This is a genomic window from Micromonospora sp. WMMC250 (genome assembly GCF_027460215.1).
GTDB classification, from domain to species: domain Bacteria; phylum Actinomycetota; class Actinomycetes; order Mycobacteriales; family Micromonosporaceae; genus Micromonospora; species Micromonospora taraxaci.
The window spans coordinates 6,746,169-6,803,395 of sequence record NZ_JAPZBJ010000002.1 but is presented as its reverse complement, the minus strand read 5'-3'; the positions used below and the strand labels follow the sequence as shown (position 1 = coordinate 6,803,395).

General features: G+C 72.9%; 52 protein-coding genes and 2 pseudogenes (2 of these 54 cut by a window edge). 22 read left to right on the top strand and 32 right to left on the bottom strand.

Going from position 1 to position 57,227, the window contains the following annotated elements:
- The 9 genes and pseudogenes from O3438_RS31015 to O3438_RS30980 all read right to left on the bottom strand — a co-directional run.
- A protein-coding gene (locus tag O3438_RS31015; protein WP_269683064.1) for a DNA polymerase IV crosses the window boundary here: on the bottom strand, positions 1–984 show its 5' portion. 276 nt of this gene lie to the left of the window's left edge; only the first 984 of its 1,260 coding nucleotides appear in the window; the start codon lies at positions 982–984; the stop codon falls past the left edge of the window.
- Positions 985–1,046: 62 nt separating this feature from the next.
- Positions 1,047–2,213: an alkaline phosphatase family protein gene (locus O3438_RS31010; protein WP_269683063.1), complete on the bottom strand. Its 1,167-nt coding sequence runs from the start codon at positions 2,211–2,213 to the stop codon at positions 1,047–1,049.
- A complete protein-coding gene (locus O3438_RS31005; protein WP_269683062.1) occupies positions 2,210–2,986 on the bottom strand; it encodes a methyltransferase domain-containing protein in 777 nt (258 codons plus the stop codon). Before O3438_RS31005 ends, O3438_RS31010 begins: the two co-directional genes overlap by 4 nt.
- Before the next feature lie 65 nt (positions 2,987–3,051).
- Positions 3,052–3,234, bottom strand: a complete 183-nt coding sequence (locus O3438_RS31000) for a hypothetical protein (RefSeq protein ID WP_145779714.1) — start codon at positions 3,232–3,234, stop codon at positions 3,052–3,054.
- 88 nt (positions 3,235–3,322) lie between these two features.
- A complete protein-coding gene (locus O3438_RS30995; protein ID WP_269683061.1) occupies positions 3,323–6,691 on the bottom strand; it encodes an error-prone DNA polymerase in 3,369 nt (1,122 codons plus the stop codon).
- Positions 6,692–6,904: 213 nt separating this feature from the next.
- Positions 6,905–7,237, bottom strand: a pseudogene (locus O3438_RS34390) (DNA polymerase Y family protein); the annotation flags it as partial.
- Positions 7,238–7,387: 150 nt separating this feature from the next.
- A pseudogene (locus O3438_RS30990) lies at positions 7,388–8,641 on the bottom strand (DNA polymerase Y family protein); the annotation flags it as partial.
- Positions 8,638–9,363: a hypothetical protein gene (locus O3438_RS30985; RefSeq protein WP_269683059.1), complete on the bottom strand. Its 726-nt coding sequence runs from the start codon at positions 9,361–9,363 to the stop codon at positions 8,638–8,640. The pseudogene O3438_RS30990 and the gene O3438_RS30985, both read right to left, overlap by 4 nt.
- Positions 9,364–9,465: 102 nt before the next feature.
- Positions 9,466–9,915, bottom strand: a complete 450-nt coding sequence (locus tag O3438_RS30980) for an SAV_6107 family HEPN domain-containing protein (RefSeq protein ID WP_269683058.1) — start codon at positions 9,913–9,915, stop codon at positions 9,466–9,468.
- Positions 9,916–10,433: 518 nt separating this feature from the next.
- Between O3438_RS30980 and O3438_RS30975 the strand changes: the two genes are divergently transcribed.
- Genes O3438_RS30975 through O3438_RS30955 form a run of 5 tightly spaced genes read left to right on the top strand, consistent with a single transcriptional unit; the run spans position 10,434 to position 15,196 of the window.
- Positions 10,434–11,171, top strand: a complete 738-nt coding sequence (locus tag O3438_RS30975) for a monooxygenase (protein ID WP_269683057.1) — start codon at positions 10,434–10,436, stop codon at positions 11,169–11,171.
- Complete coding sequence (locus O3438_RS30970) at positions 11,168–11,719, top strand: GNAT family N-acetyltransferase (protein WP_145779709.1); 552 nt, start codon at positions 11,168–11,170, stop codon at positions 11,717–11,719. Before O3438_RS30975 ends, O3438_RS30970 begins: the two co-directional genes overlap by 4 nt.
- On the top strand, positions 11,716–12,573 hold the full coding sequence (locus O3438_RS30965; RefSeq protein ID WP_269683056.1) for a carotenoid biosynthesis protein: 858 nt from the start codon (positions 11,716–11,718) through the stop codon (positions 12,571–12,573). The genes O3438_RS30970 and O3438_RS30965 overlap by 4 nt, the downstream gene beginning before the upstream one ends.
- Positions 12,570–13,697, top strand: coding sequence for a glycosyltransferase (locus O3438_RS30960; RefSeq protein WP_269683055.1), 1,128 nt, complete (start codon positions 12,570–12,572; stop codon positions 13,695–13,697). Before O3438_RS30965 ends, O3438_RS30960 begins: the two co-directional genes overlap by 4 nt.
- Before the next feature lie 11 nt (positions 13,698–13,708).
- Positions 13,709–15,196, top strand: a complete 1,488-nt coding sequence (locus tag O3438_RS30955) for a phytoene desaturase family protein (protein WP_269683054.1) — start codon at positions 13,709–13,711, stop codon at positions 15,194–15,196.
- 6 nt (positions 15,197–15,202) lie between these two features.
- Here O3438_RS30955 and O3438_RS30950 read toward each other — a convergent pair whose 3' ends face one another.
- Together O3438_RS30950 and metF are read right to left on the bottom strand one after the other, a co-directional pair.
- Positions 15,203–15,916 (bottom strand): CDP-alcohol phosphatidyltransferase family protein, encoded by a 714-nt coding sequence (locus tag O3438_RS30950; protein WP_269683817.1) that lies wholly within the window; start codon positions 15,914–15,916, stop codon positions 15,203–15,205.
- Positions 15,917–15,937: 21 nt separating this feature from the next.
- Positions 15,938–16,855 carry a methylenetetrahydrofolate reductase [NAD(P)H] gene (metF, locus tag O3438_RS30945; RefSeq protein ID WP_269683053.1) on the bottom strand — a complete coding sequence of 306 codons (918 nt, stop codon included), beginning with the start codon at positions 16,853–16,855 and terminating at the stop codon, positions 15,938–15,940.
- Positions 16,856–17,106: 251 nt separating this feature from the next.
- Here metF and O3438_RS30940 point away from each other — a divergent pair, with 251 nt between their 5' ends.
- Both O3438_RS30940 and O3438_RS30935 read left to right on the top strand, forming a co-directional pair.
- Positions 17,107–17,517: a helix-turn-helix domain-containing protein gene (locus O3438_RS30940; protein ID WP_269683052.1), complete on the top strand. Its 411-nt coding sequence runs from the start codon at positions 17,107–17,109 to the stop codon at positions 17,515–17,517.
- A 9-nt stretch (positions 17,518–17,526) separates the two neighbouring features.
- Positions 17,527–18,609 carry a polyprenyl synthetase family protein gene (locus tag O3438_RS30935; RefSeq protein WP_269683051.1) on the top strand — a complete coding sequence of 361 codons (1,083 nt, stop codon included), beginning with the start codon at positions 17,527–17,529 and terminating at the stop codon, positions 18,607–18,609.
- Positions 18,610–18,617: 8 nt separating this feature from the next.
- Here O3438_RS30935 and O3438_RS30930 read toward each other — a convergent pair whose 3' ends face one another.
- Positions 18,618–19,007, bottom strand: a complete 390-nt coding sequence (locus O3438_RS30930) for an Rv2175c family DNA-binding protein (protein WP_442929680.1) — start codon at positions 19,005–19,007, stop codon at positions 18,618–18,620.
- Between the two features lie 20 nt (positions 19,008–19,027).
- A complete protein-coding gene (locus O3438_RS30925) occupies positions 19,028–19,153 on the bottom strand; it encodes a hypothetical protein (RefSeq protein ID WP_269683050.1) in 126 nt (41 codons plus the stop codon).
- A gap of 42 nt (positions 19,154–19,195) precedes the next feature.
- Between O3438_RS30925 and pknB the strand changes: the two genes are divergently transcribed.
- Both pknB and O3438_RS30915 read left to right on the top strand, forming a co-directional pair.
- Complete coding sequence (gene pknB, locus O3438_RS30920) at positions 19,196–21,181, top strand: Stk1 family PASTA domain-containing Ser/Thr kinase (protein ID WP_269683049.1); 1,986 nt, start codon at positions 19,196–19,198, stop codon at positions 21,179–21,181.
- Positions 21,181–22,047, top strand: coding sequence for a deoxyribonuclease IV (locus O3438_RS30915; RefSeq protein ID WP_269683048.1), 867 nt, complete (start codon positions 21,181–21,183; stop codon positions 22,045–22,047). Before pknB ends, O3438_RS30915 begins: the two co-directional genes overlap by 1 nt.
- Positions 22,048–22,147: 100 nt before the next feature.
- On the opposite strand, the gene O3438_RS30910 is transcribed toward O3438_RS30915, so the two are convergent.
- From O3438_RS30910 to O3438_RS30895, 4 genes are all read right to left on the bottom strand, one after another.
- Entirely contained in the window at positions 22,148–23,182 is a 1,035-nt protein-coding gene (locus O3438_RS30910) for a threonine aldolase family protein (RefSeq protein ID WP_269683047.1), read from the bottom strand.
- Between the two features lie 259 nt (positions 23,183–23,441).
- A complete protein-coding gene (locus tag O3438_RS30905; RefSeq protein ID WP_088988377.1) occupies positions 23,442–24,848 on the bottom strand; it encodes a class II 3-deoxy-7-phosphoheptulonate synthase in 1,407 nt (468 codons plus the stop codon).
- 87 nt (positions 24,849–24,935) lie between these two features.
- Positions 24,936–25,448, bottom strand: a complete 513-nt coding sequence (locus O3438_RS30900) for a hypothetical protein (protein WP_269683046.1) — start codon at positions 25,446–25,448, stop codon at positions 24,936–24,938.
- 181 nt (positions 25,449–25,629) lie between these two features.
- Positions 25,630–27,255, bottom strand: a complete 1,626-nt coding sequence (locus O3438_RS30895) for a glycosyl hydrolase family 18 protein (protein WP_269683045.1) — start codon at positions 27,253–27,255, stop codon at positions 25,630–25,632.
- A 155-nt stretch (positions 27,256–27,410) separates the two neighbouring features.
- Here O3438_RS30895 and O3438_RS30890 point away from each other — a divergent pair, with 155 nt between their 5' ends.
- Positions 27,411–27,899 carry a glutathione peroxidase gene (locus tag O3438_RS30890; protein WP_269683044.1) on the top strand — a complete coding sequence of 163 codons (489 nt, stop codon included), beginning with the start codon at positions 27,411–27,413 and terminating at the stop codon, positions 27,897–27,899.
- A 258-nt stretch (positions 27,900–28,157) separates the two neighbouring features.
- Positions 28,158–28,832 carry an NADPH-dependent F420 reductase gene (locus tag O3438_RS30885; RefSeq protein WP_269683043.1) on the top strand — a complete coding sequence of 225 codons (675 nt, stop codon included), beginning with the start codon at positions 28,158–28,160 and terminating at the stop codon, positions 28,830–28,832.
- Positions 28,833–28,860: 28 nt separating this feature from the next.
- Here O3438_RS30885 and O3438_RS30880 read toward each other — a convergent pair whose 3' ends face one another.
- On the bottom strand, positions 28,861–30,462 hold the full coding sequence (locus O3438_RS30880) for a glycosyltransferase 87 family protein (RefSeq protein ID WP_269683042.1): 1,602 nt from the start codon (positions 30,460–30,462) through the stop codon (positions 28,861–28,863).
- Positions 30,463–30,746: 284 nt separating this feature from the next.
- Here O3438_RS30880 and O3438_RS30875 point away from each other — a divergent pair, with 284 nt between their 5' ends.
- A complete protein-coding gene (locus O3438_RS30875) occupies positions 30,747–31,616 on the top strand; it encodes a DUF4397 domain-containing protein (RefSeq protein WP_269683041.1) in 870 nt (289 codons plus the stop codon).
- Positions 31,613–32,290: a class F sortase gene (locus O3438_RS30870; RefSeq protein WP_269683040.1), complete on the top strand. Its 678-nt coding sequence runs from the start codon at positions 31,613–31,615 to the stop codon at positions 32,288–32,290. The genes O3438_RS30875 and O3438_RS30870 overlap by 4 nt, the downstream gene beginning before the upstream one ends.
- Before the next feature lie 307 nt (positions 32,291–32,597).
- Here O3438_RS30870 and O3438_RS30865 read toward each other — a convergent pair whose 3' ends face one another.
- The 5 genes from O3438_RS30865 to O3438_RS30845 form a co-directional block, all read right to left on the bottom strand.
- Positions 32,598–32,948, bottom strand: a complete 351-nt coding sequence (locus O3438_RS30865; RefSeq protein ID WP_269683039.1) for a DUF2203 domain-containing protein — start codon at positions 32,946–32,948, stop codon at positions 32,598–32,600.
- A 192-nt stretch (positions 32,949–33,140) separates the two neighbouring features.
- Entirely contained in the window at positions 33,141–33,959 is an 819-nt protein-coding gene (gene proC, locus O3438_RS30860) for a pyrroline-5-carboxylate reductase (RefSeq protein WP_269683038.1), read from the bottom strand.
- 71 nt (positions 33,960–34,030) lie between these two features.
- Complete coding sequence (locus tag O3438_RS30855; protein WP_203151341.1) at positions 34,031–35,059, bottom strand: 6-phosphofructokinase; 1,029 nt, start codon at positions 35,057–35,059, stop codon at positions 34,031–34,033.
- A gap of 159 nt (positions 35,060–35,218) precedes the next feature.
- Positions 35,219–35,722, bottom strand: coding sequence for a pyridoxamine 5'-phosphate oxidase family protein (locus O3438_RS30850; protein WP_088988368.1), 504 nt, complete (start codon positions 35,720–35,722; stop codon positions 35,219–35,221).
- A gap of 78 nt (positions 35,723–35,800) precedes the next feature.
- Positions 35,801–36,298 (bottom strand): polyadenylate-specific 3'-exoribonuclease AS, encoded by a 498-nt coding sequence (locus O3438_RS30845; RefSeq protein ID WP_269683815.1) that lies wholly within the window; start codon positions 36,296–36,298, stop codon positions 35,801–35,803.
- 219 nt (positions 36,299–36,517) lie between these two features.
- Between O3438_RS30845 and O3438_RS30840 the strand changes: the two genes are divergently transcribed.
- A complete protein-coding gene (locus O3438_RS30840) occupies positions 36,518–37,210 on the top strand; it encodes a Crp/Fnr family transcriptional regulator (protein WP_088988366.1) in 693 nt (230 codons plus the stop codon).
- 74 nt (positions 37,211–37,284) lie between these two features.
- Here the strand turns inward: O3438_RS30840 and O3438_RS30835 are convergent, their stop codons facing one another.
- The gene (locus tag O3438_RS30835) at positions 37,285–37,482 is read right to left on the bottom strand and encodes a hypothetical protein (protein WP_088949427.1); all 198 of its coding nucleotides are present in this window, start codon (positions 37,480–37,482) and stop codon (positions 37,285–37,287) included.
- Positions 37,483–37,635: 153 nt separating this feature from the next.
- Here O3438_RS30835 and O3438_RS30830 point away from each other — a divergent pair, with 153 nt between their 5' ends.
- The gene (locus O3438_RS30830) at positions 37,636–41,172 is read left to right on the top strand and encodes an adenylate/guanylate cyclase domain-containing protein (RefSeq protein WP_269683814.1); all 3,537 of its coding nucleotides are present in this window, start codon (positions 37,636–37,638) and stop codon (positions 41,170–41,172) included.
- A gap of 58 nt (positions 41,173–41,230) precedes the next feature.
- Here the strand turns inward: O3438_RS30830 and O3438_RS30825 are convergent, their stop codons facing one another.
- Positions 41,231–41,911, bottom strand: a complete 681-nt coding sequence (locus O3438_RS30825) for a lysophospholipid acyltransferase family protein (protein ID WP_269683037.1) — start codon at positions 41,909–41,911, stop codon at positions 41,231–41,233.
- Positions 41,912–42,168: 257 nt separating this feature from the next.
- On the bottom strand, positions 42,169–42,477 hold the full coding sequence (locus tag O3438_RS30820; protein ID WP_269683036.1) for a hypothetical protein: 309 nt from the start codon (positions 42,475–42,477) through the stop codon (positions 42,169–42,171).
- Positions 42,478–42,754: 277 nt separating this feature from the next.
- On the opposite strand from O3438_RS30820, the gene O3438_RS30815 reads away from it, so the two are divergent.
- The gene (locus O3438_RS30815; protein WP_269683035.1) at positions 42,755–43,600 is read left to right on the top strand and encodes a DUF308 domain-containing protein; all 846 of its coding nucleotides are present in this window, start codon (positions 42,755–42,757) and stop codon (positions 43,598–43,600) included.
- Between the two features lie 158 nt (positions 43,601–43,758).
- Positions 43,759–45,252: an alpha,alpha-trehalose-phosphate synthase (UDP-forming) gene (locus O3438_RS30810; protein ID WP_269683813.1), complete on the top strand. Its 1,494-nt coding sequence runs from the start codon at positions 43,759–43,761 to the stop codon at positions 45,250–45,252.
- A gap of 9 nt (positions 45,253–45,261) precedes the next feature.
- Here O3438_RS30810 and O3438_RS30805 read toward each other — a convergent pair whose 3' ends face one another.
- From O3438_RS30805 to O3438_RS30780, 6 genes are all read right to left on the bottom strand, one after another.
- Positions 45,262–46,056, bottom strand: coding sequence for an alpha/beta hydrolase (locus O3438_RS30805; protein WP_269683812.1), 795 nt, complete (start codon positions 46,054–46,056; stop codon positions 45,262–45,264).
- 70 nt (positions 46,057–46,126) lie between these two features.
- Positions 46,127–47,533 (bottom strand): flavin-containing monooxygenase, encoded by a 1,407-nt coding sequence (locus O3438_RS30800; RefSeq protein ID WP_269683034.1) that lies wholly within the window; start codon positions 47,531–47,533, stop codon positions 46,127–46,129.
- A 115-nt stretch (positions 47,534–47,648) separates the two neighbouring features.
- Positions 47,649–48,341 carry an endonuclease/exonuclease/phosphatase family protein gene (locus tag O3438_RS30795; protein ID WP_269683033.1) on the bottom strand — a complete coding sequence of 231 codons (693 nt, stop codon included), beginning with the start codon at positions 48,339–48,341 and terminating at the stop codon, positions 47,649–47,651.
- Positions 48,342–48,353: 12 nt separating this feature from the next.
- Positions 48,354–49,301 carry an ROK family glucokinase gene (locus tag O3438_RS30790; RefSeq protein WP_269683032.1) on the bottom strand — a complete coding sequence of 316 codons (948 nt, stop codon included), beginning with the start codon at positions 49,299–49,301 and terminating at the stop codon, positions 48,354–48,356.
- 74 nt (positions 49,302–49,375) lie between these two features.
- Positions 49,376–50,080, bottom strand: coding sequence for a hypothetical protein (locus O3438_RS30785; protein WP_269683031.1), 705 nt, complete (start codon positions 50,078–50,080; stop codon positions 49,376–49,378).
- A 31-nt stretch (positions 50,081–50,111) separates the two neighbouring features.
- The gene (locus O3438_RS30780) at positions 50,112–50,567 is read right to left on the bottom strand and encodes an SRPBCC family protein (protein ID WP_088988357.1); all 456 of its coding nucleotides are present in this window, start codon (positions 50,565–50,567) and stop codon (positions 50,112–50,114) included.
- A 172-nt stretch (positions 50,568–50,739) separates the two neighbouring features.
- Here O3438_RS30780 and O3438_RS30775 point away from each other — a divergent pair, with 172 nt between their 5' ends.
- The 5 genes from O3438_RS30775 to O3438_RS30755 form a co-directional block, all read left to right on the top strand.
- Complete coding sequence (locus O3438_RS30775; protein WP_269683030.1) at positions 50,740–52,554, top strand: AMP-dependent synthetase/ligase; 1,815 nt, start codon at positions 50,740–50,742, stop codon at positions 52,552–52,554.
- Positions 52,555–52,568: 14 nt separating this feature from the next.
- Entirely contained in the window at positions 52,569–54,260 is a 1,692-nt protein-coding gene (locus O3438_RS30770) for a sensor histidine kinase (protein WP_269683029.1), read from the top strand.
- A gap of 7 nt (positions 54,261–54,267) precedes the next feature.
- The gene (locus O3438_RS30765) at positions 54,268–54,936 is read left to right on the top strand and encodes a response regulator transcription factor (RefSeq protein ID WP_007072219.1); all 669 of its coding nucleotides are present in this window, start codon (positions 54,268–54,270) and stop codon (positions 54,934–54,936) included.
- Between the two features lie 189 nt (positions 54,937–55,125).
- Complete coding sequence (locus O3438_RS30760) at positions 55,126–55,935, top strand: SAM-dependent methyltransferase (protein ID WP_145779675.1); 810 nt, start codon at positions 55,126–55,128, stop codon at positions 55,933–55,935.
- Between the two features lie 79 nt (positions 55,936–56,014).
- A protein-coding gene (locus tag O3438_RS30755) for a putative bifunctional diguanylate cyclase/phosphodiesterase (protein ID WP_269683811.1) crosses the window boundary here: on the top strand, positions 56,015–57,227 show its 5' portion. 446 nt of this gene lie beyond the right edge of the window; only the first 1,213 of its 1,659 coding nucleotides appear in the window; it begins with the start codon at positions 56,015–56,017; its stop codon lies beyond the right edge, outside the window.

Genomic DNA, 57,227 nt, shown 5'->3' with positions numbered 1-57,227 from the left:
GGTGGGCACGTCGAGGGTGCGGGAGCGGCCGACGGTGCGGAAGTCCGCCAGCCGGACCTTGAGCGCCACGGTGCGCCCGACCTGCCCGGAACCGCGTAACCGGACGCCGACCTTCGCGCTCAGCGCGAGCAGCGCGCGGCGGATCTCCAACGGGTCGGCCACGTCGACGTCGAAGGTCACCTCAGCGCCGATCGACTTCTCGACGTGCTCCGGGCTGACCCCGCGTGGGTCGCGCCCCCAGGCCAGCTCGTGCAGGTGCGCCGCCGAGGCCGCACCGACCGCCCGGCGCAGCATGCCCACCGGCGCCTCGGCGAGGTCGCCGACGGTGGACAGGCCGAGTCGGCGCAGCGCCTCGGCGGTGCGCTCCCCCACCCCCCACAGCGCGTCCACCGGCAGCGGGTGCAGGAAGTCGAGGACCTGCCCTGGCGGCACGACCAGCAGACCGTCCGGTTTTGCGCGGGTGGAGCCCAACTTGGCCACGAACTTGGTCTGCGCCACCCCGACCGAGCAGGTCAGGGCCTGCTCGTCGGCGACCCGGCGGCGGATCAGCCGGGCGATGGTGGCCGGGGAGCCGAAGAGCCGGCGGGCACCGGTGACGTCGAGGAACGCCTCGTCGAGGGAGAGCGGCTCGACCAGCGGGGTGACGTCCCGGAAAATCTGCATGACCGCCCGGGAGGCGGCGCTGTAGGCGGTGAAATCCGGTGGCAGGTAGACCGCGTGCGGGCAGCGGGCCCGGGCCTGGCTGGTCGGCATCGCGCTGCGCACCCCGTAGCGGCGGGCCTCGTAGCTGGCCGAGCTGACCACCCCTCGGGGCCCGACGCCGCCGACGACCACCGGCCGGCCGCGCAGCTCGGGTCGGCGGCGCACCTCGACGGCGGCGAAGAACGCGTCCATGTCGACGTGCAGGATCGGGCTGCCGGAGTCGTCGGCGTCCGGCCCGAAGCGCGGATCGTCGCCCCGGGGCAACGACTGGCTGCGGCCCATCCCGGCAGGTTAACCCGGGGGTACGACACCACCAGCCACCAGTGGGCCGGACCTCACCCCGGTCAGCCCCGGACGACCAGCAGCGGCACGGTCAGCTCCGCGGCGGTGTCCGACCCGTGGTACGCGACCAGCTTCGACGCCATCGGCCGCTCGGTGCGGCTGGCCATGACCGCGTACGTGTCGTTGCAGGTCACCACCACGTCGCCGATCCGGCCCAGGTGCTCCTCGGGCACCGACCCGAACCAGCCGGTGGCCACCGCCTCGTCGCGGGTACGGACCCGGGCCGCGTCACCCAGCACCTCCGACCAGGCGGCCAGCACGTCGTCGACCGCGCCCGGCTCGACGTGCAGGTAGCGGACCCGGGCCTCACCGGCCACCAGCCGCAACCCGGCGCGCAGCCGGGGGTCGGTGTCCAGGTCGAAGCGGTGTTCGGCGGGTACGTCGAGCTGGCCGTGGTCGGCGGTCACCAGCAGTGCCGCGTCCGACGGCAGCCCGTCGACCAGCTGGGCGAGCAGGGTGTCCACCTCGGTGGCGGCGACCCGCCAAGGCTCCGAGTCGACGCCGTAGACGTGCCCGTACCGGTCCAGGTCGGCGTGGTAGCCGGAGACCAGGGTCGGCCCGCCGCCGCTGGCCAGCGCGGCCAGCATGGCGGCGGCCACCGCCTCCCCGCCGGCGGCGCCCCGGAAGTCGCCTCCCCGGTTGGCGGCCACCGTCAGACCGCTGCCGCCGAACTCCGGCCGACTCACCACAGTCACCGCCACACCGGCGGCGCGGGCACGCTCCAGCTGGGTGGTGACCGGTTGCCAGGTCAACGGCGACGGGTCGGCAGCCCAGTCGGTGTGGGTGAGCACCCGGTCGGTGCCGGGCACCCGCACGGTGAAGCCGAGCACCCCGTGCGCGCCGGGCGCGACGCCGGTGCCCAGCGACACCAGACTCGTCGGGGTGGTGGACGGGAAGCCGGCGATGAGCGGCCGGGCCACCGTCGCGGCCAGGCCGGCGAGGGTCGGCGCGTACGGCGCGGCGGTCGGCAGCTGGTACCACCCGAGCCCGTCGACCAGCAGGACGGCGACCCGGCGTACCCCCGCCAGAGCGGGGACGAGCCCGAGCGGGTCGGCCGAGCCGGGGACGCCCAGCACGGCTAGCGCGCTGGGCAACACGTCGGCGAGACGGCCGCCGCCGTGGTCCGGTCCGAGGACCGCCAGCGGCGCCACGCCCGGCGACCCGCTCATGCCGGCCGGCGGGCGAACAGGTGCAGTTGGGCGGCCAGGTCCCGGTACGGCGGCTGGGCGGCCAACGCGCGTTCCAACTCGACGAGGGCGGCGGACTGCCCGTCGGCGACGGCGGCCGGCAGCAGGTCGGCCAGCACGCGTACCCCGTGGATCTCCTCGACCACGAGCCCGGCGGCGCCGAGCAGCGCGGCGGCTCCGGCGGCGTCGTAGCGTCGTCGCAGGGTGTCCCTCGGCCCGGCGGCACCGGCCGGGTCGGTGGCCAGCGCGGCCGCGACGTCGAGGTGACCGTTCATCGCCCGGCCCAGCACGGCGGCGGCCCGGCCGGCCACCAGCACACTGGCCGCGCCGCCGGGACGCAGCGCGGTGGCCAGCGCCGCCACCACCGGCGCGGGGTCGTCGACCACCTCCAGCACGGCGTGGCAGAGCACCAGGTCCACGCCGGCCGGCTCGACCAGCCCGGCGAGGGCGTCGCCGTCGCCCTGCACGGCGGCGATCCGGTCGGCCACGCCGGCCTCGGCGGCGCGGCGGGTGAGCGCGGCGAGCGCGTCGGGGCTGGCGTCGACCACTGTGACCCGGTGCCCGGCGCGGGCCAGGGGCACGGCGAAACCGCCGGTGCCGCCGCCCACGTCCAGCACGGTGAGCTCGGCGTCGCCGCGCCGGTCCAGTTCGGCGCGGAGCACCGACCAGATCACGGCGGTACGGGGGGTCAGCGGCGGCCCGGCGAACCGGCCTCGGGTCTGCTCCACCCGGTCGAGCCTAGTCACCCGGTCCATCCCCGGTGCGGGCGTGTGGCGGGCGCACCCGCCACCCGCCCGGTCGTTCCGCGGTGCCGGGTGGGTCAGGACTCGGTGCCCTCGACCTCGTCCTCCGCCCGGGACCGGCGCTCGTTGGCCACCGGCCCGTTGGTCACCTCGTACTCGCGAGGGTCGGCGAGGTGCGACGGCACCCAGGTCGCACCCAGCCGGGTCCGCCGGGCGTTCGCGATTCCACCGGTGTACGCGTGGTTCCCCATCACTGTCATTCCCCCTCACGGATCACGGGCCACTCTGCCCGCTCGGGGACGAGTCTCCCGCCCACCGCCGCCGGAAACCGTAATGTGGATCACTCGATCAGCGGAAGTCACGGGATGCGGGACTGACCGGTGGCTCGATGGCGTCCAACCGGTCGGCCACCAGGTTGGTCACCCCCTCGTGCCGCTGCAACTGCCCTCTGACCACCAGCGCGGCGCTGGTCCGGGCCACCCGCCGGTAGCGCTGCCACAGACCCGGCGAACAGGTGACGTTGAGCATCCCCGTCTCGTCCTCCAGGTTGAGGAAGGTGACGCCGCCCGCGGTCGCCGGCCGTTGCCGGTGGGTGACGATGCCGCCGACCCGGATGCGCTGCCCCGGCTCCACCCGACCGAGTCGGGCGATCGGCACCGCGCCGAGCACGTCGAGCTGCCCCCGGATGAACCGGGCGGGGTGGCTCTCCGGCGACAACCCGGTGGCCCACACGTCGGCGACCAGCCGGTCCACCGCCTCCATGCCGGGCAGCGTGGGCGCCGCCGCGCCGGTCACCGTGCCGGGCAACCGGCCCGGCCGGTCCTGCGCCGCCGCCCCGGCGGCCCACAACGCCTCCCGCCGGGTCAACCCGAAACAGGCGAAGGCGTCCGCGGTGGCCAGGGCCTCCAACTGCGCGGCGGTGAGACCGACCCGCCGGGCCAGATCAGGCATGTCCCGGTACGGCCCACCGGCGACCCGTTCGGCCTCGATCCGTTCGGCCACGTCGGCGCCGAGGGTCCGTACGCTGGACAGGCCGAGCCGGACGGCGGGGCCGCCCAACCCCCAGGCGTGCGGCGGCTCCCCCGGCCCGCTGCCCCACCGGGTGTCCGGGGTGGACTCCAGCACCGCCGACGCCGCGCTGGCGTTGATGTCCGGACGACGGACCTCCACGCCGTGCCGACGGGCGTCGTCGGCCAGGGTCTGCGGGGAGTAGAACCCCATCGGCTGGGCGTTGAGCAGCGCCGCCAGGAACGCCGCCGGGTGGTAACGCTTGAGCCAGGAGCTGGCGTAGACCAGGTAGGCGAAACTCATCGCGTGGCTCTCCGGAAAGCCGTAGCTGGCGAACGCGGTGAGCTTGCGGTAGACGTCGTCGGCCAACTCACCGGTGATGCCCCGCTCGGCCATCCCGGCGTAGAGCCGGTCGGCGATCCGGTTCATCCGCTCCACCGACCGCTTGGCGCCCATCGCCCGACGCAACTGGTCGGCCTCGGCCGCGTCGAAGCCGGCCAGGTCGATGGCGAGCTGCATCAACTGCTCCTGGAACAGCGGCACACCCAGGGTCTTCTCCAGCGCGTTACGCATCAGCGGATGCGCGAAGGTCACCGCCTCCTGGCCGTTCTTGCGCCGGATGAACGGGTGCACCGAACCGCCCTGGATCGGACCCGGTCGGATCAGTGCCACCTCCACCACCAGGTCGTAGAACTCGCGGGGCTTGAGCCGGGGCAGGGTGGCCATCTGGGCACGGCTCTCCACCTGGAACACCCCGACGGAGTCGGCCCGGCAGAGCATGTCGTAGACCTCCGGGTCGTCCAGCGTCATGTCACCGAGGTCGAGCCGGGACCCGATCATGTCGTAGCCGTAGTGCAGCGCGGAGAGCATGCCCAGGCCGAGCAGGTCGAACTTGACCAGCCCGACCGCCGCGCAGTCGTCCTTGTCCCACTGGAGCACGCTGCGCCCGGGCATCCGCCCCCACTCCACCGGGCAGACCTCGATCACCGGACGGTCGCAGATCACCATGCCGCCCGAGTGGATGCCCAGGTGCCGGGGGAACGTCTGCAATTCGTTGGCGTACTCCACCACCTGCTCGGGGATGTTCTCGACGTCGACAGTGGCGACCGAACCCCACCTGTCGATCTGCTTGCTCCAGGCGTCCTGCTGCCCCGGCGAGTAGCCGAACGCCTTGGCCACGTCCCGCACCGCCGACCGGGGGCGGTAGGAGATGACGTTGGCGACCTGGACGGCGTGCTCCCGGCCGTAACGGGTGTAGACGTGCTGGATCACCTCCTCCCGGCGGTCGGACTCGATGTCCACGTCGATGTCGGGTGGGCCGTCCCGTTCCGGGGCGAGGAACCGCTCGAAGAGCAGCCGGTGCCGGACCGCGTCCACATTGGTGATCCGCAGCGCGTAGCAGACCGCCGAGTTGGCCGCCGACCCCCGACCCTGGCAGTAGATGTCCTGCTCGCGGCAGAACGTGACGATGTCGTAGACCACCAGGAAGTAGCCCGGGAAACCCAGCTCCTCGATCATGTTCAGTTCGTGGTCGAGTTGCGCGTACGCCGTCGGGTGCGCCTGCGGAGGGCCGTAACGCTCGCGTGCCCCGTCGGCGGTCAGCTTCCGCAACCAGCTCATCTCCGTGTGCCCCGGTGGCACCGGGTACGCCGGCAGCTGCGGCGCGACCAGTTGCAGGTCGAAGGCCAACTCGGCGCCGAACTCGGCGGCTCGCGCCACAGCACCCGGGTACGCGGCGAAGCGGGCCGCCATCTCCGCGCCGCTGCGCAGGTGGGCGGTGGCCGCCGCGGGCAGCCAGCCGTCGATCTCGTCCAGGCTGCGCCGGGCCCGGACGGCGGCGACGGTGGTGGCCAACCGCCGCCGGCCGGGGCTGGCGTAGTGCACGTTGTTGCTGGCCACCGTCGGCAGCCCGGCCGCGGCGGCCAGGTCGGCGAGCGCGTCGTTGCGGTCGGCGTCGACCGGGTGGCCGTGGTCGGTCAGCTCCACCGCCACCGTCTCCGCGCCGAAGAGCGCGGTCAGCCGGTCCAATTCACGGGCCGCCGCGTCCACCCCCTCGGTGAGCAGCGCACCCGGCACGTGCCCCTTGCGGCAGCCGGTCAACACCAGCACGTGGTCTTTCAGCTCGGCGGCGACCTCCTCCAGGTCCCCGTAGACCGGGCGGCCCTTCTCCCCGCCGCGCAACTGGGCGCGGGCGATGGTGGCGGCCAGTCGGGCGTACCCCTCGTGGCCGTGCGCGAGCACCAGCAGGTGCGAGCCGTGCGGATCGGGCTCGCCGTTCTGCGGACCGGGAAGCCCGAGGGACAGCTCCGCGCCGAAGATGGTCGGCAGGCCCAGCGTGCGGGCCGCCTCGGCGAAGCGGACCACGCCGTAGAAACCGTCGTGGTCGGTGACGGCGAGCGCGGTGAGCCCCAGTCGGGCCGCCTCCTCGGCCAGCTCCTCGGGATGGCTGGCACCGTCGAGGAAGCTGAAGTTGGTGTGTGCGTGCAGCTCCGCGTAGGGCACCACGCCGTCGGGGCGGATCAGCTCCGGCGGCTGGTACTGCTCGCGGCGGCGGCTCCAGGCCGGGGAATCGCCGCCGTCGGCGTCCACGGCGAGCGGGTCCACCACGTGCAGGTGCCGCTCGCCCCGGCTCCCCCGCTTGTCGTCGGCCCGGCCGGAGAGCACCCGTTCCAGCTCGGACCAGGGCATCTTCGGGTTGTGGAAGCTCATCCGGCCATGCCAGCCACTCGGACCGCGCCACCCGCGTCACCCGCTCGGGCCGGCCCGGCGGCGGTGGCACGGCCGACCAGCCACCGGGCAGCACGCGACCCCACCGGCGGCGAAGGGTGCGGTGAGACATCCGCCCCCCGGCCAATGCCGAACCGACCAACGCCGAGCCGGCCCATGACGAGCCGGCCCGTGCCGGTCATGGGCCAACCTGACTCAGTCATAGATCGCCTCCACCAGCCACTGCCCGGACTCCACGGCGAGCAGCAGAGCGGTGCCGTCGGCGAGGCTGATCTGGAACCGGGCCCGGCGGCGGGCCTCGGCCGGCGCCCACCAGCGTTCGTCCACCGGCCACGGCCCAGTCCAGCCCACGATCTCCGCCGGCCGGCCGGTGCCGACCACCAGCCGGGCGGGCGGGGCGCTCACCGCCAGCCGCGCGCTGATCACCACCGGCTCGCCGGCGGTGTCGTGCACGGTCGCCGCGAGTGGGCTCGGCAGCACCACGGCGGGCGCAGGCGGCGGCAGCCTGCCCGGCCACGGCGGAACTCCCCCACCGCGGTCAGCGGGCCGACCGGCACCGCCGCCCTGGCTACCGCCAGCACGATCACCGCCGGCACGGTCACCGCCAGCACGGTCACCGCCGGCACGGATACCGCCGGCACGGATACCGTCAGCCCGATCACCGTCGGTGGCCGGATCGGCGCCGGCAACGACCGGTGGGCCGGGGCGGACGGGGACGCGTTCGTCGCCCCACGGCACCAGTCGCACCTGGTCGGCCGGGGAGCGCCCACCGCCGAGCACCGCGGTGACCACCGCCTCCGGGCCGAGGATGCCCTGCACACGGCTCAACGCCCGGTGCGCTCGTTCCCGCTCCTCGCCGGTCTCCCCCCACAGGCCGGCCTGCAGGCCGGCCTGTGCGATCACCCCGTCCGGGATCAGTCGCAGCCGGATGATGCCCGCCGTCGGTCGGGCCGGCCGGGCGCCGCTGCGACCACTGCTGCCGGAGAGCCAACCGTCGAGCTGCCAGCGCACCCGGTCGGCGATGGCCGCGGCGGTGAGCAGGCCGTCGTGCCGCCACACCCGGTGCAACTCCTGCCCGTGCTCGGTGACCGCCTCGATGCCGAGCCGGGTGCAGGCCAGCCCGTGCCCGGCCAGCCGCTCATGCAACTGCTCGGCCAGCGCTCGGGCCACGAACGCCGCCACGTCGACCCGGTCGATCGGCTCGTCGTGCTCGGCGGTCACCGTCAGGTCGGCCGGCGGCTGCCGGACCGCGAGTGGGCGGTGGTCCCGCCCGGCGGCCAGCCGATGGGCCAGCGCGCCGTCGAACCCGAACCGGGCCAGCACGTCACCGGCCGGCAGCGCGGCGAAGTCACCGAGGGTACGCACACCGAGCCGACGCAGCAGGTCGGCCAGCGCCGAGCGGCCGAGCGCCTCGACCGGCAACCCGGCCAGGAACTCCGGTGTGCCACCCGGTGCGACCACCCGGCCGGCGCGAGCGGCCAACCCGGCCGCGAACACCCCGTCGGCGATGCCGACCTGACTCTCCACCAGGCACGACTGGGCGACGTGCTCGATGATCCGCTCGGCGGCCGCCTCCTCGCCACCGAGGTAACGGCTCGGCCCCCGGGCCACCACCGCGCAGGCCCCCGGACGGACCACCTCGACGCCGGCGACCAACTCCTCCACCGCGGCGACCACCGGCTCGAACGCCCGGGTGTCCCGCCCCGGGTCGTAGTCCACGACGGTGAGCTGGGGGCAACGACCCTGCGCCTCCCGTTTGCGCAGGCCTCGACGCACCCCCTCGGCACGGGCCCGCTCGGAACAGGCGACCACCCGGTTGGCGTGCAGCAAGGCGACCGGGCCGGTCGCCGGCACCCCGTCGACGATCTCGGCGGCGAGCACCGGCCAGTCCGGGCACCACAGCAGCAGGGTCCGTGCCGGCGAGCCGGTCACTCCCGACCGACCAGGGCGAGCGACGCGGTCGGACGGGCCACGGCCGACGGCTTCGGACGGGGAATGACCCGGGTCAGCCCGTCACCCGGTAGCCAGACCTTGATCTCCTTCGGTCGCGCGGCTGCCCCGCGCCCGCGCGCCGAGACGGTGACCTCCCGGCGGCGCAGCCGCCCCCGACCGGCCCCGAGCCCTTCCCACACACCACGGACCACCTGCAACGTCACGTCCGCGCCGTCCCACCGGCCGTACGGGACAAGCACGCTGCCGCGCTGCCGCGCCCGGGCGGCCAACCGGGTGGCGACCGAGGCGGAGACGGTGGCCGGCACGGCGGTGACCACGACGTCCACCCCGTCGATCAGCGCGGCGACCACGGTGGCCCACTCGGGGCCGGGGTTCGGCACCAGGGCCAGCCGGTCCAGGGCGATGCCCAGCTCGGCGGCCGCACCCGCACCGAACGTCGGCACACCGACCACCGCGCACCACGAGCCGGACCGGGAGGCCTCGGCGAGAAGCGCCAGCATCAGCGATGTGCCACCGCTGCGCTGGGGCTGGCCGGCGGCGACCGCGATGGTGCTGCCCCGGCGCAGGCCCCGGTTGGGCAGCAGACCGGTCAGCTCGGGCACCACCGGCAACACCCGGTGGCCGCCGACCTGGTCAGGTGCGCTCGCCGGACGCACCAGATCGGCCAGTGCGGCGGAACCGACCACCGTGCGGCCCGCCATTGGACCAACTCCCCCGTCGTTGCTGTGGATCAGATCAGGATCGGCACGCCGTGCCACCGGCCGCCCGGCTCCCCCCGCTGGGCGGTCGGTGGCACGGCGGGATCAGGCGGCGAGGCCGTCCAGGGCCGGCTGGTGGGCCACGCCGAGCGCGGTCTCCACCACCGTCACGAACTGTTCGGCGGCGCGGAGCAGATCGTCTGCCTCCCGGGCGCTGACCACCCGGGGGATGCCAGCCTCGGCGGCGGCGCGCTTGCTGGCGCCGGCGGCGAAGAACCGGGACCACTCGTCGAGCTCCGGGGCGACGGCGCAGAGAAGGACCCAGACGCTGGTGATCCGGTTGCGTCGACTCGGCGCGGGCCGGGCACGGGCGGCGAGCAGGGCGGCCGCCGCACGCAGCGCCGCCAGATGGGCGGCCGCGTAGCGCAGACCGTCGGGTCGGGTCTGGCCGGCCTCGACCAGCCCACGCCGGGCCAACGTGAGGAGCTGGGCGGGGGTGCGGTGCGGCAGCACGTGCGCCGGCACCGTCGGTGCCTGAGCCGGATTGGACGGCATGGTGTCTCCTCCACATGGCCGGGGCGTCACCCCCGGCGCTGGTGCCGCCGGCGAGACGCCGAGGTCGGGTGGTGCGGAGGAAGACGCACCGGGTGTGGCCGGCCGGGTGTGGATGCTTCCCCACACCACACCCGGCCGGCGTACCGGCGGGTTCGTCGCCCGCCGCCCGGGGGTCGTGGGCGGCGGGCGACGATCCTGCCTGTCGGGACCAGGCTCGCGACTGCCTGGAAACCCAGGTGCGGCCCGCGGAGCCGCACCGCCGGGGCTGGCGCCGCGAAACGCCGCGCTCCGGCCGGTTGGAACGAACGTTCGAGGCAATCGAACACTCGTTCTAACTGCTGCTGACAGTACACCTCCCCTCCGACGAAAATGCAACGTGTGACGCGCCGGGTGTGCCAGCCGAGCGAACCAGGGTGAGCCGACACCGGCCGAACCGGGAAGAATGGCGACATGCGGTCACACCCGAACGTACGAGCGGCGCAGGACACGCCCACCGCCGGCAGCCCCGCCGAGGTGGCGTGAGCACCGCACCGGAGCTGGTCACGTTGCACGTGTGGCGGACCTCCCGCGGCGCGCTGCCCCGGGCGCTGACCCGGATGGCGGTCGACCCCCGCCGGCTGCGTGCCCTCCCGGGCGCCCGTTTCGGCAAGCTGCTGGGCACCGGGACCGGCACCGGGTTCGGGCCGGGCGACGCCGACCTGACCCGGTGGGCGGCGCTGACCGTCTGGGACTCCCCCGCCGCCGCGGCCGACTTCGACGACTCGACGGTCGGGCGCGCCTGGGCCCGCATCGCCCGTGCCTCCGCCCGGGTCGACCTGCGCCCGCTGACCAGCCGGGGTGAGTGGTCCGGTCAGCGGCCGTTCGGCGACCCGCCGGGTGGCCGGGTCACCGGCCCGGTGCTGGCGCTGACCCGGGCCCGGTTGCGGGCCCGCCGGGCGGCCACCTTCTGGCGGGCGATCCCCCCGGTGGCCGCCGCCCTGCGCGACGCGCCCGGCCTGCTGGCCAGGTTCGGGGTCGGGGAGGCGCCGCTGGGTTGGCAGGGCACGGTGAGCGTGTGGCGCGACCCGACGGACCTGGTGGCGTTCGCGTACCGTCACCCGGAGCACCGGGCGGCGATCATGCGAACCCCCACCGAGGGTTGGTACGCGGAGGAACTGTTCGCCCGGTTCGAGGTGCTCGACGTGATCGGCGACCGGTCGGTGCTCGGATGGGTCGCCGACGGCGGCCCGGCAACGGTGAAGGGTGGACGGGCATGAGGTTGGTGCGCTGGACGCCGGACGATCTCGTCCGGCGGCTGGACGACGTGGTGGCCGTCTACGGCGAGGCGATGGGATACCGCACCGACCTGCTGGAGGCCCGGCGCGGCTACATCGCCACCCACGTCCGCCGGCCGGGTTTCCGGGCGGTCGCCAGCCTGACCAGCGAGGGTCACCTCGCCGGCTTCGGCTACGGCTACCTGGGCGCCTCCGGCCAGTGGTGGCACGACCAGGTGCACCGGGCGCTGGACGCACCGACCCGTCAACGCTGGCTCACCCACTGCTTCGAGGTGGTCGAGCTGCACGTCCGGCCGCCGGCGCAGGGGCACGGTCTGGGCACCGGGCAGCTGCGCGCGCTGCTCGGCATGGCCGAGGGTGACACCACGCTGCTGTCCACCCCGGAGGCCGACGAGCAGACCTCACGGGCCTGGCGGTTGTACCGGCGCTTCGGGTTCGTCGACGTGCTGCGCAACTTCCACTTTCCCGGCGACGAGCGGCCCTTCGGCGTACTCGGTCGGGATCTGCCACTCGAGCCACCGGCGTCATGACCCGGCGGATCTCCTGGGCGCTGCTCGCCGTCCTGGTGCTCGCCCAGATCTGCTACCCGCTCACCACCGGCGACACCCGGGCCGGGCTGACCGTGGCCACCGTCGTGCTCGGTTGGCTACTCTCGGTCGGCCACGCGCTGCTCAGCCGGGGCCCACGGGTCGCGGCGGCGCTGGTCGCGGTGGCCACCGGCGGCGGGTTCGCGATCGAGGCGATCGGGGTGGCCACCGGTGTGCCGTTCGGCAGCTACGACTACTCCGGCGAGTTGGGCCCCAAACTGGCCGGGGTGCCGCTGATCATTCCGTTGGCCTGGACCTGGATGGCCTGGCCGGCCTGGCTGGCCGCGGTCCGGCTCACCAGCGGCGGGTCGACGACCAGCGCCGACAGCGGGTCGCCGGTCGGTCGATGGGCGGGGAGGATCGCGCTGGCCACCGTCGGGCTGGCCGCCTGGGACCTCTTCCTCGATCCGCAGATGGTGGCCGAGGGCTACTGGGTGTGGCGCGACGCCACCCCGGCGTTGCCCGGCCTGCCCGGCATCCCGGTCAGCAACTACCTGGGCTGGCTGCTCTTCGCGGTGCTGATGATGAGCGCGCTCCGCCCGCTGGCCGGGGCCTCCGCCGAACGCACCGACCGGCGGGACCACCCGATGACCGCGCTCTACCTGTGGACGTACTTCTCCAGCATCCTGGCCCACGCCGTCTTCCTCGACCTGCCCGCCTCGGCGCTCTGGGGCGCCGTCGGCATGTCGGTGACCGCGATACCGCTGGCGGTGACAGTGCTGCGCGACCGCCGAGCTCGGGAGACCCGCCAGGAGGACCACGAGCCGCACCGGCCCGGCGTCGACGCGACCCGATGACCGTCCTGCTCGCCCTGCTCGTCGCCGTCGCCGCGTTGACCGGGCACACCTGGCTCAACGCCGCCCGCTGGCTGCGCCGGCCCACCGACCGGCCCACCCCGGTCGACGAGCCGGTCGCCGTGCTGCTGCCGCTGCGCGACGAGGCCGCCCGGGTCACCCCCTGCCTGCGTGCCCTGCTCGCCCAACGCGGCGTGCCCGGGTTGCGCGTCGTGGTCCTCGACGACGGGTCCACCGACGGCACCGCCGACGTGGTCCGCGCGGTGGCCGGCGACGACCCCCGGGTCACGCTGCTCACCGGGGTCTCGCCGCCGCCGGGCTGGCTGGGCAAGCCGCACGCCTGCTGGCAGTTGGCCACCCGGGCCGACTCCGACGCCACCGCGCTGGTCTTCGTCGACGCCGACGTGGTGCTCGCCCCGCACGCCGTGGCCGCGGCCGTCACCGAGCTGCGCGCCGCCCGCGCGACGCTGCTGTCGCCGTACCCCCGGATCGTGGTGGCGACGGCGGCCGACCGGCTGGTGCAGCCGCTGCTGCAGTGGCTCTGGCTGACCTTCCTGCCGCTGCGGGCGATGGAGCGCTCGTCGCGGCCGTCACTGGCCGCTGCGGGCGGCCAGTTCCTGGTGCTGGACCGGGCCGGCTACACCGCCGCCGGCGGGCACGCCGCGGTCGCCGACAAGATCCTGGAGGACGTCGAGCTGGCCCGGGCGGTCAAGCGGGCCGGTGGGCGGATCGCCCTGGCCGACGGGTCCCGGCTGGCCACCTGCCGGATGTACGACGACTGGCCGCAGTTGCGCGACGGGTACTCGAAGTCGCTCTGGGCGTCGTTCGGGCACCCGGGTGCGGCGGCGGCCGTGGTGGCGGCGCTGCTGCTGCTGTACACCGCCCCGCCGCTGGTCGCGCTCGTGGGGTTGGCAGCCGGCGCGCCGGGGGTGGCCGCCGCGGGCCTGGCCGGCTATCTGCTCGGGGTGGTCGGGCGGGTGCTCACCGCCCGCGCGACCGGGGGGCGGTGGTGGCCCGACGCGCTCGCACACCCCGTGTCGGTCGTGGTCCTCGGTTGGCTGACCCTGCGGTCGTACCATCTGCGAAAGCGACGCCGCCTGACCTGGCGGGGTCGCCCGGTCAGCTAGGAGGGCACGGCATGGCGCGGATCGTGGTCGTCGGCGCCGGGGTGGGTGGCCTCGCCACCGCCGCCCGGCTGGCCGCCACCGGGCACCAGGTGACCGTCTTCGAACGGGCCGACACGGTCGGCGGCAAGCTCGGCCGGTACGCGCACGACACCCCGGCCGGCTCGTTCCACTTCGACACCGGGCCGAGCCTGCTCACCCTGCCCGAGGTGTTCCACGACCTGTTCGAGGCGACCGGGGCCAAGCTCGACGAGTACCTGGACCTGGTCCCGCTGGACCCGATCGTCCGGCACGTCTTCGGCGACGGCGGCCCACCCCTGGATTCGTGCGCCGACCCGGTGGAGTTCGCCACGAGGATCGGCGCCGCCTTCGGCGACCGGGCGGCGGCCGACTGGCAGCGGCTGTGGCGCCGGGCCGCGCGGGTGTGGAACGCCTCCTCGCGGGACATCCTGCGCCGTACCGTCGACTCCCCACGCGACCTCGCGTCGCTGGCCTGGCGGGTCGGTGACCTGGCCGCCATCGCACCGGGCCGCACCCTGCGCGGCCTGGGCCGCCGACACCTGTCCGACCCCCGGCTGCGGATGCTGCTGGACCGGTACGCCACCTACACCGGGGCCGACCCCCGCCGGGCGCCGGCGGCGCTGGTCGCGGTCCCGTACGCCGAGCTGGCCTTCGGTGGCTGGTACCTGCGCGGCGGGTTGGGCACCCTCGCCGACGCGTTGCTCACCCGCTGTCTGGACCTGGGTGTGGTCGTGCAGACCGACGCCACCGTCACCCGGATCGACGCCACCGGCGGCCGGGTGCACGGGGTCCGCCTCGCCGGTGTCGGCGCGCCGGTGCCCGCCGACGTGGTGGTGGCCAACGTGGACGCCCTCACCGTCTACCGTGACCTGCTGCCGCACCCGCGTCGGCTGGCCGGGCTGACCGACCGCAGCCTCGCCGGTTTCGTGCTGCTGCTCGGCGTCTCCGGCAGCACCGGGCTGGCCCACCACAATGTCTTCTTCCCCGATGACTACGACGCGGAGTTCGACGCGGTCTTCGGTGACCCCGGGCGCGGCGTACGGGCACGGCCGGCGGCCGACCCGACGGTGTTCGTCACAGTGGCCGACGACCCGATGGTCCGCCCGGCCGGGCACGAGGCGTGGTTCGTGCTGGTCAACGCCCCACGACAAGGCACCGCGGCGGGCGCTGTCGACTGGCGACGGCCGGGGCTGGCCGACGCGTACGCCGACCGGGTCCTGGAGGTGCTGGCACGACGCGGCGTGGACGTGCGCGACCGGGTGCTGTTCCGGGAGGTCCGCACCCCGGCCGACCTGGACGCGGCGACCGGCGCGCCGGGTGGCTCGATCTACGGCACCGCCGGTGGGTTGCTCCGCCCAGCCAACCGGGGCCCGGCGAACGGGTTGTGGCTGGTGGGCGGCTCCACCCACCCGGGCGGCGGCCTGCCGATGGTGACCCTGTCCGCGCAGATCGTCGCCGACGAGATCGGCCCCGCCTGGTAGGGCTGCTCAGCCGGCGTCGAGCAGGGCGCGGCGGATGGTGGAGAGCAGCTGCCCCAGGCCGAAGCCGGCCAACAGCACCCACACCGCCGTCGCCATGGTGATGGTGCCGGCGGCCAGGTCCGGCTCGATCAGCCCGGCCAACCCGGCGACCAGCAGCCCGGCCAGCGCCACCGAGACCCGGGTGGGGCGCTCGCCCACTGTCACCGCGCCGATGTCACGCATGCCCGCGGCGACCGCCCGGGCCCGGACGTACTCGTGCAGCCAGGACAGCGCGCCGCCCGCGACGACCAGCCCGCCGGGCGCACCGACCAGCCAGAACGCCAGCAACCACGCCACCTCACCGAGCCGGTCGGCGACCGAGTCGTAGACGTAGCCGAGCCGGGTGGTGCGGCTGGTGGCGACCGCCACCGCGCCGTCCACGCTGTCCGCCACGGCGGCGAGCAGCACGAACAACGCGCCGAGGAAGAGGCCGTTCCCCGGCCGGGTCACCAGCAACGGTACGCAGAAGCAGAGCAGCACCCCGGCCACTGTGACCGCGGTGGGGCTGACCCGCAGCCGGCCCAGCACATACCCCACGTGGTACGCGAATCGCAGCCAGGCGCGCACCACCGGCGCCGCGACCCGAGGGTCGAACCCGCCGTGCAACCGCGCCCAGGCCGTGGCGTACTGATCCCAGTTCAGCTGTGTGCCCACCTGGGGATCAACCGTCGTGCCGGGCATCAGGTGTCGCAGGACCGGCATTCACACCCGCGCGCCGGCCTTCAGGTTCTGCCAGACCTCACGGGTCGCGGTGGACCGGTTGAGGGTGATGAAGTGGATCCCCGGCACACCCTCGTCCAGCAACCGGCGGCACATCTCGCTGGCCTGCTCGACGCCGAGCCGGCGGACGGCCTCCGGGTCGTCTGCGACGCGCTCGAAGCGGGCCGCCAGCGCCGGCGGGAAGGGCGCGCCGGACAGCTGCACGGACCGCTCGATGGTGCCGATCTGGGTCACCGGCATCACTCCGGCCAGGATGGGGGTGTCGCAGCCGGCCGCGGCCACCCGGTCACGCAGTCGCAGGTAGTCGTCGGCGTCGAAGAACATCTGCGTGATCGCGAACGTCGCACCGGCCCGGCACTTACGGACGAACTGCGCGGTGTCGCTGGCCACGTCGGGCGAGCGGGGATGCTTGTACGGGAAGGCCGCCACGCCGACGCTGAAGTCGCCGGAATCGCGCACCAGACGGACCAGGTCCTCGGCGTAGTCCACCCCCTCGGGGTGGCGGATCCACTCGCCGCCCGGGTTGCCCGGCGGGTCGCCGCGCACGGCCAGCACGTTGCGCACCCCCACCCCGGCGAGCCGACCGATCACGTGCCGCAGCTCGGCGACGGAGTGGTCGACAGCGGTCAGGTGGGCCATCGGCAGCAGGGTGGTGTCGGTGGCGATCCGTTCGGTCACCGCCACAGTGGTGTCCCGCGTCGACCCGCCCGCGCCGTACGTAATCGACACGAACGACGGACGCAGCGACTCCAGCTCGCGGATGGCCTGCCAGAGCAGCCGCTCCCCGGCGTCGGTCTTGGGCGGGAAGAACTCGAACGAGAAGGTCGGCTGACGCTCACGGATGAGCTCCCCGATCGCCGGCTGCGGATTGGGGAGTACCGAGGGAAGACCGAGCGCCACGACCCGACTCTAGCGGGCGAGGCGACCGTGACCCAGGCGCTTCCCACCCGATGACCGGCGTCGCCCCGCGCGCCCCGGCCGGTGGGCGCGAGGGCGTCGTACCTCCGGGGTAGGAATGGGTGGCACGGGAGGGGCGGTGGGGGCGGTCCCGGTGCCCGTGCGGGGGTCAGCAACTCGCGCGGTGACGTCCGTCCCGGCCGGCAGGTCGGGCGGGTGGGTCGTCACCGCGCCGACGCCCGCCAGGAGGACCTGTGACCCCACCCGCACCGCCGCGCCCCGCGCCGCTCGGGCCATTGTTGGCTCGCTGCCGGCTGGCCCGGGGCTGGAGCCAGCAGCGCACCGCCGCCGAGTTGTGTGCCGCCGCCGGGGTGCCGACGTTGAGTCGGCACGAGGTGTCCCGCTGGGAACGCCAGCGCCGGGTGCCCGGCGGGTTCTGGCTCGGCTGGCTCGCCGTCGTCCTGGACGTGCCGCTGGTGGCGCTGGCCGAGGCCGCGGCAACCACCCGTCGGGCCACTCGCCGGGCCGCCCCGACCCGACCCACCCGGGCCACCGGACCGGGCCGCGCCGCTCGGGCCGGCACGCCCCCAGCAGGGCGCACCGGTCCCGGTCGCACCGCCGGGACTACGCGTGGCGGTGGAGCGCGAGCCACGGGGACCGACTAGCGTCGGGGCGTGACCCACGCTGCTCCCGTGTCTCCCGTCGACCGCGCCGACCTGCGGCAGCGGGTGGACAAGGCCCTCACCGAGTTCCTGGCCGGTCAACGGGCCCGGCTCGCCGCCGTGGACGACGCGCTGGTCCCGGTGGCCGAGGCGATCGAGGCCTTCGTGCTCGGTGGCGGCAAGCGACTGCGTCCGGCGTTCGCGTACTGGGGGTTCCGGGGCGCCGGCGGGGCCGACGGCGAGCCGGTGCTCGGCGCCCTGGCCGCGCTGGAGTTCGTCCAGGCCAGTGCCCTGATGCACGACGACCTGATGGACCGCTCCGACACCCGACGTGGTGAGCCCGCCGTGCACCGGCGCTTCGCCGCCCGGCACCGGCAGGCCGGCTGGGGTGGTGACCCGGACAGCTTCGGCGACGCCGCGGCTCTCCTGCTGGGTGACCTCTGCCTGGTCTGGTCCGACGAGCTGCTGCACTCCGCGGGGCTGGACCCGTGGGTGCTGGCCCGGGCCCGGCCGGTCTTCGACGAGATGCGCACCGAGGTCACCGTCGGTCAGTACCTCGACGTGCTGACCCAGGCCACCGGGGACACGTCGGTGGAACGGGCCAGCAAGGTCGCCCGGTACAAGTCGGCGAAGTACACCGTCGAGCGTCCACTGCTGCTCGGCGCCGCGCTGGCCGACGCGACGGCCGACGTGCGGACGGCCTACTCGGCGTACGGGCTGCCGCTGGGTGAGGCGTTCCAGCTCCGCGACGACGTGCTGGGGGTCTTCGGTGACCCGGCGCTGACCGGCAAGCCGGCCGGTGACGACCTGCGGGAGGGCAAGCGCACCTACCTGGTGGCGGCTGCCGTGGAGACCACCGACGACGCGGGCCGCGAGCTGCTGCTCAGCCGGCTCGGCGACCCGGAGCTGGACGAGGAGGGGGTGGCTCGGCTGCGCGAGCTGATCACCGCGAGCGGGGCGCTCGCCCGTACCGAGCAGCGGATCGTCACGCTCACCGACAGCGCCCTCGCCGCCCTGGCCGCCGTCGACCTCGACACCGAGGCCCGCCAGGCCCTGGTGGACCTGGCCATCGCCGCAACCCGCCGAGCCGACTAACCCCCGGGTCAGAAGCCTTCGGCCTGGGCCCTGCGTTTCACTTCGCGGGCCTGGTCACCGGAGAGGGCGGCGGCCGGGGTGTTCCCGGGGAGGGTGTCGTCGGGCTCGTAGAGCCAGCGCAGGGCGGCCTCGTCGTCGTAGCCGTTGTCGGAGAGCAGGTTGAGCACACCGGGCAGGTGCTTGAGCACCGTCTGGTTGGCAACCAGGTCCGCCGGGATGCGGCGGACGCCGTCGCGGCGGACCGCCAGCAACTCCCGGTCGCGGATCATCTGGTGCACCTTGCTGATCGACACGTCGAGACGCTCGGCGACGTCGGGCAGGGTCAGCCAGCCGGCCGGGTCGGTGGGGCCGGCGAGCTCCGGGCCGGGCACGGCCTGGTCGGGTACGGGTTCGGTCACCCGACCACCCTGCCACGCCGTCACCACGACGAGCCACCGGCACCCCGGACAACCGATCGGCGCCCCGGCTCGTGCGTACCGTTGACCAGCGGACGAGGGGCGGCGAGCGCGGCGGGACGAACCAGTTCGGCGATCGGCTGTAGCATCCTGTTCAACCTTCACCCCCTGGACACATAGACTCCCTGCCGATGGACACTCAGGTCGCCGACACGTTGCTGGGCTCGCTGATCGACGGGCGCTACCGCATTCGCGGTCGCGTGGCCCGTGGTGGCATGGCGACCGTGTACACCGCCACCGACGAGCGCCTTGAGCGCACCGTCGCCGTGAAGATCATTCACCCGACCCAGGCACCCGAGGCCCGCGCCCGGATCGCCAACTTCGTGGCGCGGTTCACCGACGAGGCGAAGACCATCGCCCGGCTGACCCACCCGAACGTGGTGGCCGTCTACGACCAGGGCACCCACGCCGGCCTTCCGTACCTGGTGATGGAGTACGTCCGTGGCCGCACGCTGCGCGACGTGCTGGCCGAGCGCCGCCGGCTCAACCCGGACGAGGCGCTGGCCATCACCGAGCAGATGCTCGCCGCTATCGCCGCCGCGCACCGGTCGGGTCTGGTGCACCGCGACGTCAAGCCGGAGAACGTGCTGGTCGCCGAGGCACCCACCGGCGGCGTCGCCAACCTGGTCGACAGCGTCGTCAAGGTGGCCGACTTCGGGCTGGCCCGGGCGGTCGAGGCGAGCGCCGACGACGAGCAGGGCACCCAGCTGATGGCGACCGTGGCGTACGTCGCCCCGGAGCTGGTCACCGAGGGCCGCGCCGATCCCCGTACCGACGTCTACTCGGCGGGCATCGTGCTGTTCGAGATGCTCACCGGCCGCGTGCCGTACGACGGGGACCGCCCTGTCGACGTCGCCTGGCAGCACGTCGATCGGGACGTGCCGGCACCCTCGACGCTGGTGCCCGGCCTGCCGCCGGTCCTCGACGGCCTGGTGCAGCGCGCCACCCGACGTGACCCCGCGGCCCGGCCCGCCGACGCCGGCGCGCTGCTGACCGAGGTGCAGGCGGCCCGGGAGCGCCTGGGTGACGGCAACACCCACACCGCCGTGCTCCGGCCGGTGAGCGGCGACGCGCCACTGTCGCAGCCGACCATGGTGGTCGCGACGGTCCGGCCGCCCGACCGCCCGGCCTGGGCGCGGCTGCCGGAGGGCGGCAGCCAGGGCGGGGGTCGACGTCGGGCCGCTCCGGAGCCCGCGGAGGGCCTGGGGTCCCGGCTCGCCGCGCTGCGCAGCACGCTGATGGCGAGTCCGCGAGGCCGGTTGGCCGTCGCGGCGGTGGTGGTGACGCTGGGTCTGGTGGCCGCGGTCGGGGGCTGGTGGTTCGGTGTCGGCCGTTACACGACCGCCCCGCAGCTGGTGAGTTTGAGCAACGCCGAGGCGCAGGCGCAGGCCGACCGGGCCGGGCTCGTCCTGAAGTACGGCGAGCCGCGCTTCGACGAGAAGGCACCGAAGGACAGCGTGCTGGAGCAGACCCCGGGCTCGACCTCCAAGATCGTCAAGGGTGGCACGATCACGCTGACCCTGTCCCTGGGCCCGGAGCGCTTCCCCGTGCCGGACGTGATCGGCAAGGAGTTCGAACTCGCCGAGGCGGACCTGGTCAACGTGAAGCTGGTGGTGGCCAAGGGCGCCGCCCGCTACGACGACACACTGCCGGCCGGCGTCGTGCTGGACACCTCCCCCAAGGTGGGCACCGAGGTCAAACCCGGCGCGAAGATCACCCTCATCCTGAGCCGGGGGCGGGCGCCGGTGTCGGTGCCGAACCTGGTCGGCAAGAGCCTGACCGAAGCCCGCACCACCCTGGCCCAGCTCAACCTGACCCTGGTCGAGACCTACAAGGACTCCGACAAGCCCAAGGACGAGATCCTCGGCCAGAGCCCGGCCGACGGCGCCGGCGTGGAGAAGGGCACCCAGGTCAAGTTGGACGTCAGCAAGGGCCCACCGGCGATCGTCATGCCCCGGGTGATCGACCTGCCGTGCCAGCAGGCCAAGCAGGCGTTGGAGGGCCAGGGGTTCCCGGTGACGGCCCTGATCAACCCGAACGCCGTGGTCCGGATCCAGGCGCCGGGCGAGAACTCGCAGGTGCCGCCGGGCACTCCGGTCACCCTCACGTGCTTCTGATGTCGGCGGTCACCTCGCGTCCGGTGGGCGCGCACACTCCGACCTCCGGTGGGCTGGCCAAGGCCGCCCTGCCCTACGCGGATGCGACCGGTGCCCGGGTGGTGCAGGTCTACGTCTCCAACTCGCGGGGCTGGGCGCTGCCCGCCGGTGACCCCGTGCAGGACGCCCTGTTCCGCGACGGCTGCGCCGAGCGGGGCATTCCCGCGTTCATCCACGCCTCGCTGCTGGTCAACCTCGGCTCGCCCACTCCGGCCACTGTCGAGAAGTCGGCACAGACGCTCGCGCACGCGCTGCGTCGCGGCGTGGCGATCGGTGCTCAGGCGGTGGTGTTCCACGCGGGCAGTTCGGTGGACGAGGGGCACGCCGAGGCGGCGATGCGGCAGGTCCGCGAGGAGTTGCTGCCGCTGCTCGACTGGGCCGCGTCCGCCGGTGGGCCGATGCTGCTGGTCGAGCCGAGCGCGGGCGGAGGGCGGTCGCTCGCCTCGCGGGTGGAGCAGCTCGGTCCATACCTGGACGCGGTGGACCGGCACCCGATGCTCGGGGTCTGCTTCGACACCTGCCACGCCTGGGCCGCCGGGCACGACCTGGCGGTCGAGGGTGGCATGACGGCGACCCTGGACACGCTGGTGGCCACCGTCGGCGCGGACCGGCTACGGCTGGTCCACGCCAACGACTCGAAGGACCTGTGCGGTTCCACGCGGGACCGGCACGAGAACATCGGCAAGGGCACCATCGGCGAGCCGGCCTTCGCCGAGCTGATGGCGCACCCCGCCACCGCCGGCGTACCCCTGGTCGTGGAGACCCCGAGTGAGAAGCAGGTCGGCCACGCCGCCGACATCCAAACCCTCACCCGCCTCCACGCCTGAACCCCGCCGATCCTTGTTGATCAAGAGGTTCGCGTCATCCGGACGCCGGAATCTGACGCAAACCTCTTGATCAACAGCTGGGAGGGGACGGCCGGCGGGGTCAGGACGCCGTCAGGATGCGGGGTAGGGCTTCGACCGCGCGGTCGATGTCCGCGTCGCTGACGCCCAGGTGGGTGACCAGGCGGGCGGTACGAGGGCCGAGCACCGAGATGAGTACGCCCCCGGCCCGCGCGACGGCGGCCAGGGCACGCGCGTCCAGGGCGTGCTTGGTCAGGTCCAGCGCGACCAGGTTGGTGCGAACCGTGGTGGCCAGCACGCCGAACGGCGCAACCGCCTCGGCCAGCCGGGACGCCTTGGCGTGGTCGTCGGCCAGTCGGTCGACGTGGTGCGCGAGCGCGTACCGGCCGGCCGCGGCGAGGACGCCGGCCTGACGCATACCGCCGCCCATCCGCTTACGGATCAGTCGGGCTCGTTCGATCTTGTCGGCGCTGCCGACCACCAGCGAGCCGACCGGCGCGCCGAGCCCCTTGGACAAACACACCGACAGCGTGTCGAAGAGCCGGCCGTACTCGATCAGGGGCACACCGTCAGCGACGTGCGCGTGCCAGATCCGGGCACCGTCGCAGTGCAGCGCCACACCCGCGTCGTCGGCGACCGCACGCAGATCCCGCAGGGTGCTCAGCGGAATCACCCCGCCGCCGCCCCGGTTGTGGGTCTGCTCGACGGCGATCGCGCGGGTCGGAACAGCGAAGAAGCCGTCCGGCCGGATCATCCCGGCCACCGTCTCCGGGTCGATGTCCGCGCCGGCGGTGGGCCAGGTCCGTGAGGAGATCCCGCCGTATGCGGCGGCAGCCCCGATCTCGTACGTGACCACGTGCGCGTCCGCGTCGCAGAGCAGCTCGTCGCCCGGCGAAACCAGCAGTTGCAGGGCGATCTGGTTGGCCATCGACCCGCTCGGGGCGAACAGCGCCGCCTCGTGCCCGAACAGGGCGGCGACCTCGGCTTCGAGGGCGTTGACCGTCGGATCCTCGCCGTAGACGTCGTCACCGACCTCTGCGGTGGCCATCGCCTCCCGCATCCCGGCGGTCGGCCGGGTCACCGTGTCGGACCGCAGGTCCACGAACTGGTCTGCCACTGTCATCCTTTCGACCGCCGGTTGCGGGTCTCGCACACCTGGCCACGGTCATTTCTTCTCGGCTGCCGACGGAGGGTCCGTACCCTCAGCCACTGTCATTCTTTCGGCCGCCGGCTGCGGGGCTCGCACGCTCACTCCTCGCGTCAGCCGCTGTCATTCTTTTGGCCGCCGACTGCGGGGCTCGCACGCTCACTCCTCGCGTCAGCCACTGTCATTCTTTCGGCCGCCGACTGCGGGGCTCGCAAGCTCACTCCTCGCGTCAGCCGCGGAGCATCTCCGCCACCAGGAAGGCCAACTCCAACGACTGCTGGGTGTTCAGACGCGGGTCGCAGGCGGTCTCGTAGCGGTCGGGCAGGTCGAGGTCCTCGATGCCCTGGGCGCCGCCGAGGCACTCGGTGACGTCCTCGCCGGTCAACTCGACGTGCAGGCCACCCGGGTGGGTGTCCAGCCCTCGGTGGACCTCGAAGTAGCCGAGCACCTCGTCGACGATGCGGTCGAAGTGCCGGGTCTTGTAACCGTTGGACGACTCGTGCGTGTTGCCGTGCATCGGGTCGCACTGCCAGACGACCTTGGCACCGGCGGCGGTGACCTTGGCGACGATCGGCGGCAGGGCGTCGCGCACCCGGTGGTTGCCCATCCGGCTGATCAGGGTGAGCCGGCCGGGGATGTTGTCCGGGTTGAGCTTCTCGCACAGCTCGATCGCCTCGTCCGGGGACGTGCTCGGGCCGAGCTTGACGCCGATCGGGTTGGCGATCCGGGAGATGAAGTCGATGTGTGCGCCGCTGATCTGCCGGGTGCGCTCGCCGATCCAGAGGAAGTGCCCGGAGAGCCCGTACGCCCGACGGTCGGAGACCCGGGTGAGCGCCCGGTCGTACTCCAGGGCGAGCGCCTCGTGGGAGCAGTAGAGCGTGACCGTCCGCAGCGCCTCGTCGTCGGTCATGCCGCAGGCCCTGATGAACGCCAGAGCCCTGTCGATCTCCCGGGCGATCGCCTCGTAGCGCTCCCCCGCCGGGGAGTTCTTCACGAAGCCCTTGTTCCAGTCGTGCACCGCGTGCAGGTCGGCGAGCCCGCCGGCGAGGTACGCCCGGAGCATGTTCATCGCCGCCGCCGAGTTGGCGTACGCCCGGATCATGCGCTGCGGGTCGGCGACCCGGGCGGCCGGATCGGCCTCCAGCGAGTTGATCATGTCGCCCCGGTACGCGGGCAGGCCGCGCGCGTCGGTGGGCAGCGAGCGGGGCTTGGTGTACTGCCCTGCGACCCGGGCGACCTTGACCACCGGCAGGGACGCGCCGTAGGTGAGCACGATCGCCATCTGGAGCAGGGTGCGGGCGTTCGCCAGCAGGTGGCTCTCGGTGTTGTCGGCGAACGTCTCGGCGCAGTCACCGCCCTGCAGCAGGAACGCCTTGCCCTCGCAGACCAGGGCGAGCTTCTGCCGGAGCTGGTCCACCTCGTAGGGCGCGACGACCGACGGCACCGTGTCGAGGACCTTGCAGACCTCGGCGACGGCGGCCGGGTCGGACCACGGCGGGACCTGCTCGCGGGGCAACTCCCGCCATCGGTCCAGGCCGAGCGCGGCGTCCTCGGCGGAGTCGACTGTCGGTCGGCTGGTCTGCAGACCGGGGCTGCCCACCCCGGGATGGCTCAGCTGGTGCCACTCATGGCGCATGACAGAAAGCGTACGGCGACGGTCGGGGTGACCGGGCGGCGAGGGGGACGGTTCCGGCAGGTGGGAGATCAATCCGCCGGGCGCTGGTCAGGACGGGGGCGTGAGGACGGCACCGCCCGGCGTCGGGCTGGCGACCGACGTCTTCCCCGGCGCCTCCCCGGCGATGCACCAGTCGCCGCCGTCCCGGGTGACGGTGAACACCAGCGGACGGGCGACGGTGCGCTTACCGGAGGTGACCGAGACCGACACGCTGACCTCCTGCCCGAACGGACCGGACCGGATGTCGGTGATGGCCGCCTCGGGCACCTGGAAGTGGTCGGCGAAGTCACCATTGGGGCCGGTGGCGCCCAGGTCGAAGCCGTCGTGCAGGAGGGCGCAGAGCTGACTCCGGCCGGCGGCGACGTCCTTCGCGGTCATCGCGTCGAGGTACGCCTGGACGCGCTCACGGGAGCGGGCGGCGGCCTCCTCGGCCGGGGCTCGCGCCGGCTTGGCGGCGGGCTCCTTCTCGGCGTCACCGCCGATGCCGCAGCCGCCCAGGACGACGGGCACCAGCACCAGCCCGGCGGCGGTCGCCGCCAGCCTGCGGTGGGTCGAGCGCATGACCACCTCCGTCGACGGTGCCATCGAGACCTGCCGAGCCGGGAGTCTGCCACATCGAGCCGGGTTGGCCCAACGACGGCGGCCCGGCCGACGCTGGGCGTCGACCGGGCCGTCGGGTCACGGGCGGGGAGGGACGGTGCGGGCCCCTCCCCGCCGTGTGGGTGGTGCGTCGGCCCTCGGCTCAGCCGAGGCCGCCCTTGATGGCGCCGATGAGCTCGCCATTGGTGGTGTCACCGGAGAGCTCCCAGAAGAACGCGCCACCGAGGCCCTGGTTGTTCGCGTACGTCATCTTGCCGTTGATGGTCGACGGGGTGTCGTAGCTCCACCAGTTGCTGCCGCACTTGGCGTACGCGGTGCCGGCGATCGTGCCGGTGGCCGGGCAGGTGTTCTTGAGGACCTTGTAGTCCTCGATGCCCGCCTCGTAGGTGCCCGGTGCCGCGCCGGTGGCGCTGCCGCCCGGTGCGGCCTGGGTGACGCCGGTCCAGCCGCGGCCGTAGAAGCCGATGCCGAGCAGCAGCTTGTTGGCCGGGATGCCCTTGCTCTTGAGCTTCTGGATCGCGGCGTCGGAGTTGAAGCCCTGCTGCGGGATGCCGGTGTACGACGTCAGCGGCGAGTGCGGCGCCGTCGGACCCTGCGCGGCGAAGGCCCCGAAGTAGTCGTAGGTCATCGGCATCAGCCAGTTGAGGTTGCCGATCGCGCCGGCGTAGTCGGTGGCGTCGATCTTGCCGCCGTTGCTGCCGTCCGCGGTGATGGCGGCGGTGACCAGGGCGCTGGACCCGAACTTCGACCGCAGGGCGCTGATCACGTTCTTGAACGCGTTCGGGCCGCTGCTGTCACAGGTCAGACCGCAGGCGTTGGGGTACTCCCAGTCGACGTCGATGCCGTCGAAGACGTCGGCCCAGCGCGGGTCCTCGACCAGGTTGTAGCAGCTCTCGGCGAAGGCGGCCGGGTTCTGCGCGGCCTGGGTGAAGCCGCCGGACCAGGTCCAACCGCCGAACGACCAGATCACCTTGAGGTGCGGGTTGAGCTGCTTGAGCTTGCGCAGCTGGTTGAAGCTGCCGCGCAGCGGCTGGTCCCAGGTGTCGGCGACGCCGTCCACGCTGTCCGCGGCCGTGTACGCCTTCTCGTAGTCGGCGTAGCTGTCACCGATGGAGCAGCGACCGCCGGTGGTGTTACCGAAGGCGTACAGGATGTGGGTCAGCTTTGCCGCCGACCCGCTGGTCTGGATGTTCTTGACGTGGTAGTTGCGTCCGTAGACGCCCCACTCGGCGAAGTAGCCGACGACCTTCTTGCCACCGGTGTTCGGCGGCGGCGTGGTCGGCGGGGTCGTGGTCGGCGGGGTGGTGGTGGGCGGCGTCGTGGTCGGTGGGGTGGTGGTCGGCGGCGTCGTGGTGGGCGGGGTGGTGCCGCCGCCGCACGCCGCGCCGTTGATGGTGCAGTTCAGCGGCGCCTTGTAGGCGCCGGTGCCGTTGTAGCCCCAGCTGAACGAGGCGCCCGGGGCGATGCCGCCAGCCCAGCTCTTCTTGACCGCGACGTAGTGGTTGCCGCTGCTGGTGACGTCGGCGTCCCACGCGCTGCTGATGGTGGTGCCCGACGGTAGGTCGAACTCGATGCGCCAGGTGCTGATGGCGGCACTCGATCCGTTGGTGACGGTCACCCTCGTCTCGTGACCGGTCCCCCAGTCCTGCGCCTTGGTGAAGGTGGTGGTGACCGTGCCGGCGCCGAACGCGGTGGTCATCGGCACCGCTGCGACGGTCACGGCGACCACGGCACCGGCCCAGAGGGCCCGGCGGAGCGATCTTTTCATGCGGCGTCTCCCGAACTGTTAGGAAACTTTCCAAAAGAGATGGTGAGACCGTACTCACACCGTCATCAATTCGTCAAGATGTCCATGTTTCGATTTCTCCTGGTGAATGGAGCGCCCGTCCCGACTCGTCGGCGGCCGGCGCGTAGCCTCCCCTCATGACCGTCTTCGACACCCCGATCGACGCCCTCAGCGGCGGCCCCGCCGACCTGGCCCGCTACCGCGGCAGGGCGTTGCTGGTCGTGAATGTGGCCTCCCGCTGCGGCCTCACCCCGCAGTACGCCGGCCTGCAGAAACTCGCGGAGACCTACGCCGATCGCGGCCTGGTGGTGCTCGGTGTCCCGTGCAACCAGTTCGCCGGGCAGGAGCCGGGCAGCTCCGCCGAGATCAGCGACTTCTGCCAGGTCAACTACGGGGTCACCTTCCCCCTGACCGAGAAGGTCGACGTCAACGGCCCCAACCGGCACCCCCTCTACGCCGCGCTCGTGGACACATCGGACGCCGACGGGCACACCGGGGACGTCCGGTGGAACTTCGAGAAGTTCCTGGTCGCACCGGACGGCACGGTGGCCGCCCGGTTCGCCCCGTCGGTCGAGCCCGCTGCCGAAGAGCTCCGCACCGCCATCGAGAAGACCCTCCCCGCCTGACCAGCCCCAGGTGAGTTGATCAAGACGTTCGCGTCAGAAACGGGATCCGGGCTGACGCGAGCCTCTTGATCAACACGTCGGAGCCGCCGTCGGTGACCAGCGTGAGCAGTAGGTTGGGCAGGACGGGCCCGCGGGCGCGGGCAGAGCCGCCAGCTCGGCGGGACGGCGCATGCCCGGCAGTCCGCACGGCCGAACAATCCCGATAACCCACCATGCCGGTGGGGAATGCGTCGCGGGTGGACGGAGTTGGGAACGAGCATGACAACTGTGGGACTGATCGGCAGTGGCAACATCGGCGGCACCGTGGCGCGGCTGGCCGTCGACGCCGGCTACGACGTGGTGCTGAGCAACTCGCGGGGTCCGGAGACCCTCACCGACCTGGTCGACAGCCTCGGCGAGCACGCCAGCGCCGGCACCGCAGAGGACGCGGCGCGGGTGGGTGACCTGGTGGTGGTCAGCGTGCCACTGAAGGCGTACCGCGCGGTGCCCGTGGAGCCACTGGCCGGCAAGGTCGTCATCGACACCAACAACTACTACCCGCAGCGTGACGGGAACTTCCCGGAGCTGGACTCGGGCGAGACCACCAGCAGCGAGTTGCTCCAGCAGCACCTGCCGGAGTCGCGGGTGGTCAAGGTCTTCAACAACATCTACTTCGTGGGCCTGGGCGCGCTGGCCCGGCCGACGGGCGCAGCCGACCGCAGCGCCCTCGCCATCGCCGGTGACGACGAGGCCGCGAAAGCCGAGGTGACGGCCTTCCTCGACCGGATCGGCTACGACGCCGTCGACGTGGGCTCCCTCGCCGAGGGATGGCGCTACCAGCCTGACACCCCGGCGTACGGCACGCTCTACTCCGCCTCGCCGACCGACTGGCAGCACCCGGCCCCGGGCGACGCCGAAAAGCTGCGCGCCGCGCTGGCCGCCGCCACCCGCTGAGCACCACCGCCGCCCGCCGGACGATCGCCTACCGGGTGGTCGCCCGGAGGGCGGCGGCGAGTTCCTCGTCGTAGCTCGCGATCGGTCGACCGTCCGAGGCGTACGCGACGAGCCGTCCCTGCGCCATGCTCGCCGAGCGGAACGAGAACGTCCGGCTCCCCGGGTACGCGTCGAGCAGCGGAATGGCCCGGGGCGGCCCGCCCGGGGCGGAGAAATACTCCAGCCGGGTCACCTGTGGGGAGACCACGCCGTTGACCCGCACCTTGGTCTTCTCGGCCCGGGTGCCGAAGGTGACCGGCGCGTCGGTGCCGTAGGCGGCGCATTCGACCGGGCCACGGCAGACGAAGAAGTATCGCGGGTTGACCACGTCGTCGAGGGCGTACGCCTTGAAGGTCGGATCCGCACCGGCGGGCAACGGCTGCACGGCGAAGAACGCGACCGCCACAGTGGCCGTCACGCCCACCCGCAACCAGCCCCGCGCGCCCGCCGGTCGTCGGTGGGCCCGGGTGGCGGCGACCGCGACCCCACCGAAGCCGACAAGGCACAGCAGGCCCACGCCGATCGCGCGGGCGTTCTCGAAGAGGAACTGCACCCCCGGCCGCGTCGACACCGGGCCGAGGACCGCGCCCAGCGAGACGGCCATGGCGGCGAGCAGCGCTCCCCCGGCCGCCCGCTGCGTGACGCCGGACGCGCCGATCAGCAGCATCGCCGCGAGCACCGGCCACACCTGGTGGTGGGTCCAGGACACCGGGGACGCGGCGACGGTGGCGCAGCCGACGAGCACCGCCGCGTGCCCGGGGCGGCCCTGTCGCGTCAACTGTCGCGCCCGCAGCAGCGCCGCCACGCAGACGAGGGCCACCAGGCCGGCCCAGAGCACCGGCAACGTCGCCTCGTCCACGCCGACGCGCAGCAGCATCCCGTGCACCGACTGGTTGCCCAGCGACGCCAGGTTGCCGATCCGTGAGGTCTGCCGGATGGCCTCGGTCCAGTACGTCCAACTCTCGGCGGGCAGCACGATCCCGGCGACCACCGCGCACGCCAGGAACGTCGCCACCGCGCGGCCCGCGTCGCGGTAGCGGCCCGTGGCGAGGAAGTAGACCACGAACAGCAACGGGGTCAGCTTGATCGCCGAGGCAACCCCGACCAGCATCCCGCGCAGCCGGGGCGGGACCAGGCCCATCCCGTCGAGCAGCGCCATCAACACGATGAAGATGCTGACCTGGCCGAAGCGCAGATTGCTCTGCACCGGCGCGGAGAGCATCAGCACCGTGGCCGCCACCGCCACGACGAGCGGTCGCCGGGACTGCCGGGTGGTCAGCGCGACACCGACCGCCCCGGCGACGGCCACCACCGCCGCGCACGTCGCCACGAGCCAGATCCCCTGGAGTACGCCCTCACTCACGACGGTGATCGGCCCGAGCACGAGCGCGGCGAATGGCGGATAGGTGAACGGCCCACCATTGGCCGCCTCGTATTCGTACAGCGGCCGACCAGCGTGCAGATCGGACAACGCGCCGTAGTAGATGTGCAGGTCGGAGAGCCGGTCCGGGCGGTTCAGGACGAGCACACAGGACACCAGCGCGACGACGACGAAGGCCGCCCACACCAGCGCCACCCGGCGATCCCGCATCGACCGAGGATAATCGAGCGCGGTCACCCCCGTCGGCCCTGCCGTCGCTCGGCGGCCACCGGTTCGTCGATCCGACGGCGTGATCGTCTCCAGGTCGGCGATGTGGGGGTGTCCGGGCGACGGGATGGCACCACCTCGCCGATACAGAGTCGATCATCGCGTGGGCACCGTTTGATCGACGCCGCACGGAGAAACATCGACGTGGCAACTTGCGCCCCAGTCCCGTAAACGGGACCCTGTCTCTGGGTTGTGGTCCGCTCACCGAAAGTGCTTCCGGAGGCGACATGCACACGCTCCGCACCGTGCCCCGCCGGCTGCTGGCCGGAACCGGCGCGCTCCTGCTCGGCACCGCCCTCGCTGCCATCGGCGCCCCGGTTCCGGCCGCTGCCGCCAAGGGCGCGGACACCGTCGGATACGTCCGGCTCGCCCACCTCTCCCCCGACACCCCGGCCGTCGACGTCTACCTGGCCGCGCCCGGCGCCGCGAAACCGAGGGTCTTCCCCGGGGTCGACTATGGCGTGGTCTCCGACTATCTGGAGCTGGCACCCGGGCGGTACGCGGTGGCGATGCGCGAGGCCGGCGCCCCCGCCAGCGACCCCCCGGTGCTCACCACCGAGGTCGCGGTGACCAGCGGCGACGCCTTCACGGTGGCCGGTGTCGGGCGCCACGCCGACCTCGGCCTGCGAGTGCTCAACGACGACCTCAGCGCCCCCACCGACGGCCGCGCCAAGGTGCGGGTCGTGCAGGCGTCCGTGCGTACCCCGATGCTCGACGTGGCCGCCGCCGACGGCCCGATGATCGCCGACGGTGTCCAGTTCGCGACGACGACCGACTACCAGCAGGTCGAGCCGGGCAGGTGGCGGCTGAAGCTGACCGGCGCCGGTGGCCCGAGCACCGATGCCGAGGTGCGCCTCACCGGCGGCGCTGTCTACTCACTGCTGGTGCTCGACGCGAAGCAGGGTGGGCTCACCGCCGAGCTGCGCCGCGACGCCGAGGGCGGCACCGTCGTCCCCGCCGGTGGGGTGGACACCGGCGCCGGCGGTACCGCCCGGACCGGGCTCGACGCGTACCCAGTGGTGGCCGGCGCTCTGGCCGCGGCGGCCGGGGCGGTGGCGTTGCTGCTCTGGCGTCGGCGGCGGCGCACCACCTGGTGAGCGCCGGGCCGGGCCCGTCGATCCGGCGGCACCGCGACCGCCGGGTGCCGCTGGCCGCGCTGGTCGCGGCCGGCGCAGCGGTCTTCCTGGCCGCCGGCACCGGGGTCGGGCTGGCCGGCAGCGATCCGCCGCCGCCGGCGGCGAGCTGGCACCCCGGCTGCACCGACGACTGCCCGTCGACGGCCGCCGCGCCCACCCCACAGGGACCACCCACTCGGGTACGCGTACCGCGCATCGGCGTCGACTCCACGCTCACGGTGCTGGGCCTGGACCAGGCCGGGGCGCTGATCCCGCCTGCCGACTTCGACATCGCCGGCTGGTACGGCGGCGGTCCGGCACCCGGCGACACCGGCCCGGCCGTGCTCGCCGGCCACCTGGACTCGCGACGCGGCCCGGCGGTCTTCGCCCGACTCGGCGAACTGCGGCCCGGCGACCCGGTGGAGGTGTGGCGCGGTGGGCAGCGGCTGGTGTTCCGGGTGACCGGCTCGCTGCGGACCCGCAAGGACCAGTTCCCGACCGCCGTGGTGTACGGCCCGACGCCCAACGCGGAGCTTCGCCTGGTCACCTGCGGGGGTGCGTTCGACCGGCGGAGTGGGCACTACCTGGACAACGTCGTGGTGTTCGCGGTGGCCGAGGCCTCCGATCCGGTCCCGCCGAAGCCGGCGGCTGGCTGAGCCCCACCCGGCCTCACCCGCGTCAAAGTCGGCGGCGGTCCGAGCCGCACGGGCTTGATCCACTCGGGTTCGCCGATATCGCGGTATCCCCGCGCTCGGATACCGCGTTTTCGGCGAACCCGAGTCAATCAAGGCGCGGCGGCAGGACAGGCCGGCGGCAGGGCGCGGCGGGCTGAGCCGCGCCCTGCTAGATCAACGCGGGTTCAAGGAACCCGGGGTGTCCGCCGCGCTCGGATACCGCGCTTTCCGTGAACGCGAGTGGATCAAGGCCGGCAGCGCGGCCGGGTGCAACGGCAAGCCGGATGCGTCAGAGTGGGCGGCGGCCGGCGAAGCCGCACTCGGCCCGGTGGTACCAGCGCACGTCGGAATCGCCCTCGAGCCAGCACCAGAGCACCGCGCGGCCGTCCCGTTCGCCGGGGAAGTCGAGCAGCACCGGGGCGATGCCCTTGACCTGGATGTCGTGCTGGTGCAGCTCGTCGACGACGGCGTGCAGCCGGGCCTCCAGGCCTTTCACCTCGGCCAGCCCGCCGAGGGCGCTGACACCGTGGTCGGCGAGGTCGACACGCAGCTCGGCCAGGTCGGCCCGGACCCGGATCAACTCGTCGACGCGCGGTTGCAGCGTGGCCACCAGGTGCCGGGCCTGGGCAAGTGTGAACACCGCGCCAGTATGCGGCACGCCCGGCCCCGCCACGAGCCCGGAACGCCCGACCGCCCGCGCCGTGCCCGAAGAGCCCAACCGGGCGGCACCACCGAGCGCCCGGAACTCCAGATCAGCTCGTCGCCACGGCGAAGAACGCCGGCATCACCGAGCGCCCGGAACACCAGATCGGCCCGCCGCCAGCGAAGAACCTCAGTCGGCCTGCGCTGCCAGTTCGCGGGCCCGGTCGCGGGCGGCTTCGAGCGCGGCGAGCAGCGCGGCGCGTACGCCGTGCTTCTCCAACTCGCGGATCGCGGAAATGGTGGTGCCGGCCGGTGAGGTGACCGCCTCGCGGAGCTTCACCGGGTGCTCGCTGGAGTCGCGCAGCATCACCGCGGAACCGATCGCGGTCTGCACGATCAACTCGTGCGCCACCTGCCGGGGCAACCCGAGCAGGATTCCCGCGTCGATCATGGCCTCGACCAGCAGGTAGAAGTAGGCCGGACCGGAGCCGGAGAGCGCGGTGACCGCGTCCTGCTGCGACTCGGGCACCCGGATCGTCTGGCCGAGCGGCTTGAACATCTCCTCGGCCAACGCCAGGTGGGCGCCGGTGGCGTGCGCGCCCGCCGAGATCGCGGTCATCGCCTCGTCGACGAGCGCCGGGGTGTTGGTCATCACCCGGACCACCGGGGTGCCGTCGGGTAGCCGTCGGCTGAAGAAGCTGGTGGGGAGGCCGGCGCAGAGCGAGATGACGAGCTTGTCGGCCGGGACCTTGGGGCCGATCTCGTCGAGCAGCGCGGCGGCATCCTGCGGCTTCACCGAGATCGCGAGCACCGCCGCCTCGTCCACCGCCGTCAGGTTGTCGACCACCCGGACGCCGTAGCGGGCGGTCAACTCCTCGGCGCGAGCTGGCCGGCGGGCGGTTGCCAGCAGATTGTCCACTGGCCAGCCCGAGCGCAGCAGCCCGGAGAGCATCAGCTCACCGATCTTGCCCGCGCCGATCACCGCGACCGTGTGCACCCCGGCTGACATCTCGGTCGTACCCCCTCGCGTCGGGTCGCGGCGCGGCGGACCCGCAGGCCCGCCGCGCCGCCGACTGTCGATCAGCTGCCGAAGAACACCTCGGCCTCGGCGTACCGCTCCAGCGGCACGGTCTTCAGCTCGCGGGTGGCCTCGGCGAGGGGCACCCGGACGATGTCGGTGCTCTGCATCGCGACCATCTTGCCCCAGTCGCCGTCGTTGACCGCGTCGATGGCCTGCAGGCCCAGGCGGGTGGCGAGCACCCGGTCGAAGGCGGTCGGGGTGCCACCGCGCTGGATGTGGCCGAGCACCACGGTGCGGGCCTCCTTGCCGGTCTTGGCCTCCAGCTGCTCGGCGAGCCACTGGCCGATGCCGCCGAGGCGGACGTGACCGAACGAGTCCAGCTCCTGGTTGGCGAGGACCATCTGACCGTCCAGCGGCTGAGCGCCCTCGGCGACGACCACGATCGGGGCGTACTGGTGCTGGAAGCGCTTCTCGACGTAGCCGGCCACCTGGTCGACGTCGAACTGCCGCTCGGGCAGCAGGATCACGTTGGCGCCGCCGGCCAGGCCGGCGTGCAGGGCGATCCAGCCGGCGTGCCGGCCCATGACCTCGACGACCAGGGTGCGGTGGTGGCTCTCCGCCGTGGTGTGCAGGCGGTCGATGGCCTCCATCGCGATGTTGACAGCGGTGTCGAAGCCGAACGTGTAGTCGGTGGCGCCGAGGTCGTTGTCGATCGTCTTCGGGACGCCGACCACCTGCACGCCCAGCTCGTAGAGCTTGGTGGCCACGCCGAGGGTGTCCTCGCCGCCGATCGCGATGAGGGCGTCCACGCCCTGCTCGGCGAGGTTGTCCTTGATCCGCTCGACGCCGTTCTCGATCTTGAACGGGTTGGTGCGGGACGAACCGAGGATGGTGCCGCCGCGGGGCAGGATGCCGCGAACGTCGGCGATGCCCAACGGACGGGACAGACCCTCCAGCGGGCCCTTCCAGCCGTCCCGGAAGCCCACGAACTCGTGACCGTAGGTGGCGACACCCTTGCGGACCACCGCCCGGATGACCGCATTGAGACCTGGGCAGTCGCCGCCGCCGGTGAGCACGCCGATACGCATGATCCGTCATCCTCCTGGAGCATCAGGTAAAGCCCGATATGCCCCAGGGTATGTGTCAGGTCAGACCATCGGCGCCGTTGCCGGCCCGGGGCGGGCCGTCACTGCGAACTGTAGTCGGCCCGCAGGTACGGCGACAGCGCGCCCCGGTGGCGACCCGGCTCAGAAGGTCACCTCGTGGTTCTCGCCGGCCTTCGGTGGCCGGCCGGTGACCGCCGCCTTCGCGTAGCCGAGGAGGTTGACCACCGTGCTGCCCGGCGAGTCCCAGTACTCGGCCGAGGTGGCGTGCACCTTGATCAGCGTGAGACCGGGGGTGTCCAGCCCGTCGGGGAACCAGGCCTTGAGCAGCGGGCTCCACAACCGCTCGGCCCGAGCCCGGTCGAACCCCTCGGTGGCGGTCCCCGAGATCGACACCCAGGCGTGGTGCTTCTGGTCGGAGAAGGCGACGTTGACCTCCGGGTTGACCCGGAGTTGGCGGACCTTGGCCGAGTCGGCGTAGGCGAAGAACCAGAGGTCGCCGTCGAACTCGACCTCCTGGAGCCCCATCGGCCGACTCACCTGCCGACCGTCCAGCGCGATCGTGGTGAGCATGCAGATCCGGGCCGCCCGAGCCAGCTCGGTGATCCGGACGCGGGACTCTGCGGCGCTGGTCGGCTCGTTGCTCATGGCACTCTCCTCCGCTTCGGTTCGCCGAACCGATGCCCGGGACAGAACCGGTCAAACCTACGGAGGTACGACCGGCGGTCAGCGGGCCGTCATCGCCCGCCAGCGGGCCAGGTTGTGCCGGGCGTCGACCAGGGCGTCGTGCCGGGCCGCGTCCGCGTCCGGCAGGGTCGGCCGACCCCTGTCGTCCCAGAGCTGCCGCAGCTCCTTGGTGTAGCGGGGGATCTCCCGGGGCAGCGCCGGCATCGCACCCCAGAGCTGGGCGAGCACCACGTGGTCGTACGCGGCGTACCAGGCCCACAGCTCCAACTGCTCCCCCGGCCGGTCCCGGATCGGCTCGACCAGGAAGTCGTACAGATCGTCGCGGATGCGCTCACGTGACCGCCAGGCCCGGTCCGCCGGGGAGGGCAGCTTGTCCAGCACGTTGCGTCGGACCCAGGGCACGGCGCGGGAGTCGTCGAACTCGGTGGAGACCGCGTAGAACTCGCGGCCGTACTCGTCGACGACACCGATCGAGACGAGGTCGACGGTGGTGCCGTCCTCGATGAACTCGCAGTCGTAGAAGTAGCGGTAGACCATTCCGGGCATCTTCGCCCACCGCCGCGCGACCGTACCCGGCGGGGTCCAGCTCGCGACGGTCACGGAAGTGCTTCGAGGGGTGTACAGCAAGCGACCGGACCGTCATGATCTGATGTGTACCGCTACCGGACGCCGAATCGGTGTCAGTTCACCTTGTCAGGGCCATCAGGTTCACCCGGTGAGCGAGTTTGTGGTCCATGACCGGGGAGGGGTTGGGCCGTGGAGATGCGCCTTCCGGAGCCGGGTGACGCGCTCACGGGTGTCGAGATGTTCGCCGGGTTGGAGCCTGAGGTACGCCAGCGTGTCATCGCCGCCGCCGTCCCGCGCACCTACCGCAAGGGCCAGTTGCTCTTCGTGGAGAACGACCCGGGTGAGTCACTGATCGTGCTGCGCCGCGGCGCGGTGGCGGTCTTCCGCACCGCACCGACCGGCGAACGGGCCGTGTTGTCGGTGATCCGACCGCCCGACGTGCTCGGTGAGGTCTCCCTGCTCGACGCGTCGACCCGGTCCGCGTCGGCCGAGGCCATCGAGGACTGTGCGGCGCTCGCACTGTCCAGGGGCGCCTTCATGGAGCTGGTGCACTCCAACCCTCGCATCCTGGACGCGGTGATGCGCTCGTTGGGTGGGCTGATCCGCCGGCTCACCGAGCAGAACGCCGACCATGTCTTCCTCGACCTACCCGGTCGGGTGGCCAAGACGCTGGTCCGGTTGGCCGGCGAGAGCCAGGCACCGATGATCACGATCGAGCTCAACCAGAGTCAGTTGGCGGAGATGGCCGGTGGTTCCCGGCAGAGCGTCAACCAGGCGATCGGTTCGTTCGCCAGCCGCGGCTGGCTGCGTACCGAGGGGCGTCGGATCGTGGTGACCGACGTGGCCGCGCTGCGCCGCCGCGCCGGCATGAGCGACCGCTGACACCACTGACACACGCGAAACGGCCGGGCCGCCCGTGGGCGACCCGGCCGTTCGTATCCGTCACCGGCGTGGGGTCACACCCCGGAGCTGCCCGGCCCGGCCCACTTGTCCGGGCCCTTGCCGTCGCCGCCCGGGCCGTGCGACTGCTCGCTGACGATGCCCTCGGCCTGGAGCGTGGCGAGCGTGGCCGCGTCGACGTCCACCGAGTCGCCTGCGGAGTGGCTGACCCCGTTGCCGTCGGTCCAGTCGCTCTCCAGCTTGACGTACACCATTGACCTGTCCCCCTCTGGTCGCTGCTCGATATCTGGCCGCCTGAATCTAGTCGCTCTGGTCCCTTGGTGGACTGTCCACAAGCCAACAGGCCGGTACCTGACAGCGGCGGACGAGGGCGATAATTCCCGGCAGGGGACGCCTCCGGCGTCGACCTGTTCGCCTCTGGGGGAGGTGTCATCGCCGCGCAGTGTGGACGCTGTGGACGCACGGCCGCCGACGGAGACCGTTTCTGCGGTGGCTGCGGCGCCGAGCTGGGGGCTGTGTGCCCACACTGCTTGCGCCCACTCGCCTCGGACGTCACGTTCTGCACCTCGTGCGGGTCGCCGCGACCCGGCGCCGAACGACCGGCCCCGGTCCAACCGCAGGAGGACCGCCGCCGGGTGAGCGTGCTCTTCGTGGACCTGATCGACTTCACGCCGTACGTCGAGCGTGCCGACCCCGAGCAGGTCCGGGGCATGCAGACCGGTTTCTTCTCCGCCGCCCGCCGCGTCGTCGGTCAGTACGGCGGGGTGGTGGAGAAGTACATCGGGGACGCGGTGATGGCGCTCTTCGGTGCCCCGATCGCCACCGAGACCGACGCGTTGCGCTGCGTGCGGGCGGGTCTCGAACTGCAACGGGTGCTCACCCGGTTCGCGCCGACCGGCAGCACCGAGTTGCGGTTCCGGGTCGGGGTCGCCACCGGCGAGGCGCTGGTGGACGTCGCCGCCGCTCGCGACGGTGGGCAGGCGATCGTTGCCGGCGACGTGGTGAACACCGCCTCCCGGATGCAGTCCGTCGCCCCGCCCGGCGGCGTGCTGGTCTGTGGCACCACCCATGCGCTCACCAAGGACGCGATCCGCTACGAGGAACAGCCCCCGGTCACCCTGCGCGGCCGGTCGTCGCCGACCGAGGTGTGGTTGGCGCTCTCCCCCCTGCGTCGCCAGCCCACCGACCGGGAGCCGGACACCACACCGTTGGTCGACCGCGAACACGAGCTGGGAATGCTCGTCAACGCGTTGCACAGGTCGCTGCGTGACCGTCGACCGCAGGTGGTGACGATCTTCGGCCGGGCCGGCATCGGCAAGAGCCGGCTGCTGCGGGAGCTCTACCGGCACACCGGCCGGCTGGTCGACGAGCCGCTGACCTGGCGGACCGGCCGGTGCCCGCCGTTCGGCGAGAACGTCACCTTCGCGGCGCTCGCCGACATCGTCAAGTCCGAGGCGGGCATCCTCGACACCGACCCGGCGGGCAGCGCCGCGCAGCGGCTGGCCACCGCCGTGAGCGAGCTGATCGGCCCGGGTGAACGGGACCGGGTGGTGGACGCGTTGCGCCCGCTGGTCGGGCTGCCCGGCACGCCGCTGCCGGCCGAGGAGGCGGAGTCGGCATGGCGTCGCTTCCTGCTGGCGCTGGCCACCCGACGACCCACGGTGCTGGTCTTCGAGGATCTGCACTGGGCCGACGACGCGATGCTGCGCTTCGTGGAGCTGCTCGGGGCGGCGGCCCGCGACGTGCCGCTGCTGCTGCTCTGCACGGCGCGTCCGGAGCTGGTCGACCGGGATCCGAGCTGGGCCGGGACGATCACCGGCTCGGTGACCATCACCCTGCCGCCCCTGCGCGACACCGGCATCGCGGCCCTGTACGCGCACCTGTTCGGCCAGGCCGCGTTCTCCGCCGACATGCTGAGCCCGCTGATCGAGGTGGCCGGCGGCAACCCGCTCTACGCGCACGAGTACGTCCGGATGTTGATCGAGCAGGGGGCGCTGCGGCAGTCCGGGCGGGGGTGGTCGCTGGACAAGCACCTTGAGCTGACCATGCCGGAGAGCGTGCACGCGGTGATCGCCAACCGGGTGGACCTGCTGGACGCCAAGGACCGCGCGGTGCTGCTGGCCGCGTCGGTGGTCGGGGTGCAGTTCTGGCCCGGCGCTGTCGCCGCCGCGCTCGGTCAGCCGGTCGAGTCGGTCGAGCGCTCGCTGCGCCGGTTGGAGCAGCGCGACTTCGTGCACGAGCAGTCGGCGTCGACGATGGCCGGGCAGGCGGAGTTCCGGTTCCGTCACGTGCTGGTCCGGGACGTCTGCTACCAGCGGTTGCCGCGTACCGAACGGGTGGCCCGGCACGAGCGGGCCGCCGACTGGCTGGACGCGCTGTCGCACTCCCGCGACACCGACCTGGCGGAGGTGCTCGCCCACCACCGCTGGGCGGCCCACGAGATCGCCCGGTCGCTGGGCATGGAGGTGCGGCGCTACGCCGGGCCGGCGCGGCAGGCGCTGCATCGGGCGGCCCGCCGGGCGTACGCGCTGCACGGGCTGGACGCCGCGGCCAGCCACGCGGGCCGGGCTCTCGGCCTGGCCGACGACGACGACCCGGTGGGTCGGCTCCAGTTGGAGTTGTTGAGCACCGAGATCTCGTTCTACCGGGACGGCAACGCGTTCCTGTCCGGGGGTGGGGCGGAGCAGGTGCACACGCTCGCCGACCGGTTGCTGTCGCACGGCGACGACGCCTGCGCCGCGCGGGCGTGGACGCTGCTCGGTCAGGCCGCCTGGCTGCGCGCCGACCGTGGTGACGCGTTGGCCTGCCTGGACCGCGCGGTGCACCTGTTCGAGCCGTTGCCGGACAGTCCGCAGAAGGCGGACGCGTACGCGGAGATGGGCCGGTTGCACATGCTCAACTACGAGCGGGACCCGGCCGTGGCGGCGGCGGACACGGCGGCGGAGATCGCCGAGCGGTTGGGCCTGACCGAGACCCGCACCAACGCGCGGATCACCGCGGCCACGGCGCGTTACCAGTCCGGGGACCGGGTGGGCCTGGACGAGCTGCACGCGATCGTCGAGTTCGCCCGGGCCGGTCAACTGCTGGCGTTGCCCCGGGCCACCCAGAACCTCGCGTACGCGATCCGTGAGGAGGGCGACTGGCTGCGGTCCAACGCCCTGCTCTCGGCCGCGCCGGCGCGGACCGCCAGCGGTCAGACCCTGACCACCAGCTATTCGGCCGAGGCGATGCGTGCCTGGTTCGACGGTGACTTCGGTCGGCTGCTCACGGCGGCGGAGGCGTTCGTGGACACGCCCACCGGCAGTTGGGACATGCAGGTGCGTGGGTTGCGCTGCTGTCTGCTGGTGTTGCGCGACGACGACGATCCGGACGACCTGGCCGACGCGCTGGACACCGCGCGGCGCAGCGGGTTCCACCGGCTGCACTGGACGATGCTGAGCATGGCCGCGCTGTGCCGGGCGTTGCAGGGGCGCGAGGCCGAGGCGGCGGAGCTGATCGAGGAGCTGGACCGGTGCTGGTCGGCGGTGCCGGCGTTGGCCAGCGGGGAGTGGATCGCCGCCGCCGCGTACGCCGCAGCTCTGAGCGGTCGGGACGCGGCGGTACGGGTGCGCACGATGCTCGGCCAGGTCGGGCACCGCACGCCCTGGTCGGAGGCGGCGTTGCGGACCGTGACGGCGGCTTTGGCGGCGGCGGACGGCGACCACCAACGCTCCGCCGAGCTGCACCTGGCCGCCGCCGAGACCTACGGGCGGATCCCGGACGTGAGCGACCGGGTGCTGGCGTTGGCGTTCGCGGCGGCGGAGCTGACCCGGGCCGGCGATCCGGCGGGCGCACGGAAGACCCTCGCCGAGGTCCGCGTCTTCGCGTTGCGCAACGACGCCCCCGGCCTGCTCGCACTGGCCGGTCGACCGATCACCCCGACCGGGCCGGCGGTCGCGTGTTGAGCCGTCTCACGCAACTCGGCCGCCGACCGGCCTCAGGCGGCTCGGCCGCTGAGCCACCTCAGGCGGCGGCCGGCGTCTTGAGTTTTTGCGCGTAGATGTCGACGTACTCGCGACCGGAGAGCTCCATCACCTCGTACATGACCTCGTCGGTGACCGCGCGCTCGACGAACCGGTCGCCGGCCAGCCCGGCGTAGCGGGAGAAGTCCAGGGGCGCGCCGAAGCGGACCCGCACCTGGCCGACGCGCGGGAGGAGCCGACCGGGCGGCTGGAGTTCGTCGGCGTTGAGCATCGCCACCGGCACCACCACCGCGCCGCTCTCCAGGGCCAGCCGGGCCACACCGGTCTTGCCCCGGTAGAGCCGCCCGTCCGGTGATCGGGTGCCCTCGGGGTAGATGCCGGCCACTCCCTGCGCGCGCAGCACCCGCAACTGGGTGTCCAGGGCGGCGCGGGCGGCCTGACCGCCGGAGCGGTCCACCGGGATCGTGCCGGTGCCGACGAAGAACATCTTCATCAACCGGCCCTTGATCCCCCTGCCGGTGAAGTACTCCGCCTTGGCCACGAAGGTGACCCTCCGCGAGACGATCAACGGAATGAAGATCGAGTCGAAGAAGGAGAGGTGGTTGCTCGCCAGGATTACCGGGCCGGTCGCCGGCACGTGGTGCAGCCCGTCCACCTGTGGGCGGAAGATCAGCTTGAGCAGCGGACCGAGGAGCACGTACTTCAACAGCCAGTAGAGCACCGGCGTCCTTTCCCGTGGTGTGCCCGCGACCGCGTCAAGCCCGCAGACGCCGCCGGGCCGCCGAAGCGACCATGCCGTCCGGCCCCGTCCGAGTGAACGGGTCGACATTCATCTAGGTGATCCTCCCAGAGGCGAGCCACTTCCCACTCGTCGAGTGCGGGCTTGATCGACTCGGTTTCGCCAATGTGGGGGTATCCCTGACGCTGGGATACCCCGAGTTCGCCGAACCGGAGTGGATCAAACCTCGGTGCGGCCGGCTACTCACCCTGCTGCTCCTTCCACTGTAGGTACTCGCGGTACAGCTCCTTCTCCCGCCGTCGCATCCGCCGGTGCAGCACCCACGAGGCGACGAGGAGCACCGCGCCACCGCCCAGCAGCACCTGACCGAGGGTGCGGTCACCGGGCTGCACGGGGCCCACGCTGAGCAGGAACCCCAGGAGGACCGCGCCGACCCCCAGGTAGAGCGCGACTCCCGGTGGGGTCTGCCGGTACTCGAGATGGTGACGCTCGGCGAAACTCTGGAACCGCGGTGGGAGGTCGAGTTCCTCGTGCTCGTCAGCAGTCACACACGCCTCTCCGTTCACACTCGCGGGCAGCCCAGCTGGGTTCCGCCCGCGCGTCGGTCGCTCCGGCTTCCAGCCTCATCGAGATAGCACTCGTCGCGCAAGAACGGACAAACGACGCCCGCCGCGACCTGCGACGGCAGCCGTGACTTTGGAAGACGCGACACAACGCACTCCCGGAACCATGCCCTGACGTGTCACGATTCAGAGCACGGCGTGCCGTCGGGCGTCGAGGGGCAGGGATGGCCGCGCCGGAAGGCGCGTTAAGGGGGATGTCCGGGTGTCAGCGGGTGGGGCCCGCCGGGGACGGCGGGACAACGGGCTCGACGCGAACGAGTACGCCGTCGTCGGCGACGTCGATCCGCGCGTCGGTGAGCACCTGCTCGACGTGCTGGCCGCCGGCGGGATCGCCGCCTACCTGCAGCCCTCCGCCGACCTCAACCCGGTCACCCGCACCACCACGGTTCCGGCTCGGCCGGTCGACCGTCTCTACGTCGACCGTTCGCATCTGACCACCGCACGGGACTATCTGACGCAACTCTCCGACGAGAGCGCCCCGGAGCAGCCGCCCGCCCGGGACGAACCGGACATCGACGCCGAGTGGGCTCGGATCGTGGCCGGCTTCCACACCACCTCGTCGACGGACGACCACCCGTGGCCGGCTTCGGAGAACGTCGAGGAACGGGACGAGCCGACGGCCGGTCCGGTGGCCCGCTCCGGGTCCGACGAGCCTGGTCCGACCGCCACCGATGTCCGCCGGCTGCCGTCCGCGACCGACATCTCGGGGATCTCGGTCGGCCGTGGCGCCCGGCCGGACGAGCCGTCACTGCTGGACGGGCTGGACACCTTCGGCGCCGACCTGCCCGACGACGAGGACGACAACGAGGGTTACCACCCGCCACCACCGCCACCGTTGCCGCGGGTCAGCAAGTACGCGGTGGTCGGCGTGCTCGGCGTGGTCATCGGGTTCGTGCTCTTCCTCTTCCCGTGGTTGCTCCCGGTGGACAGGTCGGCGGTCACCCTGTTCGGGTTCACCGGCATCCTGGCCGGTTTCGTCACGCTGATCTGGCGGTTGCGCCCCGGCGACGAGGACGAGGACGACCCGGACAACGGCGCCGTCGTCTGATCGGGGCCCGCATTCCGGGACGGCACCGTCCCGCCGATGCCGTAACAGTGGTGTAACTTACTGTCAGTAGGAATACCGCTGTACGTCACTTCCCCCGCTGACTGACCGGTTTTCCCTTGCTCGTGGCGGTCAGTCCTCTGCTGATCGGAATGCCCGAGATGCGACAGAGTTCCCTCGTGCTGGTGGCCAACCGCCTACCCATCGACGACAGTCAGGCCCCCGACGGGGCCTGCGAGTGGCGGCGCAGCCCGGGTGGGCTGGTCAGCGCGCTACACCCGCTCCTGCGACACACACCGGCAACCTGGGTCGGCTGGGCCGGCGGCACCGGGCCCGCCCCCACCCTGCCGGACGTGGACGGCGTCCGGATGCACACCGTCGCGCTCAGCGCGGAAGATTTCCGCGACCACTACGAGGGGTTCGCCAACGCCACCCTCTGGCCGCTCTACCACGACGCCGTGGAGCAGCCGCAGCACCACCGGCGGTGGTGGGAGGCGTACCAGCGGGTCAACCAGCGGTTCGCGGAGGCCACCGCCCAGGTGGCCGAGCCGGGCGCGGTGGTCTGGGTGCAGGATTACCACCTGCAACTGGTCCCCGGCCTGCTGCGCGCTCTCCGCCCCGACCTGCGCATCGGGTTCTTCCTGCACGTGCCGTTCCCGCCGCCGGAGCTGTTCATGCAGCTACCCCGTCGGGCCGAGCTGCTGCGCGGCATGCTCGGCGCCGACCTGGTCGGCTTCCAACGGGCCCAGGCGGCACACAACTTCGCCCAACTGGTGACCAAGGTGCTGGAGCTCCCGGCGACCGACCGGCGCATCGGCATCGACGACCGGGTCGTCCGCATCGGCGCGTTCCCGGTCTCCATCGACACCGCCGAGATGGCCGCGCTGGCCGCCCGACCGGACGTGGCCGCCCGCGCCCACCGGCTCCGGCAGGACCTCGGCGACCCACGGCAGGTCATCCTCAGCGTCGACCGGATGGACTACACCAAGGGCATCGAGCAGCGCCTCAAGGCGTACAGCGAGCTGCTCGCCACCGGCGACGTCAAGGTCCGCGACACCGTACTGGTGCAGGTCGCCATGCCGAGCCGGGAACGCGTCGGCCAGTACCAGATCCTGCGGGAGCGCATCGAGCGCGAGGTGGGCCGGATCAACGGCGAGTTCGGCCGGGTCGGCGAACCGGCGATCCACTACCTCACCCAGCCCTTCGACCGGGCCGAGCTGGCCGCCCTCTACCGGGTCGCCGACGTGATGGCGGTGACCCCGCTGCGGGACGGGATGAACCTGGTCGCCAAGGAGTACGTGGCCGCCCGGGTGGACGACGACGGTGCGCTGCTGCTCAGCGAGTTCGCCGGCACCGCCGCCGAGCTGTCCCAGGCGTACCTGGTCAACCCGCACGACCTGGAAGGGCTCAAGCAGGGGCTCCGCGCGGCGCTCCGGGCCAGCCCGGACGACGTCACCCAGCGGATGCGGGCCATGCGCGCCCACCTGCAGCAACACGACATCCGGGCCTGGGCCCGCTCCTACCTGCGCGCCCTGGACGAGGGCGGCACCCTGGTCAGCCGCCTGTCCAGCACCGACGGCGGCCCCGAGGACGCACGGGTGCCCCGACCCGCCACCCCCGCCGGCAGTCCGGCCGCCCAGCAGGCCAGCGGCTGATCGCCGGCCTCAGTGCGCCGCCGGCTCCTTCTCCAACCAGTCCAGGATCGCGTCGATCGGTTCCGCCCACCGCGCGTCCAGCATCAGATCGTGGCCCATGCCGGGAAAGAGCAGCGGGGCCGAACCGTACTGGCGGGCCACCCGCGTCAACGTCGACGCCGGCACCAACCGGTCGTCCGGGCTGCCCAACACCAGCACCGGCGGCGCACCCACGGCCGGCTCGGGCTCCGGCTGCCCCAACAGCGCCCACTGCGCCCGACGGCTGGCCCGACCGAGCCGTCCGACGTGCCGTCGGGCCTCCTCGTCCGGCAACTCGCGGCTGAACAACTGCCCACGGTTGAGCCGCAACGGCCCGCCGAACACCGCCGGCACCGTGCCCGCCGGGTTACGACGCAGCGCCGCACCCAGCACTCCCCAACCGCCGAAGACGGGTGCCACCAACACCGCGCCCCGCGCCGGGTAGCGGGCCAACGCGTGCGCCACCACCAGCGCCCCGGCGCCGTGCCCCACCAGCACCGTCTGCCGTGGCAGGCTCGCGGCCACCTGGACCACGTCATGGGTGTACGCCCGCAGCGTCGCCTCCGGCGCCGGCTCGCTGGCCCCGTGTCCCCGCAGGCTCACCGCGTACGCCGGGAAGCCCCGCGACGCCGCGTGACCCAGCCAGTGCTCGGCGAACGCCCACGCGCCGTGCCCGAAACCGGGCACGAAGAGCAGCGGCGGACGCCCCTCCTCGTGCTCGGGAAGGGCGCTGAGCACCTCCCGGCGCACCGGCCGGACCGGACGTGACCACTCCCGGCCCCGCATGATCCGCAGCTCGGTCACTGTTCCTGCCTTCCGTTCGCGACTGCGGGACTCGCAAGCTCACTCCTCGCGCTCACTTGCCCTCCAGGTCATGCAGGGCGCGCTGGACGGCGCGCAGGTAGTCGGCGTGACCGACCTCGAACCAGTGCCGGCTGCTGTCCTTGACCTGCCCGGAGTAGCGCTCCCCGGCCCGCTCCCGCACCCGCTGGGCGAACGCCGCCGCCCGCTCCGGTCGGTCCCGTCGGGCCTGGAGTAGGCGGGCGAACAGCACCGTCTGCCAGTGCGACAGGGTGAACAGCCCGGAGTCCGGCTGCACCAGGCCGGCGACCGCCAGCGTCGGGTGCCCCGGGGTGAAGGCGTTGAGCCACAGGGTGGGCCGGCCCGCCCCCGCGCTGTCGCCGAACACCGACGCGTCGAGGAACTCGAAGCGCGGCAGGTAACCGGTGGCGAAGATGACCACCTCGGGGTCGATCTCGCGGCCGTCGGCCAACTCCACGGCGTACGGGTGGAACCGGGCGATGTCCGGCACCGGGCCGATCCCGCCGTGGCCCACGTAGTAGACGAGCTGGCTGTTGGCGATGGGGTGCGTCTCGTACACCCGGTGGTCGGGCTTGGGTAGGCCGAAGCGGGTGAGGTCGCCGACGGTGAGCCGCAGCGTCCAGTGGTAGAGCCACTGCCGGATCCGCAGCGGCACACGCAGCGCCAGCAGGCTGTCGTTCACCTGGTCGGCGGGGCGGCCCAACACGAACTTCGGCGCGTACCAGTAGCCGCGTCGGGTGGAGTGCCAGCACCGGGACGCCTGCTGGGCGGCCTCGACGGCGATGTCACAACCGGTGTTGCCGGCGCCGACCACCAGCACCCGCTTGCCGCGCAACTGCGCCGGGTCCTTGTAGGACGAGGCGTGCATGATCTCGCCGCGGAACTCCTCCAGCCCTTCGTAGCGGGGCAGCTTCGGCGACCAGTTGTGCCCGTTGGCGATCACCACGGCGGCGTACCGGGAGGTGCGTTCCGGGCCGTACCCGCCGGTGGAGCGGGTGGTCACGTCCCACCGCTCCCCCGGGGCGGGCTCGACCCGGACGACCTCGGTGCCGAACCAGATGTGCGAGCGCAGGTCGAAGTGGTCGGCGTACCGCTCGAAGTAGGACAGCAGCTGACTGTGGTGCGGGTAGTCCGGCCAGGAGTCCGGCATCGGGAAGTCCGGGAACTGGGTGAACGGCTTCGACGAGATCAGGTGGGTGCTGGCGTACACCGGGCTGCGGTCGTGCCGCCAGTTCCAGGCGCCGCCGACGCCGGTCTCCCGCTCGTAGCAGTCGACGCCGAAGCCGTGCTCGCGCAGGTTCTTGATGGCCGTCAGGCCGCTGGCCCCGGCCCCGATGACGCAGACCGTGTCGCCCCGGTCGGAAACCGGGCGGCCGTCGCTGTTCAGCGCGGACGAGGTCGCCTCCGGATCGGGCCGGCCGTGGTCGGTGGAGGTGGACACCGAAACATCTCCTTTTGGTACGGCAGGCGTGCCGGTCGCCGCGAAATCCTCTCCACAACGACGCCGGATGTCCAGTCCTACCGTGTGGACATCGGCGGGCGGGCCGCCGCCGCTGTCAGTCGGTGCCGGGCAGCAGCAGGTCGACCAGGACCGGGAAGTGGTCGGAGGCGCGCCGGGTCTGCGGAGTGTCCACCACGTCGTAGTCGACGACGGTGATCCGCGGGTCGACGAAGAGCGCGTCGATGCGCCGGCGTGGCTCGTGGCAGGAGTAGGTGAGCCGGTCCGCCCGGTCGGCCGCCACCGCGGCGTCGGTCAACCCCTGTGACACGGTCGCCCAGGCCGGCCCGTCCGGACCCTCGTTGAGGTCCGCGCCGGCCAGCACCGGGCTGGTCGCCGCGTCGAGACCACGCTTGAACTCGGCGGCCTGCGCCGGCCGCTCGGCCGGGTCGGTGGACAGGTGCGAGCCGGCGACAGTGAACCGGGCGCCGGCCACCCGGCAGTCGGCGTACGCGGCGCCGCGCAGGTGCCGGCCGGGGGTCAGCGGGAAGCGCTGGCACCGGGTGTCCCGCACCTGGACCCGCAGGCTGGTCAACAGCAGGTTGCCCAGCGCCGGCAGGCCGCCGGCGGCGACCACCAGGCCGAACGACTCGGCCAACGTGGCGGACTTCTGCCGCCACCGGAACCGGCGTGGCCCCTCCTGCACGATCACCACGTCCGGCTTCGCCGACCGGACCACCGCCGCCAGCGCGGCGGTGTCGTCGCGCTGGCTGTGGATGTTGTACGACACCACGCGCAGTGGCACGCCCATCGGTGGACCGCCTCAGATCCGGCGGGCCAGGTCGGCGGCGCCGATCACGCCCGCGCTGTTGCCCAGCTCCGCCGGGAGCACCTCGGCCACCGGCAGGCGACCACGCTGGGCGAGCGCGTCGACGTACGAGCGGCGCGTCGGGCCGAGCAGCAGGTCACCGGCGTCGATCACACCGCCGCCGACCACCAGGGTCTGCGGGTCGAGGATCTGTGCCATGTCGGCGAGGCTGGTGCCCAGCCACCGGCCGATCTGCGCGAACGCCTCGGCGGAGATCGGGTCGCCGTCCTGCGCGGCGGCGGTCACCATCGGACCGGTGATCGCCTCGGCCTCACCGCCGGCCAATTCCAGCAGTGCGGTGGCCCGGTTGGGTTCCTGCCGGGCGCCGGCTCGGGCGAAGCGGACGAGGGCGCTGCCGCTGGCGTACTGCTCGATGCAGCCCAGCCGGCCGCAGCCGCACTGGTGTCCGTCCGGCACGGCCAGCATGTGGCCCAGTTCGGCGGCGATGCCGTGCGCGCCGCGCATCAACTCGCCGCCGAGGACGACGCCGCCGCCCACGCCGGTGCCGATGGTGAACATGATCATGGAGTCGTCGGCGGCGCGGGCCGCGCCGTACCGGAACTCGGCCCAGGCGGCCACGTTCCCGTCGTTCTCCACGATCACCGGAAGCCCGACGGCCTTGCCGACGTACTCGCGCAGCGGTTCGTCACGCCAGGCCAGGTTGGGGGCGAAGAGGACCGTCGACCGACTGGCGTCGATCCAGCCGGCCGCGCCGATGCCGACGGCCTCGATCGTCCGACCTGCGGCCAGCTCGCCGACCAGCTCGATGATGACGTCGCGGGTCTTGCCGACGTCGTCGGCGGGAGTGTCCCGTCGGGTCTGCACGAGGACCGTGCCGGTCTCGTCCACGACACCGCCGGCCACCTTCGTGCCACCGACGTCGACTCCGATGGTCAGCGTCACCGCTGCCGCCCCCCTCTAGCTGCTGTCCGGCCCGCGCGCCGGCGACGTGCCGGTCGGGTCGGAATGTCCCGCGCTCAGGCGCCGTCGCCCGATGCTTCCGCGTCGGAGTGGTCGGGCGCCCGCGAGGCGGGCACCACGGGACGGGTGGTCGGTGCCGGCACGGTCGCCGACCCGGCCTCGTCGACGGGTGGTGCGGCGGCCGGGGCGAGTGGATCCGCCGTCCGGGTGGCGACCGACCAGACATCCCGTTCCGGCGCCGGCTGAGAATCATGCCCGGTGCGGGTGGCATCGCGCCACACGTGATCGTCGGCAGCCGCGGTGGACGGCTCGTGGACGGCCGACTCCGGCAACACGTCGTCGGTGCTCACGGTCGGCTCCGACGCCGTCCTGCCAGGCGTTTCGGTGGGCGGACCGGTGGGGCTCGTGGTGGGCGACTCCGCCGGGGAGAACGCGCGGAGCAGGCTGGCGACGCCCGCCGCGAGGTCCCCCGCGCCGGTCGCGAGACGTTCGGCGAATTCCGGACTGGGGTCACGCAACGCGGCGATGCCCCGACAGACCGGGCAGACACAGCATTCAGGCGATCCGGTGGCGAAAGCACCACCGGGGCCGGGACGCCCCTCCGCGCCGCCACTGTGACCGAGGACACCGGCCAGCACCCCGCCCAGCGAGCCGAACGCGCCGCCCGCCGAGCCGGCGGAGGCCAGTCGCGCCCCCGCGAGCACTGTGGCGACCAGCCGCTCCGCCTCTTCCCGGGCCGAACCCGGATCCGTTCCGCCCACCCTCGGCTCCTCTACCGTGCCACCGGACACGTCACTGCGCCGCACCGGTTGCTTCTACCCGACGCTTGAGCTGCTTCAACGCGGTGTCCATGATCATCTTCTCGGCTTTGCGCCGAAACATCCCGAGCATTCCCACCGACAGGTCGACCTCCAGGGTGTAGGTCACCGTGGTGCTGCCGTCCGGGTTACCCACCAGGTCGTACGAACCGCGCTGGCTCTTCTGCATCTTCGAGGGGGCGACCAGGTGCCACTCGATCCGGGACAGGTCCTCGGCGTACTCGTAGGCGAGCACGTACTCGTCGGCCATCACCCCGGCGTCGATGGTGAAGCGCACCTGGCTGGCGTAGCCGTCCTCGTACTCCTCGACGACCTCGGCGCGGCGCACCGCGTCGGTCCACTCGGGGTAGCGCGCGAAGTCGCAGATGACCGCCGTCACCCGTTCCGGTGCGGCGCCGATGATGATCGACTGGGTGGAGGAGTCCGCCATGGGGGGAGGCTACCCGGCGCGTGGCGCCAGCACGCCGCGCCGCCCCCGGCGGCAACGGGCAGCGTACGACGCCGGGCGTTAACAGCGTGCCCTAGCTCACCGGGTAGGTTTCGACACAACCGACGCCCACCGTGGCGGCCGGCCCGGCCAGTGCGAGCACGAAGGAGTGCAGGTGCGCGAGTTCTCCGTCCCGCCGATCGTCACCGTTGGCGACGCGGCCAACCTCACCGATCCGGTCTGGGACAACGCCGAGGTCGCGCCCGACGCCGTCCAGTTCGCCCGACCCGTCCCGGGCGCCGACGGCACCGTCACCAGCTGGACCGACGTGACCTGCCTCCAGTTCCGCGACGAGGTGACCGCCGTCGCCCGGGGCCTGATCGCCGCCGGCGTCGAGCCGGGCGTCCGGGTCGGTCTGATGAGCCGCACCCGCTACGAGTGGACGCTGCTGGACTACGCCATCTGGGCCGTCGGCGCGGTCACCGTGCCGATCTACGAGACGTCCAGCGCCGAGCAGGCCGCGTGGATCCTCGAGGACTCCAACGCGGTCGGCGTGGTGGTCGAAACCGAGGCGCACGCCAACCTGGTCGCCGGTGTCCGGCACCGGCTGCCCGAGCTGAACACCGTCTGGCAGATCGACAGCGGCGCGGTCGACGAGCTGGTCACGACCGGCGCGCAGGTCGAGCCGGCCGAGGTCGAACGGCGACGCAAGGCCGTCCGCGCCGACGACCTGGCCACGATCATCTACACCAGCGGCACCACCGGCCGACCCAAGGGCTGCGTGCTCACCCACCGCAACATGTACGCCGACATCGCCAACGCGGTGCCGGTGCTGCCGAACCTGTTCAACGCCGGCGCTTCCACCCTGCTGTTCCTCCCCCTGGCGCACGCCTTCGCACGCCTGATCCAGATCGGCGTCGTGCAGGCGCGCGCCACCATGGCGCACTGCGCCGACACCAAGAACCTGGTCGCCGAGTTGCAGGCGTTCCGGCCGACCTTCGTGCTCTCCGTACCCCGGGTGTTCGAGAAGGTCTACAACGCCGCCAAGCAGAAGGCCGAGGCGGACGGCAAGGGCGGCATCTTCGCCCGCGCGGAGCAGGTCGCCATCGCGTACAGCGAGGCTCTGGAGACCCGGGGCGGACCTGGCCTGGCCCTGCGCGCCCAGCACGCGGTCTTCGACCGGCTGGTCTACCGGAAGCTGCGCGCCGCGCTCGGCGGGCGGTGCCGGGACGCGATCTCCGGCGGCGCGCCGCTCGGCGCCCGACTCGGGCACTTCTTCCGCGGCATCGGCGTGACGGTCCTGGAGGGCTACGGCCTCACCGAGACCTCGCCCGCCGCCGCGGCGAACCTGCCCAGCGGCACCCGGATCGGCACTGTCGGTCGCCCGCTGCCCGGCGTGACCGTCCGCATCGAGGACGACGGCGAGATCCTGATCTCCGGCGAATTGGTCTTCCAGGGTTACTGGCGCAACGAGGCGGCGACCGCCGAGACGATCAGCTCCGACGGCTGGTTCCGCACCGGTGACCTGGGCAACCTCGACGCGGACGGCTACCTGAGCATCACCGGCCGCAAGAAGGAGCTGATCGTCACCGCCGGCGGCAAGAACGTCGCCCCGGCGGTGCTGGAGGACCTGGTCCGGGCGCACCCGTTGATCAGCCAGTGCGTCGTGGTCGGCGACGCCAAGCCGTTCATCGCGGCACTCGTGACGGTGGACGAGGAGGCGCTGCCGACCTGGTTGGAGAACGCCGGCATGCCCGCCGACACCTCGGTCGAGCAACTGCGCGAGCACGAGGGCCTACGCCAGGAGATCCAGACCGCGATCGACACCGCCAACCAGGCCGTCTCCAAGGCCGAGGCGATCAAGGTGTTCCGGGTCCTGCCCCGCGACTTCACCGAGGCGACCGGCGAGTTGACCCCGTCGCTCAAGGTCAAGCGCCAGGTTGTCCACAAGACGTACGCGGCGGAGATCGCCGATATCTACCGAGGCTGACTACCATCCGTCACGTGCCCGCATCCACAGCCACCGCACCGCACCAGCATCCCCTCGCCGCGGCCGCCCGCCTGGTGATGCTGGCGTTGATCGCCGTCCTGACCCTGTTCGCCACCCGTGACGTCACCCAGCTGTGGTGGATCGCGTTGCTGGCGGTGGCCGGTCTGCCGTCCCTGCTGGCTCCCCAGCACCGGCTGATCGCGCCGCTGAGCAGGGTGGCGGAGGTGGTGGTGCTGGGCCTGGCCGCGAGCCACGTGGCAGCGGTCGCGTCGATCGGCGGCACCGTCGACGGGCTCGGCGCCTCGGCGATACTCCCCTACCTGGCGGTCCCGGTAACCGTCACCGCGCTGCGCCGCCGCTTCCGTGAGGGCAGCGCCCTGCTCGCGGTCACCGCCGCCACCCTGCTGGTCAGCGGCGCCCTGACCACCGTCGGCGGCGGGATCCAGCTCGGCCAGCCGGGTTACCTCGCGGTCTGCGCGCAGTGGCTGATCCTGGCGGCCCTCGGGCTCTACGCCGCCGGCACCCTGCACCGGGTGATGGCCGTACGCGGCGAGGGCAAACCCCAGCCGTACGCCGAGGCCACCCGCCTGCTGACCCAACTGCGGACGGTGGCCCGGCAGCTCCCCGGGGCCACCCTCGACCCGGGCGGCATCTCCGAGCATCTGCTGGAGGAGTTGCGCACCGTGGCCCGGGCCGACCGGGGCGCGGTGCTGTCCGCCAGCGGCGGCGGCCGGCTCGTGGTGCTCGCCCAGGCCGGTGTGGACCGGGTCGACTGGGAGACGACGTTGGACGCGGATTCGGCCATCGCCGACGCGTGGGCCAGCCAGCAGGCCACGACGGCCGCACGGTCACAGTCCCGCTCGCACCGGGGCGGTGACGTGTCCGCGCTGATCGTCCCGCTGGTCGCCGGTGTGCGCACTGTGGGGCTGGTGGTGCTGGAGGCGGACGTGGCGCAGGCGTACCCGCCGCCGGTGGTGTCCCGGGTGACGGCGCTGACCCGCCCGGCCGCGCTGCGCCTGGAGGCGGCGCTGCTGTTCGACGAGGTCCGCTCGCTGGCCACCAACGAGGAGCGGCAGCGACTCGCCCGGGAGATCCACGACGGGGTGGCGCAGGAGTTGGTGATGGTCGGCTACGGCATCGACAACGCCATGGCCACCGTCTTCGACGACGCTGACGAGACCGCCGAGGCCCTGCGTACGCTGCGCGCCGAGGTGACCCGGGTGATCCAGGAACTGCGGCTGAGCCTCTTCGAGCTGCGCAGCGAGGTGGACCGGCAGGGCGGGCTGGCCGCGGCGATCGCCGAGTACGCGCGCACGGTGGGCGCGTCCGGCGGGCTGCGGGTGCACCTCTCGCTGGACGAGTCCACCGCCCGGCTGCCGGCGGCCACCGAGGCCGAGTTGCTGCGCATCGCGCAGGAGGCGGTGACCAACGCCCGCAAGCACGCCGGAGCCTCGAATTTGTGGGTCACGTGTGAGGTCGACCCCCCGTACGCGCAAATAGAAGTGTCGGATGACGGTCAGGGGATGGCTGACCAGCGCCCCGACGGACGGTACGGTCTTGCGATCATGGCCGAGAGGGCGGAACGTATCCGGGGCCGGTTGGAGATCAGGCCGCGGCAACCCAGCGGCACGACCGTGGCGGTGGTTCTCGGTTCCTCGTCCCGGCGCGACAACGTGCGCGACAGCGCAGCACCAGAAGGGGAGTAACCCGAGGATGACCACAAGTCCGACACCGGCCACCCGCACCAAGGTCCTCCTTGTCGACGATCATGACCTGATTCGCAAGGGCCTGCGGCACGCCTTCGAGCGCGACCGCCAGTTCGAGGTCGTCGGTGAGGCGGCCACGGCGGCGGAGGGTGTACGCCAGGCCGGCGCCCTGCAGCCGGACGTGGTGATCATGGATCTGCGGCTGCCCGACGGCAGCGGCCTGGAGGCCACCCGCGCGCTGCGCAAGTCCAGCGCGTCGATGGGCATCGTGGTGCTGACCATGTACGCCGGCGACGACCAGCTCTTCGGCGCGCTGGAGGCCGGTGCGAGCGCCTTCGTGCCGAAGACCGCCCCGGCCGACGAGGTGGTGGCCGCCGCGCGGCACGCCGCCTCGTCCCCCAGCGCGTTCACCGCCGCCGACCTGGCCGAGGCGATGAAGCGTCGGCTCGCCCCGTCCGGCCCGCAGTTGTCGCCCCGGGAGGGGCAGGTGCTGCGGCTGCTCGCCGACGGCATGAGCGTGGCGGGGATCGCCAAGCAGCTGTTCGTCAGCGAGTCCACGGCCAAGACGCACATCTCGAAGCTCTACGAGAAGCTCGGGGCGGCCAACCGGGCGCAGGCCCTGATGACCGCGCTCCGACTCGGCCTGCTCGAGGCACCGGACGCGCCCAAGTTCTGACCTGTTCCCGCTCGTCGAGCGGGACGTCGCGGCCGACGGTCCGCGCCGGCTTCACCCCCGGCGCGGGCCGTCGCGCATCGACCGACGTCGGCGGGCAACCCCCGGCGCGCTATGGTCTGGCGTGCGTGGCGGGTGCACAATACCCGCGCGGGTGACGACGCCCGCGTTGCGGACTCGAGGGGTTGACGCATGCAGCGGCCGGACTGGGCACCCGACACCATCGACATCGAGCGCCCGAGCGTCGCGCGGATGTACGACTACTACCTCGGTGGTTCGCACAACTTCGCCGCCGACCGGGCCGCGGCGCAGGCGATGGTCGCGGCGGTGCCCGAGGCGCCGCTGATGGCGCAGGCCAACCGGGCGTTCCTGCGCCGGGCCGTGCACCACCTCGCCGAGGCCGGGATCCGGCAGTTCCTGGACATCGGCTCGGGCATCCCGACCGTCGGCAACGTCCACGAGATCGCCCAGCGGCTCGACCCGCAGTCGCGGGTGGTCTACGTCGACGTCGACCCGGTGGCGGTGGCGCACAGCCGCGAGATCCTCGCCGGCAACGAACGGGCGGTGGTGGTGCAGGAGGACCTGCGACGCCCCGAAGCGATCCTGGCCCACCCGGACGTCCGCAAGCTCCTCGACCTGAGCCAGCCGGTCGCCGTGATGGTGGTGGCTGTCCTGCACTTCGTCTCCGACGACGATCGACCCGCCGAGCTGCTGGGGACGCTGCGCGACGCGCTGGCCCCCGGCAGCCACCTCGTGTTGTCGCAGGCCAGCGACGACGGGCGCAGCGAGGACGAGCGCGCCGAGGCGGAGCGGGTCTACCGGCGCACCGACAACCCGCTGTGGGTGCGCAGCCGCGCCGAGCTGACCGCGCTCTTCGACGGGTTCGAGCTGCTCGATCCCGGCGTGGTCTGGGTGCCCGAGTGGCGACCGGACACTCCGGAGAGCGCGGAGGACGCCGAGCGGGCGGTCTTCATGGGCGGTGTCGGGCGGCTCGGTGGCTGAGCCGCCCGGGGTGACCTCCCACCCGGGCACGTTCGCCCGCGCCTGGGCTAAGGCGGTCTCCGGGACCAGCTACCTGCCGATGACCCAGGCCCAACTGGAAACCCTCCTGGACCGGCTCACCGGGCAACTGGCCGGCGCGTTGCTGACCGAACCGTTCGACCTGCGTGCCGGGCACCGGGTCGGCGCCGAACTGGTCGCCGCGCACATCGCCTCCGCGGAAGGGCTCGGCCGTACCGTCGAGGTCATCCAACTCCGCCTCGTGCGCGACCTGGGCCTGGTCGCCGAGGACGTCGAGGACCGGATGGCCCGGCTGCTCGCGGCCGTGGCGACCGGCTACGCCCGCGCGCTGCGCGACCGGACGCTCGACGAGCAGGAGTCGATCCGCCGGGCCGCGATGAGGGCCCGTACGCAGGCCGAACGGGCACTGCGGGCCAGCGAGGCCCGGTTCCGTCACCAGGCCACCCACGACCCGCTCACCGCCCTGCCCAACCGGACGCTGTTCACCGAACGGCTCGCCGCCGCGCTGAACGAGCCGGGCCGGGGAGCGCAGCGCGTCGGGGTGTGCTTCCTGGACCTGGACCGCTTCAAGGTCGTGAACGACTCCCTGGGGCACCAGGTCGGCGACCAACTACTGGTCACGGTGGCCGAACGGCTGTCCAAGGCCATGGGTGAGCACCTGGTGGCCCGGCTCGGCGGGGACGAGTTCGTCATCCTGGTGGAACACAGCGGCGGCACCGACGCCATGGTGGCGGTGGCCGAGACCGCGCTGGCCGCGGTCGCCACACCGGCCCTGGTGGACGGGCACGAGTTGCAGATCTCGGCGAGCATCGGCATCGTCGAGCGACAGGTCGCCGGGGCCAACCCCAGTGACCTGATGAGGGCCGCCGACAGCACGCTGCACTGGGCGAAGGCTGCCGGCGGGGCCCGCTGGGCGCTCTACGACGCCGAGCGCAACCAACGTGAACTGGCCCGCTACGCGCTGTCCGCCGCCATCCCGGCGGCCCTGGAACGGGGCGAGTTCTACCTCGACTACCAGCCACTGACCTCACTGCGCGACGGCAGCCTGGTCGGCGTCGAGGCGCTGGTCCGCTGGCGTCACCCGGAGCTCGGGGTGCTGCGGCCGGACAGCTTCATCGGGTTGGCCGAGGAGACCGGCCTGATCGTGCAGCTCGGCGGGTGGGTGCTGGCCGAGGCGTGCCGCGAGGCGGAGGCCTGGTCCGCCGGTGGGGCGGCGGCACCGTTCGTCAGCGTCAACCTGGCGGTACGCCAGGTGCACCGGCCCGGGCTGGTGC

Coding starts and splice junctions, on each gene's coding strand:
- O3438_RS31010 (WP_269683063.1), bottom strand. CDS start 2,213: ATGAGCGGGTCGCCGGGCGTGGCGCCGCTGGCGGTCCTCGGACCGGAC.
- O3438_RS31005 (WP_269683062.1), bottom strand. CDS start 2,986: ATGGACCGGGTGACTAGGCTCGACCGGGTGGAGCAGACCCGAGGCCGG.
- O3438_RS31000 (WP_145779714.1), bottom strand. CDS start 3,234: ATGACAGTGATGGGGAACCACGCGTACACCGGTGGAATCGCGAACGCC.
- O3438_RS30995 (WP_269683061.1), bottom strand. CDS start 6,691: ATGAGCTTCCACAACCCGAAGATGCCCTGGTCCGAGCTGGAACGGGTG.
- O3438_RS30985 (WP_269683059.1), bottom strand. CDS start 9,363: ATGGCGGGCCGCACGGTGGTCGGTTCCGCCGCACTGGCCGATCTGGTG.
- O3438_RS30980 (WP_269683058.1), bottom strand. CDS start 9,915: ATGCCGTCCAATCCGGCTCAGGCACCGACGGTGCCGGCGCACGTGCTG.
- O3438_RS30970 (WP_145779709.1), top strand. CDS start 11,168: ATGAGGTTGGTGCGCTGGACGCCGGACGATCTCGTCCGGCGGCTGGAC.
- O3438_RS30965 (WP_269683056.1), top strand. CDS start 11,716: ATGACCCGGCGGATCTCCTGGGCGCTGCTCGCCGTCCTGGTGCTCGCC.
- O3438_RS30960 (WP_269683055.1), top strand. CDS start 12,570: ATGACCGTCCTGCTCGCCCTGCTCGTCGCCGTCGCCGCGTTGACCGGG.
- O3438_RS30955 (WP_269683054.1), top strand. CDS start 13,709: ATGGCGCGGATCGTGGTCGTCGGCGCCGGGGTGGGTGGCCTCGCCACC.
- O3438_RS30950 (WP_269683817.1), bottom strand. CDS start 15,916: ATGCCCGGCACGACGGTTGATCCCCAGGTGGGCACACAGCTGAACTGG.
- O3438_RS30925 (WP_269683050.1), bottom strand. CDS start 19,153: ATGCTACAGCCGATCGCCGAACTGGTTCGTCCCGCCGCGCTCGCCGCC.
- pknB (WP_269683049.1), top strand. CDS start 19,196: ATGGACACTCAGGTCGCCGACACGTTGCTGGGCTCGCTGATCGACGGG.
- O3438_RS30915 (WP_269683048.1), top strand. CDS start 21,181: ATGTCGGCGGTCACCTCGCGTCCGGTGGGCGCGCACACTCCGACCTCC.
- O3438_RS30905 (WP_088988377.1), bottom strand. CDS start 24,848: ATGCGCCATGAGTGGCACCAGCTGAGCCATCCCGGGGTGGGCAGCCCC.
- O3438_RS30900 (WP_269683046.1), bottom strand. CDS start 25,448: ATGCGCTCGACCCACCGCAGGCTGGCGGCGACCGCCGCCGGGCTGGTG.
- O3438_RS30895 (WP_269683045.1), bottom strand. CDS start 27,255: ATGAAAAGATCGCTCCGCCGGGCCCTCTGGGCCGGTGCCGTGGTCGCC.
- O3438_RS30890 (WP_269683044.1), top strand. CDS start 27,411: ATGACCGTCTTCGACACCCCGATCGACGCCCTCAGCGGCGGCCCCGCC.
- O3438_RS30885 (WP_269683043.1), top strand. CDS start 28,158: ATGACAACTGTGGGACTGATCGGCAGTGGCAACATCGGCGGCACCGTG.
- O3438_RS30880 (WP_269683042.1), bottom strand. CDS start 30,462: ATGCGGGATCGCCGGGTGGCGCTGGTGTGGGCGGCCTTCGTCGTCGTC.
- O3438_RS30875 (WP_269683041.1), top strand. CDS start 30,747: ATGCACACGCTCCGCACCGTGCCCCGCCGGCTGCTGGCCGGAACCGGC.
- proC (WP_269683038.1), bottom strand. CDS start 33,959: ATGTCAGCCGGGGTGCACACGGTCGCGGTGATCGGCGCGGGCAAGATC.
- O3438_RS30855 (WP_203151341.1), bottom strand. CDS start 35,059: ATGCGTATCGGCGTGCTCACCGGCGGCGGCGACTGCCCAGGTCTCAAT.
- O3438_RS30850 (WP_088988368.1), bottom strand. CDS start 35,722: ATGAGCAACGAGCCGACCAGCGCCGCAGAGTCCCGCGTCCGGATCACC.
- O3438_RS30845 (WP_269683815.1), bottom strand. CDS start 36,298: ATGGTCTACCGCTACTTCTACGACTGCGAGTTCATCGAGGACGGCACC.
- O3438_RS30835 (WP_088949427.1), bottom strand. CDS start 37,482: ATGGTGTACGTCAAGCTGGAGAGCGACTGGACCGACGGCAACGGGGTC.
- O3438_RS30810 (WP_269683813.1), top strand. CDS start 43,759: ATGCGACAGAGTTCCCTCGTGCTGGTGGCCAACCGCCTACCCATCGAC.
- O3438_RS30805 (WP_269683812.1), bottom strand. CDS start 46,056: ATGCGGGGCCGGGAGTGGTCACGTCCGGTCCGGCCGGTGCGCCGGGAG.
- O3438_RS30795 (WP_269683033.1), bottom strand. CDS start 48,341: ATGGGCGTGCCACTGCGCGTGGTGTCGTACAACATCCACAGCCAGCGC.
- O3438_RS30780 (WP_088988357.1), bottom strand. CDS start 50,567: ATGGCGGACTCCTCCACCCAGTCGATCATCATCGGCGCCGCACCGGAA.
- O3438_RS30765 (WP_007072219.1), top strand. CDS start 54,268: ATGACCACAAGTCCGACACCGGCCACCCGCACCAAGGTCCTCCTTGTC.
- O3438_RS30760 (WP_145779675.1), top strand. CDS start 55,126: ATGCAGCGGCCGGACTGGGCACCCGACACCATCGACATCGAGCGCCCG.